Source organism: Streptomyces sp. NPDC046335 (assembly GCF_055587985.1).
In genome coordinates this window covers 1-54,142 of sequence record NZ_JBVJFF010000014.1, presented here as the reverse complement: position 1 = coordinate 54,142, position 54,142 = coordinate 1, and the positions used below count along the sequence as shown (strand labels likewise).

Here is a 54,142-nt window from a genome sequence, read left to right as displayed (position 1 = left end):
GGGGTTCTGTCCTTTTGGCGTGTGTGGGCGCTGGTGTTTGTGGGGGGGGTCTGGAGGGTTTGCGCCCCCGCCACTGGGGGGGGGGGGGGGGGCCCGCCAGACTCGGAGGGGGAGCCGAGCTGTTAGATGTGCTGTTGCCCTGGATCCCAGGCGGTATGCCTGGATGCGGCGTGTTCCCGATGTCCGTCGCCACCGCTGTCCGGGCCCGCCGTCGCCCCGGTGGGACCGTCCGCCGCGGTGGCGCCTGAGGCCGGGCACGGCTGGAGCGGTAGCGGTAGCGGTACGGAAGCGCCGACGCGGATTGCCACAGGCGAACGATCCGTACGTGAGTGCGATGTGATCACTCGATGGTGATTTCCTCCGCTCCTATGCCCGGCCTGCCGTGATGCTGGGAAGAACGGCGTGCGACCGGCGCCGTCCGGAGGTGCCGGCGAGGGGGTGGCGTGATGCAAGGGGCAGCGGGAGGACGCGGGGGCCTGGACGAGCAGGCGGTCCTGGTGGTGGCTGGGCTGGCCGATCTGGCGGTGAGCATGGCGGGTTCGGCTGTGGGAACGGTGCGGGGCTTGCTGCGCCGCGCGGATGCCGCGGAGCTGGCGGCGGAGGCCCAGGATGATCTGATGGCGCGCGGACGGTTGGTGATGGAGCGGTACGCGGGTCCGCCTCCGGCCCATCTGGAGATCCTCGCCCGGCATGCCCTGGCGCGGCGGGCCGCCGACGATGTCTGACCGGAGGGAGCCGCCCTGGCGCGGCGGGCCGCCGATGATGTCTGACCGGTGGGAGCCGGCCGCGTTCAAGACGCGCATCGACGAGGTGTTACGCCTGTTCATCGCCCGGGAAGCCGAGCAGTTCTCGGCGATCGATCCGGCCTTGGGGCCGGTGGCCGAGCAGTTGGAGGCTGCGGTCGCGGACGGCAAACGGCTGCGGGCCGCGTTCTGTTACTGGGGCTGGCGGGCGGTGGGACAGCCGGACAGTGACGCGTTGGTGCGGGCGGCGGCCTCCATGGAGCTGGTGCATGCCGCCGCGGTCGTGCACGACGATCTCATCGACGACAGCGCGTTGCGACACGGCAGGCCCACCGCACATGTCGCGTTGCGCGGCGCGGTACACCATCGTCCGTGCACTGCCGCGGCCGCCAGGTCGCTGGCGATGCTGGTGGGGGATCTGCTGATGGGGCTGGCCGGGCAGCTGTTCGCCACCAGTGGTCTGCCCGCCGCGTATCTGGCCCGGGCCCGCCCCTTGTGGTCGGTGCTGGCCCGCGAGCTGATCGCCGGCGAGTGCCTGGAGATCCTGAGTACCGGAGCCGAGCCGGACACCGCGGCGTCACTGAAGGTGATCCGGTACAAGACCGCCAAGTACACCGTCGAGCAGCCCCTGCTGATCGGCGGCGCCCTGGCCGGGGCCAACGGGCGGCTGCGCGAGGGCTACTCCGCCTACGGGCTGCCCCTGGGCGAGGCGTTCCAGCTGCGGGACGACCTGCTCGGCCTGTTTGGAGACCCGGAACGCACCGGCAAGGACAACGCGGATGATGTCCGAGGCCACCGGCCCACGGCCCTGCTGGCAGAGACATGGCGCCTGGCAGGTGAAGACGACCGGGAGCAGCTGCGTGCCTTGCTGGGCCGAGGCGACCTGGACGACAACGGTCTGCACGCGGTACGTGAGGTGATGCGCCGGCTGAAGACGCCCCACCGCGTCGAGAACATGATCACCGCGCGGGTCGAGGAAGCCCTCGACACCCTCCATGAGCTGGACCTGCCCGCACATGCCGCCGCTGCCCTGGCCGCTCTGGCGCACTCGGCCGCGGTCCGCCTGTCCTGACCCTCGCGCAGGACCGGCGCCAGCCCGCGCGGGACCGGCGCAAGCCCGCGCCGCCCGGCCAGACCTCCGCCAGACCCTTGACGCTGCCGTACGCCACCTCGCGTGAATGACAAGGAGCTTGCCCATGACCTGCACCGAAGCCTCGATGGACGCCCTGCGGCAGACCGGTGACGAACTCGCCGACGCCACCGTCGCCACACTCTTCGAACGCGGAGAGGTGGGCAAGTTCAACACCCTGATGCGCTACGTCTCCACCGCGGGTGCTCCGCTGCCGGACGGGCTGCCCGATGTCGCGAGGGAGTACCTTCAGGCCACGAGTGCCCCGCCGGCCTGGGTCGACTGGGGGGAGATGGAGAAGGCCCGGCTGTTCTTCATCGACAACAACGTGCACATCTCCACCGCACTGTCCTTCGCGTCCATGCCCGCCTGCTACGTCGTCCCGCACGTGGCCAAGCTCCTGTCGGCCACCCATGGGCTGAAGTACCCCTCCAAACGGATGGCGGAGACCGGCCAGTTCACCGTCTACCTGATGCAGCCCGACGCCTTCGAGGCCGGCAGCCGCTTCATCCCCGCCGCGCAGAAGGTCCGCCTCCTGCACGCCTCCATCCGCCACCACCTCGTACGCGAGAACCGCTGGGACACCGGTGCGCTGGGCACGCCGATCTGTCAGGAGGACATGATCGGCGGGCAGATGTTCTTCTCCCTGCTCGTACTGGACAGTCTGCACCGCCTCGGCATCCACATGTCGACACAAGGCGCGGAAGCCTACTACTACGCCTGGCGCGTGGTCGGTGCCATGCTCGGCGTCGACCAGGACGCCGTTCCCCAGACACTCGACGAGGCCCGCGAGTTCCTCGACCTGTACATGATCCGGCACATGGGGCCTTCCGAGGAAGGAGCGCACCTGACCCGGCAGCTCATCGACCTCTACGAGGAGGTCGTGCCCGGAACCTTCTTCGACCCGATCATCTCCGCCCTCATCCGCCACCTCGTCGGCGACACCTGCGCCGACTGGCTCCAGGTGCCCCGCACCCCATGGGAGACCGTCGTCAAGGCCGCCCCCCACCTCCTCGGCGTCCTGGAGACCATCGAGGACCGCTCGCCTCTCGGCGCCTGGGTCCTGGACCGCCTTGGCCACCTCACCACCATCCTCGAACTCTCCTCCCTCACCCGTGGACGCGTCATGCACTACGCCATCCCCGAACAGCTCAAGAAGGACTACGGCGTCTCCAGCACGGTGCCCCCCACCCAACGATGGACTCCGCCTGCCGCCACCGTCTCCCACTGACCCACGTGTTCACGCCACCGGTCTGGGCAGCGCACACGCGGCTTCGCCCTCCCGCCGCGCCGTGGTCAACGGCAGCCTCCTCCTTGCGTGTACGTGCCCCGCCGGAGGGATTCGACTGCATGGCCAGGAGGCTGGGGAGCTGGGAGAAGGGGCCGGCGCCGGTCATGTTCGGTCGGGGCGGTTGTGACTGGTCTTCACCCGGACGGCGCGTGACGCGGGTGGTCGGCCGGGAGTTGGCACAGTCGCGGGCGCGGGCAGCGCCCGTTCGACGGCCGGCGGAGGCGGACGGATATGGATCTTGTGGCGGTCCGGGCCGTGCTCGACCCGCGCGAGGGTGTGCGGTGGGAGGCGGGGGACGCGTGGCTGGCCGGCGGCACCTGGCTGTTCTCCGCCCCTCAGCCCGAGGTGGCGCGCCTGTGGGACCTGGACCGGATGGGCTTACGGCCCTTGACAGTCCACGAGAGCGGTCTGGAGATCGCGGCGACGTGCACGGTGGCCGAACTGCTTGCCTTCGCCGTACGGCCGGGCGGGCCCTGGCCGGATGCGCGTGCGCTGATGGCAGGCTGCTGCCGGGCGTTCTCCTCGTCCTTCAAGGTGTGGAACACCGCCACGGTGGGCGGCAACGTGTGTCTGGCCCTGCCGGCCGCGCCGATGGTGTCGATGGCAACAGCACTGCACGGCGTGTGTGTGCTGCGCGCGGCCGACGGCCGCGAACGCCTGCTGCCCGTACGGGAATTCGTCTCCGGAGAGGGCCGGACGGAGCTGCGGCCGGGGGAGATGCTGCGCTGCCTGCGGCTGCCGACTGAAGCCCTGGAGCAGCGCACGGTGATGCGCCGGGTGAGCCTACGGCCCGGCGGACATTCGGCCGCCCTGGTGATCGCCGCGATCACTCCCGGCTCCGGGCGCTTCGCGCTCACGCTCACCGCGGCCACGACACGCCCCGTGTACCTGTCCTTTGAACGGCTGCCCACGCCGACCGGGTTGCGTACGGTGATGGAGCGGGCCGTCGGTGCGGAACTGATCGTGGACGATGTTCACGGGGCCCCCGAGTGGCGCACTCACCTCATCCATCAACTGGCCGAGCAAGCACGGCAGACACTGGCGGAGGAGGAACTGACATGACCTTCTCCGTCCTGCTCAACGGCCGGCCGGTGTACGAGCAGCCGGGGCCCGGGCAGTGCTTGCGCACCTATCTGCGTGAGCAGGGCTGCTTCGGGGTGAAGAAGGGCTGCGACAGCGGTGACTGCGGCGCCTGCACCGTGCACGTGGACGGCAGGCCCGTACACAGCTGCCTCTACCCGGCCCTGCGTGCCGCAGGGCGGATGGTGACGACGGTGGAGGGCCTGTCCCAGGACGGCGCGCTGCACCCGGTGCAGCAGGCCTTCGCCACCAACCACGCCTTCCAGTGCGGCTTCTGCACCCCGGGATTCGTCATGACCGCCGCCGCCCTGGACCACAGCCAGGGCGCCGATCTCACCGAGAACTTCAAGGGCAACTTGTGCCGCTGCACCGGCTACCGGTCCATCGAGCGAGCCATTCAGGCATCTCACAAGTACCGCACCACTGACGAGCAGGTCACGGAAGCCGACACCACCGCTGCTGCGGGAGCTGAGGACGTCGTCACGGGACGGGCCCGCTTCACCCTCGACGATCCGGATCCCGCCGGGCTGCTGCACATCAGGCTGGTGCGCTCCGAGCACCGGCATGCCCGCATCACCGGCATCGACACCGCCGGTGCCCTGGCCGTGCCAGGCGTCCACGCCGTTCTCACCCACCACGACGCGCCCGCTCTGCGCTTCTCGACCGCGCTGCACGAACAAGCAGAGGAAGATCCGGCCGACACCCGCGTCCTGGACGACGTCGTGCGCCACGCGGGCCAGCGTGTCGCGGCGGTCGTCGCCGACAGCGAAGCCGCGGCCGAGGCGGGCTGCCGCCGTCTGCGCGTCACCTACCAGGCCCTGCCCGCTGTCACCGGCCCGGAACACGCCCTCTCCGCAGAGGCCCCTCATGTCCATCCCGGCGGGAACATCGCCGATGAGGTGCACACCACCATCGGGGACATCGATACAGGGCTGGCCCAAGCCGACCACGTCGTCGAGGAAACGTTCCGCACACACCGGGTGCAGCATGCCGCGCTGGAAACCCACGCCACCCTCGCTCGGCAGGACGATGAAGGGCGGTTGCATGTCCACACCGCCACCCAGGCCCCGCACCTGACCCGCCGGCTCCTGGCCAAGGTGTTCGGCCTGCCGCCTGAGCGGCTGCACGTCACGGCCGCGCGGCTGGGCGGTGCGTTCGGCGGGAAGCAGGAGATGCTCACCGAGGACATCGCCGTGCTCGCCGCGCTGCGCACCGGGCGGCCCGTCAGAATCGAGTACACCCGGGCCGAGGAGTTCACCGCCACCACCCGCCATCCCTTCCAGGTCCGAGTGAAGATCGCCGCCCGCCGTGACGGCACGCTCACCGCCCTGCACCTGCATGTCTTGTGCGACACCGGCGCCTACGGCAATCACGGCCCCGCCGTCCTGCGACATGCCTGCATCGAGGCCCTGAGCCTGTACCGCTGCCCCCACATCAGGGTCGACGGCTGGGCGCTCTACACGCACAACGTCCCGGCGGGCGCCTTCCGCGGCTACGGCGCCGGCGAGATCGCCTTTGCCGTCGAATCCGCCCTCGACGAACTCGGCCACACCGCCGGCCTGGACCCCCTGGTCCTGCGCCGACAGGCCTACCTGCGCCCGGGGGAGTCTGCCCCAGCGGTGACGGCCGACGGCATGGCGCCGATCGCCGACCATGGCATCACCAACTGCCTGAATCTCATCGAAGGCGCCCGCGCCCGGTACAGGGCCGCGCCACCCGCGCTCCCCGGCTCGTCCTGGCTGGTGGGGGAGGGCATGGCCGTCACTGTCACCCCCACCCTGCCCTCCGACGGCCACTTGGCTCAGGCGAGCGCCACCCTGCGCGCCGACGGCGCCTACGACTTGTGCACCGGCGCCCCGGAGTTCGGCAGCCAGGCCACCACCGTGCACCGGCGTATCGCCGCCACCGCCTTGGCCACCACCATCGACCGCATCCACCTCCGCCAGGGCGACACCGACTTGCTCACCCACGACACCGGGGGCTTCGTCTCCACCGGCTCCACCCTCGCCGCCCGCGCAGTCCACGAGGCCTGCCGGCGTCTGCACTCGGCCGTCCTCGACGCCGCGGCCGCCCGCACCGGTACCGCCCCGGACGACTGCCGCCTGAGCCAGAATGCCGTCGACTGCGCGGGCCGACCGCTGCCCCTGACCTCCCTGTACCGAACCGCGCACGAGACCGGTCGGCCACTCACCGCCACGGCGACCTGCGACGCCACCACCGGAACCCCGGGCCTGGCGGCGAACGCCCAGTGGATCCGCCTGGCCGTCGACCCGGCCACCGGTCTGGTCACCATCCTCGACTCCGTCCACGCCGCCGACGCGGGCACCATCCTGGACGCACGCCAACTGCGCGGCCAGATCGAAGGTGCCATCGCCCAGGGCATCGGGACCACACTGATGGAAGACTTGCGCACCGACCACCAGGGCCGCGTCACCACACAGGACCTGCGCACCTACCCCATTCCGCACCTTGCCGACGTCCCCCGCACCGACGTCCGCTTCGTCCCCGGCTCCGGTGACCTGCACTGCGCAAAACCCGGTGGTGAAGCCGCCTTCAACCCCGTCGGCCCCGCCCTGGCCAACGCCCTGCGCGACGCCACCGGCATCCGCTTCACCGCCCTCCCACTGCGCCCGGACACCCTCTGGGCGCAGCTGCGGCTCAACACATCCGCGTACGCCCAGTCCGGCGCTCGGCGTCGGCCAAATCTTCCCGGCTGCGAAGGACGAGAAGCCTGAGCAGGCATGGCATCAAGGGCGATGCCAATGCGGGCGAGTCAGCTGCCGATGGCGACCGGAAGCTGCGCGAAACCCCGCATGGACATCCCTGGGATACGCCGCACCGGGGTGCCGGCCAGTTGGAGCGTGGGGAGGCGCTGAGTCTTCGGCACCTGTCCCGGATCTTCAGTCGTGAAGGAGTAGTTCTTCGGCTCCGGAAGCCAGTTGGAGGGACACTTGACGAACGGTTCCCGAATCGGCGATGAGCACGTCGGGTATGTGGTCTTCGTAGAAGCGCACATACCCGATGGTTCCCACCGTGGTCGTCCGCGCAGCCAGCCACTGCAGGAGATCCCGCAGATGCTCGAACTCGTCGGGGTGTACCTCCTGACGTGCCAGAAGGGACCAGCCCCGGGGACTGCGCTGAAGAGTAGCGATCTGCGCCCCACCTATGCGGTACGCAGAACCTGCGCGGGCCAGCAGCGGATACTCCTCACTTCCTTCCTGTGCGGGTGGTCAGCCCTTCCCGGGTGTGCCGTGTGCCGTGCGCTGAGAGCGGCCGTTCGCTTTGAGACGTGCTCCGGCATTACGGGTAGCACCGGCTCCCGCTGCGGGGTGGAGTGGGGTGGCTGACGGACGCTTCCGATGTGCCGCCAGTACAGCGCCCCGGCCGCCGTGCTCAGCACTGCTGTGACCGCCAGCTGCTCCCGAGTGCTGAGCCTCACCGCCCTTTTGATCAGGTGGCCGGTCGCGTTCGCCACGACATCAGCCTGCCGCTCCGAGGCAGCCATCCGGCCTTCCAGCAACCCCACGTCGCCCAAGGTCGCGCGCAGGGGCGAGCCAGTCGCTGACCCCGAGTCCGCTGTCGACCAGGTCCGAGTCGGTCCCGATGCTGACCGCCGGGGCGATCACGTCGGCCAACAGCAACATCGGCACATCGGAGGTGTCCCGCCCGGCCGGAATCTGAGCCTGGTGGCGTCTTTGTCGATGGCCAGTGCCGGCGCACGCCGATGAGTTCTGGCATCGTTTCGTGCTCCACCTGAGTGCGAGGATGGCGGCGGTGGGTTTTGATGCCGCCTCGGATGCCGAGGGAGCTTTTGCCGGTGCTGTGGCTGTGATGTTCTCCGGCCCCGCCCGCCAGGGTCGTTCATCCTTGCGTCCCGGTCCGCCGGCGTGGATCAAAAGTGCGTGGCAATCCCGAAGACGCGGCGGAGTTGTGCCATGTCGTGCCGGTCGCGTTCCGATGGCTCGTATCCCTGGTGGAAGTAGACCTGCTGCTCGGCGGACAAGCATGGGACAGGAGTCCCCTGGATGGTGCCCGTCACGAAGCACGAGGAGGGGTAGGTGAAGGGACGTTGCGGTTCGGGTGACGCCTGCACTGCTGAGCCGCCATCAGTGAAGACCAGCGGATGGAGATCAATCTCCCTTCCGTCCGGAGCCGTCACGACAAATCGGATGGGCCTCCAGTTCAGACTCTCCACGAACCCCGCCGCGGAAAGGACCGCCAGCACAGCGGCCTCCTGGTCCTGCCGGTGCATCAAGTCAAGGTCGCGATGGTCTCGGGTCTGCTCGCCGATCAAAGCGTCAATTCCCCATCCGCCACCGACCCAGACGTCCGCCTTCGCTCTCTGAAGCAGGGCTAGGACGAACAACACGTCATCAGCTGTCATCACCCGAGGCAGGCTAGAAGCGTCAGCGTCGTTCAGCGACCGATTTCCCTCGGAAGAGACTGGGCAGGCGCCCGTCCGGATACGCCCGCAGTGATCGTCAGCCAGCGGGTGGCCTGCTCGGTTCTTGCACCCGGGGCTGCGCGAGGCGGAATGAGTCCGTGCCGGATGATGTATCGCCATGATGGCCCCGGGCGGCCGAGCTGGGCACCGTATTGGGCAACGGCAACGTCGATCAAGCCCTCGGTCCGGTGACCGCGGCCGGGTGCTTCACTGACGACGATCTGCTCTCGATCCTGGGACACATCGCCGACAGCAAACCCGTCGACGAGGTCGCCCGCGCGCACGAGGCCCACTCCGTCCAGAACGGAACCATCGGCCGACAAGCCCTGGGCCAGTAGGCGCTTCGCCGACAAACCCGAGATATCGGTGTGATCCCTGCTCGACGGCCTGGCGCAACTTGCGGACCTGCCCGACCCAGTCACCGCCGCAAGCGGCCGGGAGCCGGTCGAGTTCCGCTGGCAGCAGCGAAACCTGGCGAGCGCCCCCCGTTGGTTGAAGACCGCGTCCCCGTAGGGAATCAGGCCCCCAGGGCATCGGGAACAGCCCCGGATTCAGCTCGCCGAAAAAAAGCGGAAGACCACGGCAACCCACCCTCGGCCCGGGGCTGTGACGTCGCCGCTGTCACCGCGTACCTGCTACCTGCTCCCGCGGGCGCGAGCACCGGCCGCCTCATGAACCACGCTCACCTCATGAACCATTCTCACCTCGTGACCACCACTGGCGACTCACACCGACTCGCCGAGGCCCTCGCCGGGAAGGGAGTGGCCCCCTTGAACTGCCCCCTACCCCCAAGGAACACCCGACGCGTGCGGGGGCACCCCCATTTTCGGCCTCCCGGCCGGCTCACTCCGCCAGGTTGAAGAAGTGGATGGGTGTGTTCGGCTCGAAACCGATACGCGGGTACACCGGCGCCCCGGCAACGGTCGCGTGCAGCGTGGCGCGGGTCAGGCCGGTGGCTGTGGCGCCCTCGTAGAGGGCCTTTCGCGTCACCGCTTCACCGTAGCCCTTGCGCTGCCACTGCGGGTCGGTGGCGACGAAGGCGACGAAGAGACGGCCTTCCGTCTCGACCGTCGCGGCACACGCCACCGGAACGTCGCCCCGCATCGCCAGGTACGCGTACATCTCGCTCGTCCAGTGCGTGGATCCGATCAGGCCGTCGCGGCCTTCCTCCAGGGGGAATCCGTACGCGCGTGACTGGAGGTCGGCGTAAGCCCGCAGGTGCTCGTCGGTGCGCACACGCACGAACGTCAGGTCGGGGTGGACCGGGTCGGGGATGGGCAGCAGGTCTCCGGCCATGCCCGTGCCGGGGAAGGCGTACTGCAGGCCCGCCTGCTCGGCCGCCGCGGTCAGCGTGGTGCGGGCCTCGTCGTCGAGGAGGTCCTCGAAGAGCCACAGGAAGCCCGGGTGCTTCCTCGCGCGCATGATGCCCGCCGCCTGAATGAGGCGTTGTGCGACGAGGCCGGCTCCCGCTCCTGACTCGGTCAGGGTGATGCAGTTGTAGAACGAGAATCGGCAGTCGGCCCAGCGGACGGCGATGCCGGGGAGGTCGCGTACATCCGCGTCCGCATCGCGGTCGAGCACCAGGGCGCGCCAGGCCACGGTGAGCTGTCGTGCCGATTCGATGGACGCCGCGGGGTCAGTCACCGTACTCCCATGAGCTGTTGTCATTGTGGTTGTCGCTGTGGTTGTTGTCGTTGTCGAGGGCGGTGAAGTCTTCGAGGACTCTGTCGCTGCCATCAGATGATGCCCTCGAACTGCTTGTCCTCGGTGGGGGAGCTGGAGCGGGGCACGTGGTAGGAGTCGCGGCCGAAGCGCCGCCACAGGGCGGCTATGAGGAAGGCGACCACTACGGCGACGGGCGTGTAGTTGAACGTGCTGGCGGTGACCGGGCTGCTCTGCGGCAGCAGGAACAACACCGTGACCGCGGCCGCCCACACCACCGCGATCCAGCCGATCGGCCGGCTCCAGCGGCCCAGGTTCCAGGGACCCGGGGAGAACCGGTCGTGGTGGATCAGCCGCAGCAGCACGGGGATGGCGTAGGCCGAGGTGAAGCCCACGACCGAGATGGCGGTCACGGCCGAGAACGCCGTGCTGGAGTACAGGGAAGGCAGTGCGAGCACGAAAGCCACGGCGACCGCGAGCCAGACCGCGTTGGCGGGGATGGCGGTGCGGCGGCTGATCTTCTTCCAGTGCCCCGACCCGGGCAGGGCGCCGTCACGGGCGAAGGCGTAGATCATCCGGCTGGCGCTGGCGGTCACGGTGTAGCCGCAGAGGAACTGGGCCACGATGATGACAAGGAGCAGCGCCTTGGCGGCCGCCATGCCCAGTGCGTCCAGGAGGATCTGTGCCACGGGTACGCCGGTCGGGCTTTGCAGGGTCGCGGTGTAGTCCTGGACGGCGAACAGCAGCGTGATCAGCAGGATGCCGCCGGCGACCCAGGACACCGCCACGGAGCGGAAGACCCCGCGGGCCGCCGCGACGGAGGCATGGTTGGTCTCCTCGCTCAGGTGGGCCGAGGTGTCGTAGCCGGCCAGCGCGAAGACCGGCAGCAGCATGCCCAGCAGAATCACGTACGCCGGGGCGCTCCAGCCGGTGTTGTTGGTGAACTCGGAGAATACGAAGCCGGCCGACTGGTGGTGCGAGGGCACGAGCGCCAGGGAGCCGATGATGACGACGGCCCCTGCGAGATGCCACCAGGCGCTCAAGGACGTCAGGATGTTCATCAGGCGCGTGCCGAAGAGGTTCATGACCGCGTGCAGGGCGAGGATGACCGCGTACAGGGCCAGCAGGGAGCCCGCGCTCGGCGTGTAGTCGAATTGCAGGTTCATCCACGCGGCGGTGAATGTCGCGATGCCGAAGTCCTGGGCGGCGATTCCGCCGAGCAGTCCCAGGAGGTTGAGCCAGCCGGTGTACCAGCTCCACCGCTCGCCTCCGAGCTGGCGGGCCATGTAGTACAGGCCGCCGCTGGTGGGGTAGCGGGAGGTGATCTCCGCCAGGGCCGCGGCGAGGCACAGCACCAGTGGTCCGACGGCGAGCCAGCCCCACGTGATCACCGCGGGGCCGCCCGAGTTCAGGCCGTAGCCGAACAGCAGCAAGGTTCCCGACATGATCGAGATGACCGAGAGGGAAGCCGAGAAGTTGCCGAAAGCCCCCATGCGGCGATGCAGTTGCTGGGTGTAGCCCAGCGACTGGAGGAGGCGCGCGTCCTCGCCGTCGCGGTCGACGCCGTGGTCGCCGTTGCGGTCGCGGTCGACGCCGTTGTCGGCTGGGTTCCGCTGCTTACGCGGTGTTCTCATCGCAGTCATTGGTTCTCCGCACGGAAAGCTGAGTCGGGGGGCAGGCGAGATGGGGACGGGTGAGATGGGTGCAGGCGGGGTGGGTCGGGGGTGGCTCGTGGGGTGGCTCGTGGGGTGGGGCGGGCTGGCCGCCGGCCGGCCGCTAGGGGGCGTGTTCGTGCTGGTCGGCGGCCAGGCCGGCTCCGCCGGCGGTCAGTCGGTCGGCGGTCATGGGTGGTGGCCTCCCGTCTGCCTCGGGTGGGATCTCAGGCAGGCGATACGGTCCTCCTCGAATGCCTTCCGCCACTCGGCCGCCGGGCCCCGGGGGTCGTAGAGCCAGGGGGCGGGAGTGGCGAAGTCGCCGATGGCCGTGAACACTTCGGCGGCCCACGCGGCGAAGCCGCCCCTCGCCAGGGCGTAGGCGAGGTAGTTCAGATCCAACTGGGAACTGGTGGCCGGCTCCTGCTTCCGGAACCAGCCCTCGAAGGCCTGTGTGATGGCCCGTGTGGTGTCCTCCCTGGTCCACAGGAGGTTCAGCATGACCGCGCCACCGTTGTCCCGTCGCTCACGGTGCTCCTGCACACGGGCGTAAAGGGGCAGCAGAAGCAGCGGCGAGTCGGGCGGCGCGAAGGAGACCGTCCAGCGAGCGAAATCCGTCGCGACGGCCTGGCGGCCCGCGGGGCCCGGGCGGGCCTGGAGCGCCTGGGACATCCGGTGCCATGCCTCGCGGTTGAACGGATCTCGTCGGTGCACTTCCGACAGGAGGCCCCATGGCCCGGCGGGCAGCAGATACTCGTGCGGCGGCGGAGTGACGTGATGCTCCGGGTAGCGTCCAGCACTGTCCGCTTCGGCCAGGGCAAGGCGGCAGATCCAGGGCACTGCGTCATCGGGGTTGCCGTCGCTCGCCTGACGGCACGCATCCCTTGCCCGGGCCACCAGTGTGTCCAGGTCCTGCGCCTTGCGGTAGTCACGCGCCCAGTCGCGTCGGTGGGCCTGCAGCACTCGTTCGGTGGCGACTCGGGCGTACATCACGCGGGCCGCGAGGCTTTCCGGCTCCTCTTTCAGCCACAACTCCACGACGTTGGCCGGTGCCGCGACGACGCCCAGCACTTGGGTACGGGATGTCCACTGCGGCCAGTTGCCCGTACGGGCCAGCACGTGCCGCATCTGCATCCAGTAGCCGGCCTGGATGTCCTGCACGGCGGTGCGGAGGTCCGTGTCGCGGCCGGCCGGGTTCACGCCGCCGGCGGGGCTCGAACTCTCCATCAGCGCGCCTCTGATCCGGGTGGCCGGGCCATGAGCAAAGGGTTCCTTGGGGCAGTTGGGGGCGAGTGGCACGGTCATACGATGAACAGGGGCGTGGCGGCGGTGTGGCCGACGAGCAGGGCGGAGACGACCGCTGGCGCAAAACCGGGCCGGTGGCTTTCGCCCGTGGCCGGTAGCGAGTGCCCAGACAGGTACTTAAGTGCCTGGAGAGACGCATGGCCAGAGAATCCAAGATTCTTTGGCTGTGCAGGTACGGCTTTCAGACACACGGCGGTTGGCCGTCGCTATCCGTGACCAAGGGGCCACTCGCAGCGCTCGGGGCGGTGTGCCACCGGGGTGCGGACGCCGGCCGCCGCGTGCGCACAGGTATCGGGGGCGGGGTCGCCGTCCGGGGTGGCGGAAGGGGTGAACTCCCCTGTGCGGCTGGCCGGAAGAGTGTGAGGCCGAGCGGCCGTGCGGTCCGATGAGGCGATGCACGACAGGCCGTAGCGGGCCAGGGTATGCGCTGGGACCACCGACGCTCCGATGGTATAGCGTTCAACCTGCGTGCCCCGTACGCGAGTTGCCTGTGACGCAGGGCACGCGGGTGCCCCAATGGCGGCCTTTCGAACACACGATCATTCGGCCAGTTTGGTACGTTGATCACTGGCTGTGAGCAGACGTCGACGGGTGCGGGAGTACGGCGGGATCCGCGCTCCGGCCGGTGGCCCGCGATGACTCCCCTCCACGCCCAAGACGTGCCCCTGCGGAACGGCAGCATGCACGCCGTACGCCACCGCTACACCGTCGAGCAGGCCCGCACTGTCGCCGCCGCTCTCGACACCGCCGCTCTCGACACCGCCGGGGTCGCCGCGATCGAGATCGCCAACCTCGGATCCGCGCTGGCTCGCCGCACGCGACCTTCCCGGGGCAACCAGCCAGACGGGGCGCCAACACCTAGAACACGGCCCGAGCGCTCTGGCCATCGGGATGGTGTTCGGCGCCTGTCCGGGCCGCGTGGTTGGTAGCGCCGCCCGAAATCGGTGGACACGGCGTCCCGAGAGCTCTAGGTTTCCCGAGTCCAAGATCGAAACGTCCAAGCGGGGTGCATTTGATGACGGTTCAAGCAGTGGTAGCCGACTGCGGACGGCTGCCCTCCAGGAACGGGAACGGCAGGACCTCATCGAACTAAGGAATCCCTCCTGTGGATCTTCCACGCATTTGGACCATTCGCGAGAGCAGTCACCGCGTCCACAACCCGATCACCGCTGACAAGCTCGCCGCACTGGGCCAGTCGCTTCATCCGGCACTTGGCGCGCGGGCGCTCGACCTCGCCAGCGGGACGGGCGAGATGCTGTGCACCTGGGCGCGTGACCACGGCGTCACGGGGACGGGGGTGGACATCAGCACGGTGTTCACCGAGAAGGCCCGCGCCCGTGCCGCTGAACTCGGAGTCGCCGACCAGGTCGACTTCGTTCACGGCGATGCCTGCGGCTACGTCGCGGACGAGCCGGTCGATCTCGCCTCGTGTGTCGGCGCCACGTGGATCGGGGGCGGCGTGGCCGGCACCGTCGAACTGCTGGGCCGCAGCCTCCGCCCAGGCGGCCTCATGCTGATCGGCGAGCCATACTGGCGTAAGGCACCGCCGACCCAGGACGTCATCGAGGGCTGCCACGCCGGCAGCCGAGCGGACTTTCGGATGCTGCCGGAGTTGATCGGGCACTTCGGCGATCTCGGGTACGACGTCGTGGAGATGGTGCTGGCCGATCAGGACAGCTGGGACCGGTATCAGGCGGCGCAGTGGTTCAACCTTCGCTGCTGGCTCGACCAGAACCCCGCTGACGAGTTGGCCGCCGACGTGCGGGCCGAACTCGCCACCGGGCCCGCCCGCTACGTGCAGTACACCCGTGAGTACCTTGGCTGGGGCGTGTTTGCGCTGATGAGCCGCTGACTTCTCGTCGGGCTCCCCGATGCCGAGCTGGAGGGCGGTGCCCTGAGTCTGTGCGGGTCGGGGATCAACGGGTGCCCGACGGCCACGGTTCCATCAATCTCCGAGGCGTCTCCGGCAGGCGGAATGGCGAGCACCGGCAAGGGATCCTCGCGATTGACGGTGGTCCAGGTGCTGCGGGAACTCGCCCATTACGGCGAGCTGTTCACCACTGACAGCTATCCGAGTGGCTTTCGCCCCTGGGGCAGACAGTTCGCCCACGTGGCCGCCGGGGTATCGAAACACGGCGGGGAGAACAAGACACCCCCGGCCCGCGCCGAGGCGATGGCACCGCTGCTGACCGCGACCTTGCTCCTCGTCCACATTCCGCCCGCGCCGAACAACAGGCCGCAGCACAGCAGACTGCCAGCTGACTCCCGACCGCAGACCAACGTCCGCACCCTTCACGGTCCCGCGACCCCAACGGTCGCGGGACCGCCGCGTTGGCCGGTGGCTGTGTGCTCCCCAACAAATGTCGCCCGTCTACGAGTTCGTGCTCCGGCCCACTTCCTGTGGTGCACCGAAGGCTGAGGCCGATCTGTACGCGGCGGTCCGTCGTTAACCAGACGGGTGACGGCAAGTGTCATGCCTGGACGGTGGGGCGAACGTTGATCTCGCCGATCTCGACGTCGCTGGGCTGCTCGATGGCGAAGGCCACCGCGTGAGCGACCGCCGCCGGAGGGATGGCCACCGCGTCCATGTTCTTACGTGTCTGTTCGCGGATGCTCGGGTCTGCCATGGAGTCGGCGAGATCGGTGCGGATGTATCCCGGTGAGATGGCTGTCGTGCGCACCACTCCGTCGGTGGACTCCGTTCGCAGCCCCTCGTGGACGGTGCGCACCGCGTTCTTGGTCGCGGCGTAGACGGCCATCGAGGGGGATGTGCCGTGCAAGCCGGCCACGGAGACGATGCTCACGAAGTGGCCCGACCCTTGTTCGCGGAAGGCGGGCAGCGCGGCGGCGATGCCGTTGAGCGTGCCGCGAAGGTTGACATCGATCATGGCCGACCAGCTCTCGGTGTCGAGGTCGGCCAGCGGGCTGATCGGGGCGATGCCGGCGTTGTTCACCAGTACGTCGATGCGGCCGTACCGATCGATGGTGGTGGCGACCAGGCGCCGCAGGTCCTCGGCCCGGGTGACGTCGACGACGCATGTGGCGGCACGAGCTCCCTCCTCCCGGATGTCCTGCGCTATGGCCTCGATGTGCTCACTGCGGCGCGCCGCGAGGACGACTGCGGCGCCGCGCTGGGCGAGGAGACGGGCCGTGGCTTCACCGATGCCGCCGCTTGCTCCGGTGACCGCGATGATCTTGTCATGAAGAGAGAGCACTGCTGCCTCCAGGTAAAGTGGACACGTGTCCGGTGCGTGACCCACTCTACCGGACACGTGTCCACTTGTGATGGACGGAACGTCAGGAGACGCCTATGAGCACACCGGCACGCCGTCCGGACGCGGCACAGAACCGGACCCGCATCGTGGAGGCCGCCCGCGCGGCCCTCGCCGAGTCCGACCACGTCCACCTCAAGGAGATCGCCAAGCGCGCCGGTGTGGGGCAGGGAACGCTCTACCGGAACTTCCCCAACCGCGAAGCGCTCCTCGCCGAGGTCTACCGGCGCGACGTCGAAGAACTCGTGACCGCCGCCTCCGCCCTACTGGCGGAACACGAGCCCGTGGAAGCCCTGAGCCACTGGTTTGACCGAGTGATCGACTACGCCGAGATCAAGTACGGCGTCCTGGCGGCGCTTGAGCCGGCGGCGTGGCAAGACCTTGTCGCCCACAGCAAGAACCCCATCGAAGGCGCCCTCGGCCGCCTGCTGGACGCCGGGCAAGCGGCCGGTTCCCTCCGCACGGACGTGGACGCCCGCGGGGTCCTCCTGCTCATCGCCTACCTCGGTCGGCTGGACCGGGACGAATGGGGTTCAACAGCACGGCCTCTGATGAACGTCATCCTCGAGGGCCTTCGCCGACAGGGCGCGGACCGGCGGGGGCAGCAGACCGGTTCCACAACGAGTGGGCCAGAGCCCAACGATTACGGAGGACCGCGCGGGACAGATCAGTAGTGCCGAACGCCACCGTGACGAAGGGGCCATCCGGGCCGCGATGGACCGGCTCCTGAAGGGTCACTTCCCGCCCGGCGGCAGCTGCGACTTGAAGACACCGGCAACCGACGCCGGCGTGCCCCGCACCGCCTTCTACCCGAACAAGAACCGTGACGGCATCACCCGCCCTGGCCCGTACCAGCACCTCGCCGCAGAGTTCGAGCGGCGCCTTCGTGCTCTACAGGAGGCCTCACCGTCTCGCGCCTGGCCGCACAGCACGACGAGATCGTACGTCTACGGGAACAGGCCGCACCCCTCGGCTGAGTCTGACGCTGTCGGCGGTCACGGTGCACTGATAGATGGCGGCGCGGTGTTGTCGGCGCGTATGGCGTTTTTCGATACGCGGACGATATGTGCCCGCTCGTAACATCGAGAGTATGCGTGTATTGATCGTCGAGGACGAACCCTTCATGGCGGAGGCCATCCGCGATGGCCTGCGCCTGGAAGCGATCGCGGCCGACCTCGCGGGCGACGGTGACATCGCCCTGGAAATGCTGAGCATCAACAGCTACGACATCGCCGTCCTCGACCGCGACATCCCCGGTCCTTCCGGTGACGAGATCGCCAAGCACATCGTGGTCTCGGGCAGTGGGATGCCGATCCTCATGCTGACCGCGGCCGACCGCCTCGACGACAAGGCATCGGGCTTCGAACTCGGCGCCGACGACTACCTCACGAAACCGTTCGAACTGCGGGAACTCGTCCTCAGGCTCCGGGCGCTCGACCGCAGGCGCGCCCACAGCCGGCCTCCCGTCCATGAGATCGCCGGGCTGCGACTGGATCCGTTCCGACGCGAGGTCTACCGGGAGGGCCACTACGTCGCGCTGACGCGCAAGCAGTTCGCCGTACTGGAGGTCCTCATCACCGCCGAGGGTGGCGTCGTCGGCGCCGAGGAACTTCTGGAGCGCGCGTGGGACGAGAACGCCGACCCGTTCACCAACGCCGTCCGCATCACCGTCTCGGCGCTGCGCAAGCGGCTCGGCGAACCCTGGATCATCGCCACCGTTCCCGGCGTCGGCTATCGCATCGGAGGCGACAGTGGATAGATCCCCCGGCCTCAGCGTCCGCCTCAAGCTCACCCTCAGCTACGCCGGATTCCTCATGCTCGCCGGTGCGTTGCTGCTCGCCGCCGTGAGCTGGTGGCTCCTGCGAGAGGGGTGGTTGCAAACCAACGAAATGGGGTCATGGAAAGCAAGTCCGGGCACCACCTTCGTGCGCGGTTTCACTCCCATTGCGGTCGCGGTCGTGCTGTTCCTCCTGGTGTTCGGCCTCCTCGGAGGATGGGTCCTGGCCGGCCGCATGCTCGCCCCCCTGACCCGTCTTGCGGACGCCACCCGTACCGCCGCGACAGGGTCGCTTTCGCACCGCATCCGGCTGCCCGGCCGCCAGGACGAATTCCGCGAACTCGCCGACGCCTTCGACGCGATGCTCGAACGGCTTGAAGCACACGTAGCCGAGCAGCAGAGATTCGCGGCCAACGCCTCGCACGAACTACGCACCCCACTGGCGATCTCGAAGTCACTTCTCGACGTGGCCCGCACCGATCCATCACACGACACCGGCGAAGTCCTTGACCGCCTCCAAGCTGTCAATACCCGAGCGATCGACCTCACTGAAGCATTGCTCTTGCTCAGCCGAGCCGGCCAGCGGTCCTTCACCCCAGAACAGGTCGACCTGTCCCTCATGGCGGAAGAAGCCACCGAAACGTTGCTCTCCCTCGCAGAGAAGAACGGTGTCACCATCGAGACCCGCGGTGACATCACGCCCACGAGCGGGTCGCCGGCGCTCCTGCAGCAACTGACCATGAACCTCGTGCACAACGCGATCGTCCACAATCTGGCCGAACAGGGCATGGTGTGGGTTACTACCAGCGCCCACCCCGGCACCGTGATGCTCACGGTCGAAAACACCGGTGAGAAACTGACTCCACACCTGGTCTCGACGCTCACCGAACCATTCCAGAGGGGCACCGAGCGCATCCACGCCGATCAGGCGGGCGTCGGCCTCGGCTTGGCAATCGTCACAACCATCACTCGCGCACACGACGGTACTCTCACCCTCACCCCGCGCGACACCGGCGGCCTGCGCATCACGGTGCAACTGCCCGCGCGTACGCACCCGCAGTCCTGATACGGCCGTAGCGGCTACGCGGATGGTGCGGCCGTCTCGACGTACGCCAGGATCCGCCGGATGTCCCACGCGCGCTGCACGGCATCGTGGGCGGGCGACGAGCGCGATCCCGAGAGGCGTCCAGCCGGGTTGCGGGTCCGGATGCCGCTCGTCGCCCCGGGGGCCCTCGACCAGTGCTGCCTACCGCGCGGGCAGGGGATGGTTCCCCGGGTTGAGTACGTAGGTGTGTGCCTGCGGCTGAAGGACCGCCGGCCTCGTGATCCTGCCGCGCGTCGCTGAGTGTGTCTGCAGGGTGCGGCGCTCGAAGCGTCACCCCGCCGGCTATGGCGGGGTTACCAGCACCGGCACCGGCACCTTCACCGAAGCGCCGGGCTTCTTGGGTGTCCTGCTGACGGCCCGCAGGAGCGCCGCCATGTGTCTGACCCTGCTCGGCGGCCGCGTCTGGACGGTCACCGGCCTGGCCCGACTCGCCGGGGTGGTGCCGTCCACCGCGGACAGCCACCGCGACCGGCTGGTGGCCTGCTCGGCGAACACCGCGCGGGCCGGCAAAGCGGGCCGGCAACGTATCGGCAGCGTATCGAAAACTGCATACGTGTCGGCAACACCCCGTTTCCTTGAATGGAGGCATGACCTACAGCGAACCAGTGGGAATCACCGCTTTCGGATGCGGGCGGGACGAAGCCGCACGGTTCCGGGAGCTGGCGCCCCGATTCGGAGTGACGCCGACGATCACAGAATCCGCGGTGTCGGAGGAGACCGCGCGTCTGGCATCCGGAAACCGGTGTATCAGCGTCGGACACAAGACCCGGATCACCCCGGGGACACTTCGTGCGCTGAGCCGGGTCCGCGTTTCCTACATCTCCACGAGAAGCATCGGGTACGACCACATCGACGTGGATTATGCGGGCCGCGTCGGCATTTCCGTCGGGAACGTCTGTTATTCCCCCGACAGTGTCGCCGACTACACGGTGATGATGCTGCTGATGGCGGTGCGCCACGCCAAGTCCACCGTCCGCCGCGCGGATATGCACGACTACCGACTGCACGACGTACGGGGGAAGGAGCTGCGCGACCTGACGGTCGGCGTGGTCGGAACGGGGCGCATCGGCACGGCCGTCATGGAAAGGCTCCGCGCCTTCGGGTGCCGGATATTGGCGTACGGAAATCGTGCCGGTGAATCCGGCGACCCCGGTGAATCCGGCGGCCCCGGCGGTTCCGGCGGCCCAGGCGGCGAGGTGTCGCTCGATGAATTGCTGAGGTCGAGCGACGTCGTCACGCTCCATGTGCCGCTCAACGCCGAGACGCATCACCTTCTCGACCGTGAGCGCATCCAGCGGATGAGGCCCGGCGCGTTCGTGGTGAACACCGGGCGCGGTGCCCTCATCGACTCGTCCGCGCTGGTCGCGGCACTGGAGGACGGACGCCTGGGTGGTGTCGCCCTCGATGTCGTCGAGGGCGAGGAAGGCGTGTTCTACGCCGACCGACGGAATGCGCCCATCGACAGCAAGCCCCTGCTACGGCTGCAGGAAATGCCGAACGCGTTCATCAGTCCGCACACCGCGTATTACACGGACCGTGCCCTGAGTGACACGGTCGAGAACTCGATCACCAACTGTCTGGAATTCGAAAGCAGGAATCAGCATGCCTAAGGCCAGGCTTCAGGTCGGAATCCTCTTCGGTGGCCGCTCGGAGGAACACCTCATCTCCATCAAGTCCGCGCAGGAGATCGCGCGGAATCTCGACACGAAAAAGTATGAGCCGCACTTCATCGGGATCACGCGCAGCGGTGCCTGGAAACTCTGCGAGGGCCCCGCCGCGGACTGGGAGAGCGGCGCATACCGGCCCGCCGTGCTGTCCCCGGACCGCGGCGTGCACGGACTGCTCGTCCTCGACCAGGGGAAGTACGAGACGATCGGCCTGGATGTCGTGGTGCCCGTCCTGCACGGCAAGCTCGGGGAGGACGGCGCGATCCAGGGCCTGCTCGAGCTGTCCGGCATCCCGTACGTGGGCTGCGACGTCCAGAGTTCCGCGCTGGGCATGGACAAGTCCCTCGCCTATGTCGTCGCCGCCGGCGCCGGAATCGCCACGCCGGATTTCTGGACGGTCGCGGCGGGCGAGGACATCGACGCCGGCCGGCTCACCTATCCCGTCTTCGTGAAACCGGCCCGCTCGGGATCGTCCTTCGGGGTCAGCAAGGTGGCGAATGCGGGAGAGCTGCCGGCCGCGCTGGACGTCGCCCGACGTTACGACACGAAAGTCCTGGTCGAGGAGGCGGTCGTCGGCAGCGAGGTCGGCTGCGCCATCCTGGGCGGCGGTATGGACATGACCGCGGGAGAAGTCGACCGCATCGCCCTGTCCCACGGATTCTTCCGGATCCACCAGGAGGACGAACCCGAGACCGGCTCCGACAATTCAACGCCGATTGTCCCTGCCGACATTCCGGCGGAATCCCGGGCACGCGTCCAGGAAACGGCGAAGGCCGTCTACCGCGCCCTGGGCTGCAGCGGACTCGCCCGCGTGGACCTGTTCCTCAAGGACGACGGACAGGTCGTCCTCAACGAGGTCAACACCTTCCCCGGCATGACCTCGTACAGCCGCTATCCGAGGATGATGGCCGCCGCCGGGATTCCGCTGTCCGAAGTGGTCGACCGTCTGGTGACCGGGACGCTCGCCCGCTCCCTGACCCCGACGGAGCAGGCCCATGCGTAACGATTTCGTCTTCATAGACGAGTACACGCCCGGGGTCCGCTGGGACGCCAAATACGCCACCTGGGACAACTTCACCGGAAAACCGGTCGACGGATACCTGGCCAATCGCATCGTCGGCACCAGGGCCCTGTGTGCGGCGTTGCAGGGCGCGCGAGAAGAGGCGGCCTCGCACGGATATGGCCTGCTTCTCTGGGACGGCTACCGCCCGGTACGCGCCGTGGATTCCTTCCTGCGCTGGTCGGAGCAGCCAGAAGACGGCCGCACCAAGGACCGCCACTATCCCAATATCGACCGGCCCGAGATGTTCGAGAACGGATATGTGGCCGCCAAGTCGGGCCACAGCCGCGGCAGTACCGTCGACCTGACGCTGTACCACCTGGAAAGCGGCGACCTCGCTGCCATGGGGGGCGACCACGATCTGATGGACTCGGTCTCGCACCACGGAGCGGAAGGAATCTCGCGGGCCGCGGCGGACAACCGCAGGCGTCTTCGCTCCATCATGGAGAGCAGCGGATTCAGCTCCTACGCCTGCGAATGGTGGCATTACACGCTCAAGGACGAGCCCTACCCGGACACCTATTTCGACTTTCCCATCACACCGGTGAGTCCGGGATGAACACGGCGAGGCTCCGGCGGCCCGGCCGGAGCCTCGGCCCGTCCCGGGACGCCGAGCGGCGAGGGCGAGCACCCCGCCAGAGCCCACCATGTATCGCCCGCGTATCGAGAACCGCATACGCGCCGGCAACACGTTGCCGCCTTGACTGGGGCCATGACTCAGAGCCGGCCACCCCTCGCCCCACTCCCTCTCTTCCTCCCTCTCTCCCTCGCCGAGATCGCCACGCTCGTCGGCGGCCGGGTCACAGGTGACACGACCGTCACAGTGAGCGCGCCCGCCGTACTGGACAGCCGGCAAGGCGAACCGGGCGGTCTGTTCGTCGCCATGGCCGGTGAGCGCGTCGACGGCCACGACTACGCCGGCCGCACCCGTGCGACCGCCGTGCTCGGTTCGCGGCCGACACCGCTCCCCACCGTCGTCGTCGACGACGTACCGGCCGCACTGCAAAAACTCGCCGCCCACGCCGTGGACCGGCTGCGCGAGCGGCTGACCGTCGTAGCGGTGACGGGCTCGCAGGGCAAGACCAGCACCAAGGACCTGCTGTCCGTGGTCCTTGCGGGCGCCGGGCCGACCGTCGCCACACACGGTTCGTACAACAATGAACTCGGTGTGCCGCTGACCATGCTGCGCGCCGACGCGCACACCCGTTTCCTCGCCCTCGAAATGGGCGCCCGCCACCTCGGCGACATAGCCCACCTCACCGGCCTGGTCGCACCCGACATCGCGGTCGTGCTCAACGTCGGCCAGGCCCACATCGGCGAGTTCGGCTCGCGCGGGGCCATCGCACGGACCAAGGGCGAACTCGTGCGCGGTCTCGCACCCAGCGGCACCGCCGTTCTCAATGCCGACGACCCCCGCGTCGTCGCGATGCGCGCGCTGACCGACGGGCCGGTTGTGACCTTCGGCCGCGCCGAACACGCCGACGTGCGTGTCCAGGACCTGGTCCTCGACCGCCTGGGCCGGGCGACCTTCACGCTGCGCACCTCCGGCGCCCGGGCCCGTGTCGCGCTGCCGTTGGTGGGCGCCCACCAGGCACTCAACGCGGCGGCCGCCGCCGCGGCGGGACTCGCGGCCGGCATCCCCCTGGCCGCTTCGGCGGGGGCCCTCAGCACCGCCTCACTGTCCAGGTGGCGCATGGAGCTGAGCACCCTGGCGTGCGGTGCGACCCTGCTCAACGACTCCTACAACGCCAACCCCGACTCCACCCGAGCCGCCCTGGACACGCTCGCAGCCATCGCAGGGCGGCGCCGTATCGCCGTACTCGGCGCGATGCTGGAACTCGGCGCCCACAGCGAGGCCGAACACCGGGCTGTGGGCGAGTACGCGGCCGCGCGCGCCGACCTGGTGGCCGTCGTCGGCGGTACCGCCCGCCCCGTCGCCGACGCCGCGGGGGAGCGGGCGATCGCGTTCACCGACAACCAAGCGGCCGTCGCCTGGCTGCGCGAGATCCTGACCGGCGGTGACGTCGTCCTCGTCAAAGCGTCGCGCGGCGCCCGCCTCGACGAGGTGGCCGCCGCACTCGGGTAACCGCCCAGCGGGGGTCAGCGCGGCGCGGGGGTCAGCGCCCGCGCCGCCGCATGTACAGGTCGAAGGCGCGGTAGACCAGCGGTCGCAGCGGCAGATCCCACTCCCCGACGTACCGCACCGCCCGCCCCCCGGTGCCGACCTTGAACCGGATCAGGCCCACATGCGGATCGGCGGCGTCGAGCGTCGGCGTGATGCCCCGCAGGTCGTACACGTCGCAGCCCGCCGCCAGGGCATCATGGATCATCGCCCACTGGCACGCGTTGGAACCCCGCACCTCACGCTTGGCCGTCGATGAGGCGCCGTACACGTACCAGGCGTGCGCGCCGACCCGCACCAGGATCGTGGCGGCCACCAACTCGCCCTCGTGGCGAGCAAGGTAGAGCGTGATCCGGCCGGGGTCCTCGGCACTCAACTGCGCGAACATTGTCTCGAAGTACGCCGGCGGCCGCGGCCTGAACCCGTCGCGCGCGGCGGTGTGCACGTAGAGCTCGTGGAACGCCGCGAGGTCCGAGGCGGCACCGGCCGTGACCTCGACCCCCGCCTTCGCGGCCTTCTTGATGTTGCGGCGCCACTGCTGGTTCATGGCCTTCAGGACGTCGTCCTCGGACCGTCCCGCCAGCGGCACCTCGTACGTGAACTGCGGCTGCCCGGCACCGAATCCGTCCTCCGGGCTCTGCGGCAGCCAGCCGGCCGCCCGGAGCCGTCGGCTTACCTCGGCACCGACAGGGTCGGCGTGCCCGTCGGGCAGTCTGGTGAGCCGCCGCACCCCCGGATCGGCCACGCCGTCCTTGACCTGCGCCGCATCCCAGGTGTGCGTCCGCACCGGCGGGCACAGCCGGATCGCGAACGCGCCGCGGGCCTTGAGGTATGCCGCCAGCGGGTCGAGCCACGCACCGATGTCACCGGACCAGTCGATGTCGGGACCCCACGGCAGATAGGCAAGGGTGAACCGCGACAGCCCCGGCACCGGCCGGTGAAGGACAAGCCCCGCCCCCGCGAGCCGCCCGCCGTGGAACCATCCGAGCGACTCACTGCGCCACTCCGTCTTCACCCGCCCCCACGCCGGGGTCTGCACGAAGTTCACCGACCGCCGTGTCCGTACGAAGGACAGGTGCTCGGCGTCGCTGATCGGTGCGACGGTCAGCGTCGCAGGGCGGGGGATGGGTGCTGGGCCGCGGTAGGACATGACGTCAGTCAAGAGGGCCCGGTGTTGCCGGCGCGTATCCGCTTTTCGATACGCCGACGATATGCGCCGCTCAGGTGCTCCGCGCCCGCCACGGATCTGCCAACCGGCCCGGAGAAGGCGATGAACCGCCGGGCGCATGGTGGAAGCGCCAGGTGCCGGGACCGAGACGTTCAAGGCGCCAGGTCAGGCCGTCCTCGACGTGGCCACCCGCGCACAACTGCAACGGCTCGGGGAAGCCGTCGCCGATACCGCGGTGGCGGGCATCCTGTTCACCGGGGTGGCGAGGAAGTGGGCACCGCCGACGTTGGCGGGCAGCGCGCGGATCATGCAGGTGCGCGCGCTGCCCGCATGCACCGCCGGGCCGACCACAGGGCTGTGAAGGCCGGGGTCAAGGACTCGTCGAGGGTCCGGCGGCAGCCCGGATTACCGGGAGCCCGCCACAGGGTGCGGCTTGTAGAAGGACTCCTCCAGGTAGGCGGCGTGGTGCGGCTGGTAGGGCTCCTCCAGGTAGGCGGCCTCGTCTGCGCCGAGTTCGACGTCCACCGCGGCGATCGCGTCGGTCAGTTGGGCCGGCTTGGTGACCCCGACGATGGGCGAGGTCACCGCCGGGTTGCGCATGACCCAGGCCAGGGCAACCTGGGCCGGGGACAGACCCCGCTTGCCCGCGATCTCGTGGACGCGCTCGGTCACTGCCTGGTCCTCGTCGCGGTAGAGGATCTTGCCGCCCTCGTCGGTCTCGGCACGCGCCGTGGCGGTGTCCCGGGCCCGCGTCAGCCTGCCTCGCGCCAGCGGGCTCCACGGGATCACGCCGATGCCCTGGTCGGCGCAGAGCGGGAACATCTCGCGCTCTGCTTCACGGTGGATGAGGTTGTAGTGGTCCTGCATCGACACGAACCGGGTCCAGCCGTTCAGGTCTGCCAGGTACAGGGCCTTGGCGAACTGCCAGGCGTACATGGAGGAGGCTCCGATGTAGCGGACCTTCCCGGACTTGACCGCGTCGTGCAGCGCCTCGAGGGTTTCCTCGATCGGGGTGTCGTAGTCCCAGCGGTGGATCTGGTACAGGTCGATGTAGTCGGTCCCCAGCCGCTTCAGGGAGGCGTCGAGCTCGGCGAAGATCGCCTTGCGGGACAGCCCGGCGCCGTTCGGGCCGGGGCGCATCCGCATCCAGACCTTGGTGGAGAGAACGACCTCCTCGCGCCGGGCGAAGTCCTTGACCGCCTGGCCGACGATCTCCTCGCTGCTTCCGGCGCTGTACCCATTGGCCGTGTCGAGGAAGTTGACGCCGCCCTCGAGGGCCTGCTTGATGATGTCCCGGCCGGCGTCCGCGCCCAGCGACCAGGGCTCGCCGCCCCGGTCCGGCTCACCGAAGCTCATGCAGCCGAGGGTGATGGCGGAGACTTCCAGTCCGGTCATTCCGAGTTTGATGTATCGCACGCGTTCGAACCTAGGCGTTGGAGTGCGCTTTAACGCAACACGTCTCGGCCGGGAATCCGGAGGCGTGGGGCAGGTGCGCCTTGCTGTCAGGATTCAACCGCTTCGGCCAGACGTGCCAGAGAACCCACTGGCGGCGAGTAACAAACTGTCAATTCCCGGCCGAGCGCAGTGCTCGCGTCGGCGCCCCTACCCGCGGCATTTCTAAGAGCTCTGGTCAGCCCCGATGCCGCCGATCGACTGCCCGGAGCCCGCCCTGGTCCTCGCCGGGGCACCGGACTCCGTGTCAGTCAGCGTGGAGGCCGGTCCAGGTTGAGGATGTCGCCAGTGGGCGGCTTGGCCTTCACGGGCTTGTCGAACTCGCTGAAGGTGAGTGTTTCTGGCTTCCCCCCGCCGGACCTCTGGACCAACTTCAAAAGGTAGGGCTTGCCCTCCGTGGCGACGTACAGGGTGAACTTGTCTTTGCCGTCGACGCCGGACAGCTTGATCGCGGGAGTGCCGTCAACCATGGCTTGGCCGTCCCTGCGCGCCGTGGAGGTGTCGGCGTCCTCGTATGCGGACATCTGAAGGTCGAGGTCACAGAACTTGACGTAGTACCTGCCCTCTTCGCTCATCCTGCCCGTCTTCGCCCAGCGGCCCGCGAGCAGGTCGACCGCAGCCTCGACGTCGCTTGCCCGCTCCTCGGTGCCTGTGGCACGCAGGAGCCCTTCCTCATACTTCCTGTAGACCGTGTCGTCAGTGATGATCAGCTGCATCGAATCCGCATGGGACTGCCCCGAATCCGCATGGGACTTCCCCATCGTGCCCGCGCACGTACCTGCGGTGGTGAAAACCATGTCGAGGGTGTTGAGCCCGCTGTCCGTGTCCGGAGTCGTCCCCTTCATTCGCAGTGAATAGGCACCCACGTTCGTCGCAATGGCTTTGGCGGCGATTTCGGCGCCGGACAGTCCGGCAAAGGTGTCCCTCTGCTTGTCCTTGGTTTCTGCCACGGCCTCGTCGCCGGCTCCGGTCTCCCTGTTCTCAGCGCCGCAGGCCGTCAAGGCGGCAGCGGAACAGACCGCAGTGATCGTGACGGCACGCAGGTACAGGTACTGACGCACAAGAATTTCCCCGGGTGTAGTCCACCGGGAGACCCCTGCATCAGCGTCTCCCGTCGCGAGGCTCCCTCCGCGCGACGGCTGAGCATATAGGCACCACCCGGTGCCTATGGTCTGGACTTCAACTGGCTGGCCTCAGCTGACCGGGGGGCGTGCCCTAGATGGTCAGTTCCAAGGGATGCCTGCCGAGGGTGTGGGATGGGCGGCGGCCGAAGCCACCGCGAGACGGCCGGGCGGCGGGCTGCCGGCCCTGGTTGTCGAGGTGGCAGCGGGAGGTCAGGCGTCAGGGTCGACTTCGGGGTGCGTAAACCGCACGGGCTTGCCCAGCGACCGGGCGTAGACGATTTCGGCTCGAGTGCTGTCTCCGATGTAGTCGCCGACTACGAGCACCTCATCAGCGAGCCGGATCTTCGCCCGGTGCAGATCGTCGAGTCGAACCTTCAGCGCCTCGGCTTCGACAGGATCGGACCAAAGTTCGTGCGGCGACTTCATGTCACAGCCCGGTTTGACGACAATCTTTCCGGCTTTGGTCTCCCGCAGATCGGCCTCGTTCATCTCGGCCATGAAGCGGGTGGAGCCGCAGATCACGACGATACGCGGGAGGCTCAACAGCTTCTTCGCGCCGGCGAGCTTCTCCTCGGGGGTGAGTACTTGCGGGTACGACACTGGTTCCTCCTGGTGGTGTGGCCCAAGGGGTGCCTGCGGAGACGAGAACGAGGGTGCCCAGGATCGTTTTGTGACGGACGACGTGGACACCCTCGCGGCAGCACTTTATGCGACGACCGATGACATGCTGAAGGAGCATCTCGACCTGGCGCCATGGCGCCCGCCGGTTGGCATCACGCCCCGCCTGAGAGATGCCGAACTGGTCACCCTCGCCACGATGCAGCCATACTCGGCTACCCCTCCGAGGCCAAATGGCTCCGCCACGCCCGTGCCCACCTGCGCCACCTCATCCCCTGCCTGCCCCAGCAGCCCGGCTACAGCAAGTGGCTGCGCACGGCCGCCGGTCTGATGCCCAGCGTCAACCGGATCCTGGCCACCAGCGCCTCGGCCCTCAGTGTGGGCGGGGACGTATGGGTCGTGGACTCCACCTGGAATGCGGCCGCTCCTGCGAGACCGTCAAACGCTCCGGCCTGGCAGGTTGGGCCGAATACGGTTACTGCGCCAGCCGCAGCAGCTTCTTCTGGGGCCTGCGCCTGCACCTGGTCTGGCACCCTTCAGGGCCTGCCCATCGCCTTCGCCCTGACCGGGGCCAGGGCCGACGAACGTAAGACCCTCCTTGACCTCCTGGCAGCCGAATGCGAGTTTCTGCGAGAGCGCCCCGACAGACTCTCATCGCGACAAGAACTACTGCGGCCGTGGTTTTGAACGCGGACTGTACGAGCGTTGAGTCCAGTTGCTGAGGCCTGCCCGTAAAGGTGAACGGGAACGACATGGTGCGGCCCTGTTCAAGCCGCTGTGACAGGTCATCGAATCGATCAACGAGGCCTTCGAGGGACAGCTTGACCTCGAACGGCACCAAGGACACACACCCGGAGGTGTCGTAGCCCGCGTTGTGCAACGCATCCTGGCGCTGACCGCCGCGATCTGGCACAACAACGCCACGGGACAAGCCGCCCCACGCTCACTGACCGCCTACGCTCACTGACCCCTTGGAGCAGATCGTCTATGCAGGCCCGCTGGGTCTGCTCCGGGGCGAGCTGGGGCACCTCGGGCGACGCCATCTCCATGGCGGCTGCTTTCCATGGCGGCTCCTTGCTGTTCACGGGCCGCACGCCTGCTGCGCCCGGCTGATTGCCTTACGGTGCGTGCCTGACCCTATGGACAGAGATCGCGCTTCGGGACACGGTGCGGCCATGACGTCGGTCACGGACAAACCCGCCGGCGCGGGACCTCTGCGGCGAGATCCTCCTTACCCTCGCGCAACTGCGCCTAGCCACACCCCGCCAGCTCAAGGCGCTGCTGCTCCCGCACCAGCAGGGCACCGACCACGTGCGCCGCGCGCTGCGCAATCTGCGCGTGGAATCCCCGGCCCTGGTCGGCCGGACTCACTGCGCCCAGCAGAGCTACTGGTACTGCACCCCGGGCGGGTCTCGCCGAAGTCGCGGCCTCCGGTGAGCTCGCGCCGACGGCCGGCCGGACGACGGGGAAGCGCATCACGGCCGGCAAGACGGGCCTGCGCGAGTACGGCCTCGCCCCGGTCGACACCCTCATCGCCTTCCACCGGGCAGAGGTGGCCGACCATGCCGACTGGCAGGGTGGAAGTCGCCACCCCACCCCGGCCGAGAACCTGGTGCCCGACGCTGTGGCGCTCCTGGCCGAAGGCTCCGGCGCATTCGTGGAGATCGACAGCACCATGTCCTACGCCCGCCTTCTCGCCAAGCTGGAGCGCTACGACGCCTACCGCGGCGCCCCGCGCCCGGGCGGGGAAACACTGGCCGCACCCCCGCGTAGCCACTGGCAGGAGCCTACGCCGGGCCGTACCTGGACGGGCCCTTCCCACCGCTGCTGTTCGTCTTCCTCCCGGCCCCGCGCCGTGCGGCCCCGGACATGAGGGAGGCCGCTTCCACGACCGCGCCCGCTGCCTGTTGAACGGGAACTACCGGATGACCGTGGCGACGGCGACCCTGCACTAACTGATCGTTTCAGAATGAGTTGAGCCGTGGGTCTTGCACTCGACGATCTCGGTCGGCGGCGTGTCCGGCGTGCGTGCTGATCTCGTTCCTGACGACCTGTAGGAGCGGGTGGCCCCGCTGCTGCCGCCCGCCCCCGAACGGCGCCATCGCCACCCGGGGCGGCTGCGTGTTCCCGATCGAGTGGCGCTCACCAGCGTCATGTACGTGCTGCGGACCGGTGTCGCGTGGCGTGACGTCCCCGCGGAGAGGGTGGGCTGTTCCGGCGTGACGGCCTGGCGGCGACTGCGGGACTGGACCGAGGCCGGCGTGTGGCCGCGCCTGCACACCGCCCTGTTGACCGAGCTTCGTCGTGCCAGCCTGCTGGACCTGGACGAATGCTCCGTGGACGGGGCGCACGTCCGGGCTCTCAAAGGGGGGATCACGTCGGCCCCTCGCCCGTCGATCGGGCCCGCTCTGGCTCGAAGCACCACCTGATCGTCGACCGTCACGGAACCCCGCTCGCCGTCACGCTCAACGGTGACAACTGGCACGACGTCACCCAGCTCCTTCCCCCGCTCGACGCCGTTCCGTCGATCCGGGGTCTGCGTGGACGTCCCCGCCGCAAGCCCCGGCGCCTGTATGCCGACCGGGGCTACGACTTGGACAAATACCGCCGCCTGCTGCGGAAGCGCGGCATCAAGCCGATAATCGCCCGACGCGGCGTCGCCCACGGCTCGGCCTGGGCAAGACCCGCTGGGTCATCGAGCGCACGTTCGCCTGGCTGCACCAGTTCAAACGGCTCCGCACTCGCTACGAGCGCCGCGCCGATCTCCACCAGGGCCTGCTCGAACTGGCCTGCAGTCTCATATGCCTGCGTCGCCTCCGAACTTCGTTCTGAAAGATCAGTAAGGGACTCATCGAAGTTGATGGCAGGGTAGCGAAGTCGGGTTCCTGCCCTTGCGAGCTGACCTCAGGTGAGGTCGAAGGTGACGCTCACGGAGCCGTCCCAGTCCGGTGCCTCCACGAGCGTGAGACTTCCATCCTCGGCCTCGACGACTCGCACCGTGGTCCCGCCGCAGTCCTCATCTGGAAATGCAATGGAGAAGTGGGGATCCATCTCCATGAGGAAGTCCCAGCCCTCGCGTTGGGTCGCGTCAAGGGCGTTGGCATGCCGACCGGTCGCCCGCCACTTGCCGACCGCGTCGATAGTGGCAGCGATGTTGATGTCGTACATCTCAAGGCAAATCGACTGATTAGCCCACCATTCGAGGCGGCCCTGGCCCACGAATCGATCCATGAGCACACTATGCAACTGTGCAGGCCGACCGGGCGAGCCTGCACGGCTGCCGGCCGTCGTGGGGCAGGCCGCGACACAGAACTGCATGGGGCAGACCGGACGGGTCCTCGCCTTATCCGGCGGTACCCCATACGCCTTCGCCGCCTCGCGACCTCATTCTGAAACCATCAGTAACACCCGCGACGGCGCCGACCGGCCAGTGCGGCGAGGCGGCGGCCACGATCAGGGCCGGCGGGCACTGACCGCGCTGCCCAAGCCGCGGTATGCACAGCGGACCTGGCCCCCCAGGCCGGGCCAGCAGCCCTGCCCCGGCTGCCGGTGGCGCTGGAAAAGCTGACCGGATGAACGGAGACGAGCAGACGCTGAACGGCCGCGTCCACGGCGCGGAGCACGACGCTCCCAACCCCGGCCCACTCCCGCACCGTACCTACGCCGATCCGGACCGCAGCCCGCTGGATGGCCTGCTGCTGGGCATTCACGGGTGGCGGACAGGGGAGACGGCGTCTGAGGAGTGCCCCCTACATTCCGGTCGACGGCGCGCCCGCACGCTCGATGCGACCGGGCCCCGACTGTCAGTGGCGCAGACGACAATCCCTGCATGACCTCACCCCAGCACCTTCAGAACCTCCTCGCCGAGTTAGGGCTTGAGCAGGCAGCCACGTTCACGGCTGTGCACGGCGGTGACGAGGACGCTGTCATCCGGCTTTTCGGCGGCAACCCCGAGCAGTGCCGCCCCCTGCGACTGGAGAACCTGCGCGAGCACTATGAGAGGGAGCTCATCCTGGTCTCCCGGTCAGGACCTGCCGTCATCGTCGTGGAGAACAACAACCATCAAGGGTCTCGCGAGGAGGTGCTGCGCCCGCTCTCCCGGTACGGCCGCACCGCCAGCGCCTACTGGAACGTCAACGCGGTTTCGCAGCTGAGCCTGGCCGAGGACGGGATGATCTCCTCCGCCTTCGAAATGATCGCGCCCGAGGACAAATTCGGCGCACGCCCCGACGCCTGGCAGCCCCTGCTGGAAGGTCTGAATCTGGACGACGGTCATCTGTGGGGCATCGGTCTGGCGGCTGTCGAGCGCGCGACCGGTGCGCGATTCGACAGCGCCTGGGTAGGCGGCCCGCACCGCGCTGTGGAGATCACGCGGGTTCCGGAGTACCTGCTGGGGCAGGGACTCATCGACTCGCCCCTGCTCAACCGGGAGCCCTTCCTCAGCTACCTGGCCGGTCTGGGGCCCTCGCTGCTGAGCCCGATGCGGCGCCACGCCCTTGACCTGGCCCTCGCGCATGCCGACCTACGCGAACACCCCCTGGCCGTAGCAGCACTGACAGCCGCCACCCTCTTGGCCGATGCGAGAGTGCGGCTGCGTGAGGACCTCACTGCCGCACATGACCGAGCGCTCTCCCGGGCTCGCGCACTGCTGATCGGCGAGCCGGAAGACTTCGAACCCGAGTGGGAACGCCCCTCCCACCTCGTCTTCCGCCAGGCCATCGTCTTCGGTGTCCTCGCCCAGTGCGTCACCGCCCATCTGCCCACCCCAACGGACGGCCTTCCGGACATCCTCAGCTCCTTGGTCACGGCGATGACCGGGGACGGTGCATGCGTCGAGGAGTTCTGGATGGTCATGCACCTGCACAACGCGGCATGTAGAGCAGCCTGACCCGCACCGTCAGACCCCGGCGAACTCGCCGGGAGATTCGGCCGTCAACCACAGGAGAACCTCCATCCCGAGGTCGCAGGATGAGGTGTCACGGCCGGGGCCGATCAGTGCGGCCTCGCCAGGGGAGCGGGCAAGTGAAGTCCCCGGCGACTGCTGGTGCACAGCGGTCACCGGGGACTTCGTGGAAGTCGTCCGGAGCCGACGGGGGAGGCGGCGCCCGGGAGACGTTCAGGGGGAGTCCGTGGTGGTCGCCTCCGCGGCAGGGGGCGGCGCCTTGGAGCCGGTCCAGCCGCTCGTACAGTGCCCGCAGCGTACGGGCCCGGTTCCTGACCGGAACGGGCAACCAGCACACCTGCTCCTGCTTGTCCGCTTGTCTGCCTGCGCATCCAACTCATGCCTGAGTGCAGGGCAGTACCGCGTCCGCAATCACACGGGCCGTCTCTCGCCCGACCTCGGTCACGGAAATCTCGGTCGCCGGTAGGCACCGTTGCGTCGTGGGCTCGTACACGCAGCCCAGCACCCCGGCGTGGTCGGTGGCCGGCTCGGACAGCTCGGAGTCCCAGCCATAGGCAAGGAGAGCTGCGTGCAGTTCGCGCGAGGAATCGCCGGGCACGACCGTGTCCGTGGTGCCGTGCACGAGCCGAATGGGCACGGATGCCACTGCCGGGCCGAGTGCCTGGAGCGGCACGGTGCCCGTCGTGCGTGCCGGGCGCCGGTAACCGCCCGCGATGCCGACCACAGCGGCGGGCCGCCAGCCTTCGAAGAGCTCAGGCTGGAGGGCGACGCCCACCGCGGCGGCTGCGCCCGCCGACCACCCCGCGAGAACCAGTTGCCCGGGCCCGTTGACGGAGTCGCGCACGTAGTCGCGGGCGACCCGCAAGGCATCGGTGAGATGTTCCCGGCCGTCGTCAGGCCGGTCCGAACGCCAGTCGGGGACAAGGACGGTGGGGCCGAGACCGGCGACCTCCTGGGCCAGCGGGGCCATTACGTCACGCTCATCGGGCCCCATTCCGTGCCACAGCAGCACACACCGATGGTCGTGCCGGCCGGAGGTGTAGACGTCGAGCAGTTTGCCGTCGCCGCCAGTGGAGTAACGCACAGTCCGGGTCGTGATCCTCAAGTCCGGACCCTCCGATCGAGGTTGAAGCCGCGGTCTGCGCTGCGCGAGAGCCGCGGCGCACAGCGGGGGAGCCGCCTATGGCGTGAGGCACCGTCACCGTGCTGGTGACCGGTGGGCTGCCGGGCTCCAGCTCGACGTTACCCCGGCGGACGCACATGAACGCCTGGGGACCGGGACTGTCACTCCCGGGGCGGGCGCCGCGCTGTCGCGTGCGCCGGTTCGGAGACGACATCGATCAGCAGCGGAAGGCAGGCCACGCCCAACTCCTCGGGAGCCAGGTGGCTCGGCTCGACGAGGCTCTGTGCCAGGGACCACTCTTGGAGCGCGGTCGTGAGGTGGGTCAGGGAGTCAGGGTCGGTGGGCCGTCGTCCGAGGCGTTCGAAGAGGTGTCCGAGCAGCTGGACGATCTCCCCGCGCAGCCACCGGTCGTGGTCGGCCAGGGTACGCGCCGTGGCGGGGTGCCGGATGGCGTGCAGAGTGAACTCTGTGGACAACAGATACCAGCGGCGCTCGCGCCTCGTCGAGCGCACTCATCTGCGTGAGCACCTCTCGTACGGGATCGTCCGCGTCCTCCAGTTCGTCGACCGCGCGCCAGCGAGGCACGCGAGGCGGGCGCCCACTCGGCCAGCCAGCCGGTGAGCCGGCTCCACACGGCAGTGATCTGCTCTATCTCACTCTGATCCGACGTTTCGCCAATCTACAAGCAGCGAACCGGGCTCCGTCTGCATGCGGTTGCTCGATTGCCCGGGCAGAAATTCGAGCCCGCCACTCGCACCTGGTCGCGCCGCGGCCACACCCCCCATCATCCAGGTTCGGGGCCGCTCCCGGCGCCGTTTGCCGCCCGGCGAAACGCTCCCGGCTGATCTACCGGCCCTGCCCCGACGCCCGTCCTGACGGGCGCAAGAGCTTCTTCTGGCAGGACTACCGTGACCTGATCAAGACCGCCCATCAGCAGCTCGACGGGCCGATCGTGCTGACCCGGGACCAATCGCAATACCCGCCCGGCAGCCGGGATCCGCCGGTACATCGCCGGCCGCGACTGGCTCACCGTGGTGCAGTGGCCCTCGTATGCACCCGACCTCAATCTGAGAGTGTCTGGTCCGTGCTGCGGCGCACCTCGCTGGCCGACCGGGCCTTCGGACCCTGCCGCCTCGGCCTGCTCGGAGTCGCGACCGTGGACGCGCCAACCACCCCCGTGGGGAATCCGTCCGACTTCCTTCACGTCCAGATGCACCATGTGGCCGGGCCGGTGAGCGGTGATCTTGCCCGGCGCCCGGTTGCTGTCACCGCACGGATCGAGGAACCGGCGGTGTCCGAGTCCCAGTCGGTTCGGATGCCGCGTGACGATACGGCGGTTGAGCGTGTGGCCGAGCTAGTCCAGCTCGTGAGTGATCCGCTGCGCGGACCACTTGTTCTGCCGCCGCCAGGACTCGATCTTTTCGATCACCCACGCCGGGGTCGCACGCGGGATGTGGTGTGGGGTCGACGGACGGTCGAGCAGGCCGAGGTCGCGATGACGGCGCCACCGGTTGACCCACTTCGAGGCGCACGCCCGCGAGATGCCCATCTCGGCGGCGACGTGCGCGATCGGGCGGGTGCGGCAGCGTTCGATGAGGCGACGTCGGCCCTCGACGGTCAGTGGGGCATTTGCCGGTGCGGTGGCGTCATCGGCTGATTGGCGTGGTGCCGGTCGCGGCAATGGACAGTTCCCACAGCCGTGCGGCCGCACGGGGATCGATGGCATAGGCGCGGACACCGCCGTCGTCCATGGGCGTCTCCGGGGCGGAGACGCCGGCGATGTCACAGTCCTCCAGGTAGAGGCCGCCGCGGTCGGCAAGGTGAGGCGAGGTGGCGGCCCACAGGCCGGTGGCGGCGCCCTGGGAGGGGGTCTTGAAGCCAGCGCCGATCACGTTGCCGTGCTCGTCCACCCACCCGCGCTCGATCTGCTCCTGGAGGGCCATCTCCCGCTGCAGCCCGGTGATGATCTTGCCTGGGTGGAGCGCGAAAGCCCGGACGCCGTCTGCCTGCCCGAGGGCGTCGAGGTGCACCGCGAAGAGCGCGTTGGCGGTCTTGGCCTGGCCGTAGGCCAGCCACTTGTCGTAGCCGGTACGAAAGTGCGGGTCGTGCCAGCGGAAGTCGGTCAGGGCATGGCCGGCGGAGCTGTTGACCACGACGCGTGCACCGTTGGCGCCGGCCAGGAGCGAGTACAGCTCACAGGCGAGGGTGAAGTGCCCGAAGTGGTTGGCGGCGAGCTGGCTCTCCCAGCCGGGCCCGACGTGTCGCTCGGGAGCGGCCATGACACCGGCAACGGCCATGAGCAGGTCGAGCCTGGACAGGGAGTCACGGATGTGCGCGGCTGCGGCCCGCACGCTGTCAGGGTTGGTCAGGTCCATGGGGATGACGTCACAGCCCTTCACGTCCGCGAGCTCGGCGCGGGCGACGTCAGGTCGGCGTGCCGGGACGATGACGCGGGCTCCGGCAGCCGCGAGGGCACGGGTGGTTTCCAGGCCAAGCCCGGAATAGCCACCGGTCACCACGGCGCTCGTGCCGGACAAGTCGAGGCCCGCGGTGACGGCCTGGGCAGTACTGGTGGCGGAAAAGGGCGAGTCGATCGGCTGCTGATCAGTGCTGGTCATGCCGCCGAAGCTACGATCTAGAGCGAGGTCTAGATCAAGCCCTAGGCTGTGACGCATGGCAACCACCGAGACTGTCGCAACGCCACTGAGCATCGGCGGAGTGGCCGAGCAGACCGGGCTCAGCGTCCACGCGCTGCGCTTCTACGAGCGTGAGGGCCTGCTCATCGGCCCGGTCCAGCGCACCTCCGGCGGCCGGCGACGGTATAGCGCACTCGACGTCGACTGGCTGCTGATCTGCGTCAAGCTACGAGAATCCGGGATGCCGCTGGCTGACCTGAAGCAGTTCGCCGAGCTTGTGCGGCACGGCCCTGGCAACGAGGCGGAACGCCTGCAGCTCCTCGAAGCCCACCGGCAGCGCGTGGACGCACAGATCCAAGCGCTGGAGGAGTGCCGGTCCGTCATCACCTGGAAGGTCGGCGTCTACGCCGACCACCTCGCCCGCGGCAAGGCCGACGGACTCTGGGACCCGACAGCCTGAGACACCCGGGTGTGAACCGCCCAGGAAACCGCCCGGTCTTTCGTGGCCCGACGGGCATGTCTGGAGGGCAGGTCGTACACCCGGCAGGTCCGGCCAGCACTCGTTCGTGGTCTTCGCCGGGCTCTCTGTGGAGGTGGGGTGTCGGCGGTTGGCCAGATGACAGGTGTCGGACGCGGAAATCAGAGATGTGCATTGGTGTGTACCAATGCCGTGGCGTCCTGGACGCCATGCGGTTGTACGGCCGCCGTATGCCTCTTTTTGAGTTGCAGAGTGAAAGATCCACGTGACCCAACGAATACGTGCCATAGTGCGCACTGCCGCGCTCGGCGCCACGGCAACTGCCGTCCTGCTCACCTCGCCTCACCTCGCGTCAGCGGCCACGTCGAGCCGTCGAGCCCGGTAGCCCCACCCCCGATGTGTCGGCCCCGCCGGAGGCCACCAGGGTTCCGGAATCCACCCCGACTCCGGACACCTCCGCCACGCAGGACCCGGTCAAGGCCCCTGCGCCCACCCGCACGCCGGACGCCACCCCCGAGTTCCCGGACAAGGGGGCTGAGGAAGGCAGGGAGCTCAAGGCCACCCCGGAGGAGCTCGCCGAAGCCAAAGCCGCTGAGGGCTACTGGACTCCGGACCGTATCGCGAAGGCCGTGCCCGCCAACCCCGAAAAGGGAGTCGAGGACGGACCGCCGACGACGGCAGGCGATTTGCTGCGCGCCCCCTCCAGCCTCAACAACAACGGTGTCGCCACCGCAGGCGTCTTCCCTATCAACCAGGACGACGACCCGCAGTCGGACCTGGGCAAGCGTGACCAGTTCTGCTCCGCCTCCTCCGTGGTCTCGCCCAACAAGTCCCTGGTGATCACGGCCGCACACTGCCTCAACGACAACGACAACGACCGGTTCCGCAACCTTGCCTGCGCGCCCGGCTGGAAGGCCGGCCCACAGCACAGGGGCCGCGGCATCGCCCCCTACGGCGTCTTCCCGGTCAAGAAAGGGAAGATCTGGATCGACGGCCGCTACCTGCCCCTGGGAACGCAAAAGGCCGATGACCTCGACTTCGCCCTGCGGACCGGCCCGAATCCCAAGGGCCAGTTCCTGGAGAACGCAACGGGGATGGGCAACGAGCTGACCACCCTCCCCGCCTCCGGCAGCCTACGCAGGACGCTTCCTGGAGATCGCCTGCGACGGATTCGCACCGGGTGTATCCGGCGGCCCGTTCCTTCGCAACTTCAAGGCAAGCGCGGAGACGTCATCGGCGTCATCGGCGGCTACAAGACCGGCGGTAAATACGACAACGTCTCCTACTCCTCGCAGTTTGACGCCGATGTCGTGCGGCTTTACAACCAGGCCGTGAACGACTCCACGCCGGACAAAACCTCCCAGAGCCAGGGCATGGGCGACGCGGGGCTATGGAGACACGCCACTGCCGCGGCCACCGGCCAGTTCCACACCTCGTCACAGAAGACGAAGGACGGCGACCTGGTCCGTGAAGTGGTCCGACGGGGAGGTAACGCTCTACCCTGGCGACCAGTCGCAGGGTGATCACCGCGGGTGACTACACCGGCTCCAACGCGTACGACCTCATGGTGAAGTGGGTCGACGGCGAGGTCACGATCTACAAGGACGTCGACGAGAACACCCAGCTGCCCACCTCCACCTCCGAGCAGCCAGCGAACGAAATAACGATCGCCTGGGCCGGTTCGACGTGGAAGTTCGCCAAGGGCATCGCGACGGGCAAGTACGACGGCAACAAGTGGGCCGACGACCTGGTGGTCCGCTGGGTGGACGGCGAAGTCACCAAGTACACCAACGTCGACGGCGGCGGCCTCCACGAAGAGCGGCAGCTCCTGGCCCCCAACGCCCTGTGGAAGAAGCCACGCCTCCGTCATCGAGGTTGGCGACTTCGACGGGTCGACCAACTCCGACTTCGACGTCTTCGTACGCTGGTCGGACGGTGAGCTGACCATCTACGAGGACATCGGTGCTCACGGCCTGGGCAAGGAAAACCGGCTCAAGGGCCCGAACGGCACGTGGAAGCATGCCCGCGTCATCACTCCGGGCGAATTCGGCGGGAACCTCTGGGAGGACGACGCCTTCGTGCGCTGGTCCGACGGCGAGGTCTCCGTGTACGGCAACACCCAGGCCGACGCACTGGGGCGCGAATACCAGCTCGTCCCTCCCGGATAGGATCGTTTCATGCGGATACGTCACGCAATTCCTCTGTCCGTAACCACTATGGCCGTACTGATGTCCGGCTGCGCGGATGAGCGGAGCGGGGATGAAGGCAGCAGGAATGACCCGCCGGGGAGCACCGGTGCTTCGTCGCAGCCGCCGAAGCCGTCCGCATCCTCCAGGGGCACCCGCCCCTGGGAGCCCGACGACGCGTTGCAGCGTGCGGAGCGCGCGCTGGAGGCCGCTGCCGACGACGGAACAGAACCGGACCTCCTCGACTCCGGCACTGCCTACATCGGTTCGGGCCTGGACAAGTCCTTCTCGGTGAGCGGTGACAAGCCCTACCGGCTGGACATCACCTGCGACACGGACAGTGTCGAGGAGCTCACCCTGATTCTGTCCCGGGGGGAAGAGGAGCAGTCCTACGGGCTGGGTTGCGGGGACCGCGAGGCGGACCAGTTCAACCTCCCGGCGGACAAGCCCTTCAAAGCCCGCGTCGACCCCTACAAGCGCGGCACAGGACTCATCGCATGGCGTCTCAACGCGGTCGACCCCGGCGATGTGGACGGGTGCGACGACGACATCGACGCGTGCGACGACTGAGGCGTCCCGCAATCCGCGTACGGGGTGACCTCGGATCTCACAAGCTTCGAGGTCACCCCCGGCACGGGTTCAGCTACCGCCCGCTCGACGGGATAAGCAGGGCCTGAATCAACAGCAGCGATCACGCGATCGTGGGCCGGTCCGGGTGGACTATCCGCAAAAGGAACTCATCGCGAGACTCCTGGCGGACACCTGCGAGATCTGCGGAAGCAAGGGCAACGCGCAAGTGCACCACGTCCGTGCTCTCGCCGACCTCGCACATGCCGGATGGGAGCTTTCCGACTGGGCGCGCGTCATGTTCCGACGAGGCCGCAAAACGGTCGTGGCCTGTTCGGCGGGAGGCCGTGCGGAACAGGGCCTGTCACGGCATGCACCTCACCGCGCGGCCGACCCAACGTCCTGGCTGACCGGCCGCTGCCGCCTTCGCCGCCGCTACGAACTATGCGGCCCCGGTGGGGTTGGTGTGAGAGGGCTCAGCCACCGGGCGGACGGCCGCCTGTCATGCGCCTGGCGGGGTGGGACGCAGGGCGAGGAGGGCGATGTCGTCGGTGCTGCCGGCGCCGAGGCCGAGAATCAGCTCGTCACAGAAGACGTCGAGGGGTGCCTGGGCGAGGGCAGCGGTGTGCCGGCGCAGGCGGGTCATGGCGTCGCTGAGAGATTCTCCTGGGCGTTCGATCAGGCCGTCGGTGAACATGAGCAGGGTGGAGTGGGCCGGCAGCGGGTCGCGGGCGGTGGGTCTGGGAAGGGTGCTGTCCATGCCGATGAGGAGACCGGAGGCGGTGTCCAGGTAGTGGGTGTCGCCGTTGGGGCAGGTCAGCAGCAGGGGGAGGTGTCCGGCGGAGGAGTGGTGTACTTCCCATGGGCCGTTGCGGGTGCCTTTGACGACGGCGTAGGCGCAGGTGGCGGTGGATTGCGGATAAAGGGTGAGCGTCGCGAGGTCGAGGCGGCGCAGTACTTCCGAGGGTTGGTCCTGGCAGTCGACGGCGATGCCTCGGAGCATGTTGCGTAGTTGACTCATCGTCACGGCGGCGTTCAGATCATGCCCGGACACATCTCCGATGACCAGTGCCGTGTCGCCGTCGGGCAGGGTGAAGGCGTCGAACCAGTCGCCGCCGACCTGGGCGGTGGTACTGGACGGGGCATAGCGGGCGGTGATCTGCATGGACGGGATGTGCGGGAGGCGGGGCAGCAGGGAGCGCTGAAGGCGCTCGGCCGCGGTACGGGTGTGCTGGTGCAGACGGGCGTTGTCGACACTCAGTGAGATGCCTTTTACGAGGTCGGCGACGAGGAGCGCGTCCTCTTCCGTGAAGGGGTGGTCGTGGCCGGTGCGTACGACGATCAGGGCGCCCAGTACCTCGCGGCGGGCCCGCAGTGGGGCCATGATGGTGCTGCTGGCGTTCAGCCGCTCGAAGAGCTCCAGCTGGCGGGCGTCCAGGGCGCTTTCCGCCTGTTCCGGCGAGGGGATATCGGTGATCAGCAGGGGGCCCGCGCCGTGCAGTACCCGGGCCAGCGGTCCCCGCGCGTTCTCGGACAGCGGGGGCAGCCTGCCGAGATCCACCCCGATGCCCAGTGCCTGGGGCTCGCGGTGGACGACGCAGACCCGTTCGACATCCCCGTGCTCGTCGAGCAGGTCGACCACGCACCAGTCGGCCAACTGCTGGGTGAGGACGTGGCACACCCGGCGCAGTCCCTCGCGCAAGTCGAGTGTGCTCGACAGCGCGCTGGCGGTGTCGGCCGGCAGACTCGACCGCTCTCCATCCCGTGACGCCTTCTCACCGCCGGCCTGCGGCGCCGTTGCCGAGCCGGCATGCAGCCGCACCGAGGGCCCGGGGTCGGGACGTGATACCGGCTGGTCCTCCCCGGGAGCCATCGCTCTGGGCATGAACTGACCGACCCGCACCGTGCGGCCGTCCACCGCCTCCTGACTCTGGATGTGCAGACGCACGGGGACCAGGGTGCCGTCATGGTGCAACGCCGGCAGTGGGATGGACCGGCCCATGATGCGGGACCGGCCGGTCAGCCGGAGCGCGGTGAATCCAGCCCGGTGACGCTCGCGCAGATGTTTGGGAATCAGCACAGTCAACGGCCGGCCGATCAGGTCGTCGGTCTGCCATCCCAGCAGGTCCGCCAGAGCGGCGTTAGCCGCGATGATCCGGCCGTCGTCGTCGGCCGCGACAGTCGGGACGCTGCTGTCCTCCACGTCGCCGGCATCCCACGGCGTCAGTTCGGCGGCCATCGCGTCCGGCACGCCGGGCAGCAGCGTCCACGCGGTGGGCGGACCTCCGGAGAGTTGAGTGACCAGTTGGTCGAGCACCCACTGGTAGTGGCTCCGCACGTGCGGCGGAGCCGGGAGGGTGAGCAGGGACCCCAGCTGCGCCGCCGCGTCGCCGTGTTCGAGCACGTGCCGCAATGTGTCCACGGCCGGCGCGGCGGCCACGGGAAAGGCGATGTCCAGGGTCACCGTGGCGCCGCCGGTGACCGTCTCCTCAAGGGCGGATGTCATGCACGCGTTAATCACGTTGGTCACATCATTGGCGACCAACAGCTCGGCGCTCGACACTCTGGCGCACTCCTCGACGCGGGTCGTCAGAATCAGCTCGCGCAGCATCTCGTCACCGTGCTGCTGCGCCGCGCGGAACACGATGTCGTGCATGTCGATCAGTGTCACGGTCGCGGTTGGCTCGCGCATCGGCGCGGATTCCCACCCGGACGTCGGCGGCACCGGGGCCTTGGGCCACAGCTCGAACCAGACCGTCTTACGGCCCTCCCCGACGTGGGCTCCATGGCTGGAAGCCAGCCTCTCGACCACAGCAAGGCCCCGTCCGGCACCGGCATACGGCCTGGCCTCCCGCGGCACGAGCGGGCGGTCCGGCCGACCGTCGCCGACTCGTACACGCACTTGTCCCTCGTGCGACCAGACCCGCACCTCTACCTCGGTACGCGCGTGCAGCACAGCGTTGGTCACCAGCTCGCTGGCCAGCAGCTCGGCGGTGTCCACCACCTCCGGCGCGACACCACGCAACACCGACCGCACGAACCGCCGAGCCAGCGGCACACTGTGCGTCTCCGGAGGAAAACACCGAAAGAGGACTCCAGGTGGACTATAGCTATCCATAGCACTATTAATCCCTCTGAACGGAAAAATCTAACTCGCCGGTGCGGCATGACCCACCGATGCGGGGATGTCTCCCGCCTTAGTACTCCAGCAGCGGTTCGTGCCCTGAGCTGGCGGTTGTCGTTGTTCTGGCATGGAGGGCATGAATGAAGCGGTTGCTGGCCTGCCGAGTTGGAGTCGGTGTTTGCACGGGTGGCGGGCCGGTTCGGCCGGGCGGATCTGCGGTGGCGGATGCGGGGCTCGTGCGTGGTTTGCTGGGGCGGGTGGCACGCAAGAACGGCTGGCAGCTCGCTGAAGGGGCAGACCACCACACCCCGACGGCTTTCAGCGGCTGCTGAACAGCAGCGTCTGGGACGCGGACGCCCTGCGTGACGACGTCCGTGCCTACGTCGCCGAGCGGCTCGGACCGGACGGAGTGCTGATCATTGACGACACCGGGTTCGTCAAGAAGGGCACCACCTCAGCCGGGGTCGGCCGGCAGTACACCGGCGCCTCGGGAAAAGGATCGACAACTGCCAGATCGAGGTGTTCGCCGCCTATGCCACCGGCTCGGGTCGGGCCTGGTGGACCGGGAACTCTACTTGCCCAAAGCCGGGACGTCCGGCCGCGGCCGCTGCCGGGCGGCGAAGATCCCCGACGAACGCTGCTTCGCGACCAAGGGAGAGCTGGCCCGGAACATCATCCGCCGCTGCCTGGCCACCGGCCTGTCCGCCAAGTGGGTCACCGCAGACGAGGCCTACGGGCAGGACTGGCACTTTCGCCGCCTGCTCGAACAACTCGACATCGGTTATGTGGTGGCGGTGCCCAAGTCCCAGCGGATCAAGTCCCTGGCCGGCATCTGGCGCATCGACCAGCTCAATCGACGAAGCACTCGGTGATACCTGGCAACGGCTGTCCTGCGGTGACGGCGCCAAGGGGCCGCGGATCTACGACCGGGCCGGGGCCAAGCTGCCCGCCAACATCATCTTCGACCCCGACCCGCCAACCCATCACCGGTGGCTCATGGCGCGCCGCAGCCTGTCCGACCCCGACCAACCCGTCTACTACCTGGCCTACGCCCCCGTGGGTGTCGAGATCGCCGAGCTGGCCCGCGTCGCCGGCTTCCGCTGGGCGATCGAGGAGTGTTCCCAGGCCGCGAAGAACGAGTGCGGCCTGGACGAGTACGAGGTCCGCCGCTATGTCGGCTGGTATCGGCACATCACCCTGGCGACGCTCGCCCACGCCATCCTGACCGCACTCGCCGCCCGGACCGGCGAGACCGCAAAGGGGGCTGCAGAAACGGATCAGCCCTCATCCCGCTCACCGTGGCAGAGATACGGCGACTCCTGGACGCTCTCGTGCCCCACCCACGAGCCGACCACGATCCCATCACCCACGCTCCGTCTCGGCCGCAGGAGAGTCACCGTCCTCCAACCTGACCGAGTGGCACCAGCGCTACCGCGGCCCCGGTGTGATGATCTACTGGCACGTCGAGCGGAAGTCGGTGTGCATTCACTCCCAGCTCAAGTCCTGTTCGGCCTCCGAGGTCGCCTCGATGATCGAGGGCGTGTTGCGGCACTGCACCGACATGGAGGTCGACCGGCAGTACACCGACACCCACGGCGCCTCCATCGTCGGCTTCGCCTTCGCCCACATGCTCGACTTCAAGCCGATGCCGAGGCTGAAGAACATCGGCTCCGCGAGGCTGTACCGGCCAGCGGCCGGTCAGGACGACCAGTGGCCGAAGCTGAGCCCGGTGCTCTCCACCAAGGCGATCGACTGGGACCTGATCGCCCAGCAGTACGACCAGATCGTGAAGTACACCACCGCCCTGCGCCTGGGCACCGCCGAAGCCGAGCAGGTCCTGCGGCGCTTCACCAGGGGAGGGCCCAAGCACCCGACGTACCGGGTTGCAGGTGGTGGAGAACTGGAACAGCGCGAACAAGGACCTCTTGTACGGCAAGGATGGCGACCTGGCCGGTGCGGACAAGGAATCCCAGGAGGTCAGCATGCTCGCACTGCACCTGCTCCAGTCCGCGCTGGTGCACGTCAACACGCTGCTGATGCAGGAGGTCCTGGCCGATCCGGAGTGGGCGAACACGCTCACCGACGCGGACCCGCCGGGCGCTGTCGCCGCTGTTCTGGACCCACGTCAATCCGTACGGCAGATTCGAGCTGGACATGAACAGCCGCCTCGATCTGGACCTGTCCATCCGGGCGATGGTGCCCGGCCCGCGCGCCCCGCAGGGTGAGGCAGCCGCAGTTCCGGCGTGAGACCTGGGCTCCGGTCCTGGCCGGAGCCTGGGGCCGAGCCTGCGGCAGACACTTCCGGGGATCTCGTGGGCCGTGTCCACGTACGAACGTTGGGCTTGAAGGAAACGGCCACGACGGGGACCGCGTGTTGGGCTTGCACCAGCCTTGCAGACGAGTCCCCACCGACTGTTAAGGGTCGTAGGCTTCGTGGGATGGGAGATGTGCGGGTACAGCCCCGTACGTGAAGGAAGTATGGTCTGGGGGAGACACGGTGCTTGACGAAACGCTGATAGCCCTTGCCGGAGCGGCTGGTACTGCAGTGGCTGCGGCCGCAGGCACGGATGTCTGGGCAAGCGTCCGAGGGCGACTTGCGGGCATTCTCGGTCGAGGCGAGGGAGAAGATGCTGAGCATGCCCTCGCGAGATCTGACCGCACGGTGGCGGCGTTAGGCGGCACCGAAGGCGCGGATGGCGAGCGGCGCAGGCGTCTCGAAGGTGTGTGGCAAGAGCGGTTCGAGAGCCTGCTGGAGCCCTTGACTGCGGATGACCGTATCGAAGTAGCTTCCCAGCTGAGGGAATTGATTGCACTCGCCCAATCTGCCGGCGGGGTGGCGGCAGGGGATGAGGGGATCTCCATCGGCGGGAACGTGGACATGCGTGCAGAGGGTGGGTCGGCTGCGGCTCTCCGGATGGGGACGGTGAACATCGGAAACCCTCCCCAGCCGGGTGTGGAATAGCTTCTACCTCACCCGGTGGCACGGTGCCGATTCTCAACGCGCACATGACGATCATTGCCCAGCATGGCGGGGTGGCTGTGGGCAGTGCCGACAGCGTCGTCATCCACGAATCACCGCCGGCGCGGGAAAAGTGGCCGCGCCAATTCGGACTTGTCCCCGGTCAGGCCGACTGCTTCCAGCATCGGGAGGCCGCCTCCCGCTTGGACTGGGCTGTTGCTGAGGGCGGTACCCCGGTGGTGTGTCAGCTGCTCTCCGGAACGGGCGGGGTGGGCAAGACGCAACTCGCCGCGCACTACGCCAGTACAACATGGGACGCAGGCGAGGTGGACCTGCTCATGTGGGTTACCGCCAGCAGCCGCGAAGCGATCACTGCGGCGTACGCGCAAGCAGGTGCCGAAGTCGCGGGGGCTGATCCTGAAGATGCCGAAGATGCAGCGGCCCGCATGCTCAGCTGGCTGCAGACGACCGACAGGAAATGGCTCATCGTCCTCGACGATCTCGCCGATCCTGCCGATCTGCGCGGCCTGTGGCCACCCACGCAACGCCGGGGTAGGGCCCTGGTCACCACCCGTCGTCGCGATGCGGCACTGAGCGGACCCGGACGTAGACGGATCGACATCGGTCTCTTCTCCCCCGCGGAGTCCATCGCTTATCTGACCGCCAAGCTCGCCGCAGCACATCGCAACGACGACGACTCGCAGATCGCCGACCTCGCAGATGACCTGGGCCATCTGCCTTTGGCGCTGGCGCAGGCCGTGACCTACCTGGTCGATCTGGGCTTGAGCTGCGCCACCTACCGGACCAGACTGGCCGACCGAACGCGTGAGCTGGCCGACGTGATGCCCGAGGAGGGGCACCTGCCCGATGACCATCGCAGGATTATTGCTGCAACGTGGTCACTGTCCGTTGATTATGCTGATGCCCTTCGCCCTCAGGGCCTGGCCCGGTGCATGCTGGAGTTGGCCTCCGTACTGGATCCCAACGGAATCCCGGTGGTGATCCTCACCGCACCCCCCGTCCTGAAGAGCCTGGGAAGACACCGCAAAGCGATGGCCCTCGGGCGAAGAGAGCGAAAGAAAGCGCCCGAGTCCGTCTCTGTTCAGGAGGCGGCAGACTCGCTGCGCTGTCTGCACCGGCTGAGTCTGGTCGACTTCGTTCCCGACGCCCGCCATGAAACGGTGCGTGTCCATAACCTCGTACAGCGCGCCACCAGGGAAGCCTACGACCTGGAGTACGTCCAAGACGGCCGCATGGATGCGTCGGACTGGCGCACCCGGATGATCGATAATGACGCCTCCCTAGCGGCGGAGTGCGTGGAGTATGTATGGCGCGAGCGGGATCGGGACTTCACCCTCCTGCCTGTCCTGCGCGCCAACGCCGAGGCCCTGGCGACCCACATGGGCACCCTCGACATTTCTCGCCGTTTCAGTCTCGCGCTCCGTGTGGGTGCGGCGGGACAGTCCGCAGTAGCCCGGGACCAGTTCAAGGACCTTCTCACCGGTCTGTCCGCGCAGGAAGTGCCCAAACCGGAGCTCTTCCAGAGCCCCAGCAACAGACGCGCGTACGAGCGCGGCAAGGACATTCAGCAGTTCAGCGCCCGGCACAACGTTGCCTGGTGGCAGCTGGAGGCAGGCGACTTTGCCGGGGCAGTGGTCGTTTTCGAAAAGTTGCTCCTCGATAGGGAAGCGGTGTTCGGAAGGAATGACCTGAGCACTTTTGGTACCCGCTACGGCCTGGCCTGGGCACGGGGGGAGAGCGGCGATCCGACCACGGCCGTCAATGCCTTCGAAGCCCTGCTGGCCGACCGCATACAGGCGCTTACATACAAGACTCGCACTTTCTCTCCACGTCGCAGTGTCCGCGCGGCACAGAGAATCAGGGACGAGGAGGTGGCCGTTGCCCTGGAGGCCAGAAGCGGGGCTACGGACCGCAGCCCCGGTGCGCTGCCTCAGCTCGAAGCCCCTGTCCCGTCCGCACGCTACGGTCTGGCATGGTGGAGGGGAAGGGCGGGGAACTCTTCCGGTGCAGTAACCGGCTTCGAAGAACTGCTGGCCGACCAGGTGCGGCTACTCGACACCTTCGATCCCCAAAGGCTTGCGACGCGCCACGCCCTCGCCCACTGGCGGGGCGAGGCTGGCGAACCGGGACGGGCCGTGGCCCTGCTCACCGAACTGCTCGCCGACCAGACGGGCAACCTGGGACCCGAGCACCCGGACACCCTCAAGACGCGCCATTCCCTCGCCCACTGGCGGGGCGAGGCCGGCGAACCGGGACGGGCCGTGGCCCTGCTCACCGAACTGCTCGCCGACCAGACGAGCATCCTGGGCCCCGAACACCCTCATACGCGTGCCACGCGCGACGCGATCGCCGACTGGCTGTCGCGGTCGGGGCCCTCCTGAAGCACCTTCCACCCGGCCGTTCCCGCACACGCGATCGCTGGATCGTTGTTAGCGGATGGCGCGATCGTCAATCGGCGGGAGCGGTTGGGATCGCGGATTCACTGTCACAACTCGTTCTCACCCAAAAGTGGAACGAGGCATGTTCTGAGAAATGTTTGTGACAGCACCGGGGTTATGGCGGACCCTCAAACCGCACCCGCGTCCGAAGCGGACGACGTCGAGCGCTACCCCTGCCCACGCTGTCACACATCGCCGGGCTCACCCTGCCGCTCGCGCTCCGGCGCGGTTGCCGGGACCTATCACACCGGCCGCTTCACCAAGGTGCCCCAGCTCGCGAAACTCCTGCGCGCGCCCACCCCCGCCGACCGTGGGCCCGGCCAGCCGTGGCGGCCGGGCACCCCGGTGTCCGCGCCCGTCGACCCCGACACCCCGAGCGCCGACATCCGCATCGGATACGCCCGATGCTCGCCCCTCACCCAGGAACTCCAGACACAACTCGACGCGCTCGCGGCCAAGCGCATCCCCCGCGACAAGATCTTCGCTGAGAAGATCAGCACCCGCGTGAGGGTCCGCCCGCAGTTCGAGGCAGCCCTCACCGCCGCTCGCGAGATCAAGGCCCATGCTCCGCACTGCCGGGTGATCTTCACCGTCTACGAGATGAAGCGCCTCGGACGCGATGCCGCAGAGCTGACAGCCCTGGCCGATCACCTCACCGCTCACAGCCTGGTGCTGGAGATGCTCGCAGGACCCCTCCAGGGGATGTACGACCCCAGCGGTCCAGGACGCCTGCTGTTCGGGTTCTTCGCCGCGATGGCCGAGACCGAACGCGAGAACATCCGCGAGGCCACCCTCGAAGGACTCGACACTGCGGCCCGCAGGGGCAACCACGGCGGCCGGCCCCCGGTCATGACCGACGACATGCTGCACACCGTGCTCCGCCGCCGCGCGTACGGCGAGACCGTCGAGGACATCCAGCCGGACCTGCTCATCCCCACCGGCCGCCGCAAAGGACAGAACCCCAGCCTCTCCAGCATCTACCGGGCGCTGGCCAAGCACGAGAAGACCCAGGCGTACCCGGAGGCCATCAAGACGGCGCACACCGACTTCGCCGCCTTCCAGCAGCGCGACCGCAGCCCCGCGTAGTTACTCAGCGCTACATGACGGGTGGCGGCAGCTATACGAGAACACCGCCATGTCGGCATGCCCCTGCGCCGGCACATCGTGCAGATGAACACCAACCGGGTACGCCGTGTTTTGCTGTCGAGGTGCCGGCAGCGGTGGCAATCTGCGAGGTGCATGCGGGGTTCACCCGCGTGCAGCAGGACGGAGCCGTACCAGGCCGTTGACGGCGAGTGCGGGGAGCCTGGGGCGAGCGCGGGCTGAGACTCGGCTTCGGCCTCTGCAACGCTGATTATGGCTCGGCCTCTGCCGCTTCGAGCGCCTGTGTGTGCAATGAGGTTGCGTCGCTCGACGATTCGCTCCAGCTCCTGTGTCGAGACCTTCTTCGCGTCCTTGCGGCTCTTGTCGATCTGGGAAAGAGTGCGCTCTTGCCCACGAGGTTGAAGGGCTGGCCGATCCGCCCAGGCGCGGGACTAGCCTGTTGACGGACTTCGAGTTCGATGACCTGGCGAAGGCCCCATGCCTTCTTCGTGTACTTCTTCGATCGCCAGGTAGTCGTCGACCGTGAGCGAGAGTTCCAGCAGGCGGCTGGGCGGCGGGTCCTGCTTTAGAGGGACGCTGTCGGGGATCTTGGCGATGACGGTCGGCCATGCCCTCGACATCTCAGTCTCCAAGGTCCCCGACTCGTCACCCTCGATCAGCTCTGCGTCTCCTCGCGGCGTCCCATAGCGGCCGCAGCTGGTACGACGAGCAGCTTGCCGGTGGTACGCCGAGCCTCCAGATCACTGTGGGCCCGGGCGGCCTCGGACAATGCGTAGCGTCCCGTTACGGTGACCTCAAGCGCCTTGGAGCGCACCCACTCGAACACATCGGCGGCCCGTCGGAGCAGTTCGGACCGATCGGCGATGAAGTCCCCGAGGCTGGGCCGGATCAGGGTCAGCGAACCGCCGTGGGCGAGCCGAATCGGATCAAACGGCGGCACGGCACCACTTGCCGCGCCGAAGAGTACGAGATGGCCGCGGGTTCGCAGGCTGGCGAGGCTCGCATCGAAGGTGTGCGCGCCGACCCCGTCGAAGACAACCGGCAGTCCCTGACCGCCGTTGAGCCGCCTCACCTCGGCTGCGAGATCGTCGACTGCGGAGGAAAGGATCACCTCAGCGGCCCCGGCACGCTTCGCCAGCTCGGCCTTCGCCGTGGTCGACGTCGTGCCGATCACCCTGCCGCCGAGATGGGTGATGAGCTGGGTCAAAAGCAGCCCCATGCCACCAGCAGCCGTATGCACGAGCACCGTGTCGCCCCCCTGAACCGGGTAGGCGTCCTTGACGAGATAGTGCGCGGTCATGCCTTGGAGGAGCACGGCGGCGGCTGTCTCGAAGCCGATGTCGTCGGGCAGCGGTACCAGCCGGGAGGAGTCCACGACGGCCCGCTCGGCATACGTGCCGGGAATCTCCACCCAACCGACCCGGTCTCCGACTGCGACGTCAGCGACGCCGGGTCCAACTTCGACGACCGTGCCGGCGCCCTCAGCGCCTGGGGTGAAGGGCAGCGGGAGGCTGTACCGGCCTTCGCGGTGGTAGACGTCGAGGAAGTTGACCCCGGATGCGGCGACCTCCACGACCGCCTCGCCCGGACCCGGCCGCGGCTGGTCCACCTCGGCCTCCTGCAACACCTCGGGACCGCCCACTTCGTACACCTGAATCGCTCGCATGACCCCTCCAATATCGGTTCATCCTCCACCAACCCCGTTGGTGGCGATCCGATTCCCGGCAAGCAGACCAGCCCGCCGCCCCCCGCCGAGGGCTGAGACGCCTGCTCTCCACCGGGTCTGGGACAGGAGACCGAGGCCGTCAAAGATCCCCGACAGTGTCAGGCACTTATGGCGGCGGGGTAGAGCTCCATGACCCGGTTGGGCTCATCCAGACGCTCGCGCCATTCGGCGTGCCCGGGCTTGAAGGTGACGAACACGCGCTCGTTCTCCAGGCACTCAAGGTCGTTCCAATGTTTCTGCGGAAGGGACAACGCGCTGCCGAGGCGTTCCCTTAGCTCGACGCGCATTCTTCGAACCCGCTGGTTGCTCAGCAGCTTGGCGAGTTCAACCAGCATTTCGGCGTCCTGCATGTTCAGGTTGAACGCGTCGCGTGCTGACATCTTCGGCGGTGCGCCCATCGGGGGCCTGCTTCTCACTGCGTCCGGTCTTCGGTGCGTTCTCTCGTCGCTCCGCCTCATGTCCGAGGGCCGAGCGGCCTGGGTCACCAACTCGTGGCAGCAGAATGCGGTGCGACGGCGGCGTCAGCACTGATCACCACGACACCGGTGATCTTGTCGGCGAACGTCTGGGACTTCGGGTCCCAGCTCGCCCACAGCCAGCCCAAACAGAACGCCGGGTAGTTGAGGAACTGGCAGAGTCGACGGACGAAGGCCAGGCCGCCGCCGGGCGCGAGTCTGTCAGACATACGGACAACGCGGATGCCGAGAACCGTCTTGCCCAAACTCTGCCCGGTACGGCCCTCACGGACCGCCTGCACGATGCAGGCGACGATCACGTAGGCCATGGCCACATAGCCCAGATACAGGTCCAGGCCCTCGCCGGAATTGCGATCGTCGATCACGTCCGCGATCCCCATGAGAAGCCAGAACGGACCGAAGTTGATCAGACAGTCCAGGAGGAAGGCTCCCGCGCGCTGACCCCAGCTCGCGTACGGCGTGTACTCCGGATCTTGCGGATGCGGGTACTGCGGATACTGCGGGTGGGGGTACTGCGCGTGGTGATACTGCTGCGGGTACTGCGCATGGGGGTACTGCTGCGGGGCGCCGGGTATCGGCTGTGCTGCCGGATAGCCGTACGGCCCTTGAGGCGCGCCTTCCGGGGGCTGCTGGGGGTAGGGGTGGCTCACGTCGTAACTCCTGGCCATCGGGCGCGTGTGACACATCGTCACCTGTCGGTCACTCAGGCTACAAAGGCGTTCCCCGTGGCACTCCAGTGGCCCCCTCCGACAGCGGCCCGGTGGCGGCAGCCGTTCAGATTCGAGCGTGGCCCGCAGCCGCTCCGCTACTACACGAGGCGGGCCAACTCCGAAGCAAGGCCCTGTGTGGCCCCGTGCGGACGAACGGGTACTTCCCCAGGGGTAAGTTCACGTAATTCCCCACGCCCCGGCCGTTTGGACGACCAGGGACCCGCGTCGGATGAGCAGGTTGGGATCACGAAGCTGTCTGGTTCTGGAGTGGGAGACGTGGTGGGCGAGTCGGCCAACGACGGCATATGGATCTTGTGGATCGGGGCTGGGATCTTCATCGTTGCCGGCCTCGTGCTCGCTCTGAACGTGCGGGGGGCGGCTGAAAGGTTCTTCGACCTTGTTGCGCGACAGATGCCATTCACGGGTTCCGCGACGCCGAAGACGTTCAGGATCGTCGGCGGAGGTTGGATCGTGGTCGGATCTCTCATGCTGCTGCCGGACCTCATCAGCTTTGGCCGGGCTGGCTGAAGGGTGTTGCAGAAGGCTGTGATCACGCAGCCGGAAGTGGGCGGCTGACCTGCTGGTTCATGCGGCGAGGGCGAGGTTGTGCATGGTGGCGACGGCCTGGACGGTGTGATGGAGGCCGTCGCCCCTCTGGCGGCAGTCGCGGAGGATCTTCCAGTTCTTCATGTGGGCGAAGGTGTGCTCGACGCGTGCTCTGACCCTGCGGTGTTCGGCGTTGTCCTCCTCCTGCCCGGGCAGGAGAGGCCGTCCGGCCCTTCTGCGGTGCGGGACGATCAGGCCGGTGCCCAGGTAGGCGCCATCCGCGATGACCGTCCTCCCCGGCTGCCGCGGCCGGCAGATCCGACTCGCGCCAGACGTGAGCGTCGGCCTTGTTCCCCGGCGCCGGGCGGGCGCTCGCGACGACCAGGCGGCTGTCCGCGTCGATGATGACCTGCACGTTCGCCGAGAACCGGTAATTCCTCGACGAGGCGCCAACCGTGCGGTCGCGCACAGGGG

General features: G+C 68.3%; 43 protein-coding genes and 7 pseudogenes. 30 read left to right on the top strand and 20 right to left on the bottom strand.

The features are described from left to right. Positions 1–446 precede the first annotated feature (446 nt). From ACZ6JY_RS31260 to ACZ6JY_RS31240, 5 genes are all read left to right on the top strand, one after another. The gene (locus tag ACZ6JY_RS31260; protein WP_469201220.1) at positions 447–725 is read left to right on the top strand and encodes a polyprenyl synthetase; all 279 of its coding nucleotides are present in this window, start codon (positions 447–449) and stop codon (positions 723–725) included. Positions 726–759: 34 nt separating this feature from the next. Beyond that, complete coding sequence (locus ACZ6JY_RS31255; RefSeq protein WP_469201218.1) at positions 760–1,815, top strand: polyprenyl synthetase family protein; 1,056 nt, start codon at positions 760–762, stop codon at positions 1,813–1,815. A gap of 124 nt (positions 1,816–1,939) precedes the next feature. Continuing rightward, positions 1,940–3,103: an oxygenase MpaB family protein gene (locus tag ACZ6JY_RS31250; RefSeq protein WP_469201216.1), complete on the top strand. Its 1,164-nt coding sequence runs from the start codon at positions 1,940–1,942 to the stop codon at positions 3,101–3,103. Positions 3,104–3,394: 291 nt separating this feature from the next. Beyond that, positions 3,395–4,225 carry an FAD binding domain-containing protein gene (locus ACZ6JY_RS31245; protein WP_469201214.1) on the top strand — a complete coding sequence of 277 codons (831 nt, stop codon included), beginning with the start codon at positions 3,395–3,397 and terminating at the stop codon, positions 4,223–4,225. Next, entirely contained in the window at positions 4,222–6,978 is a 2,757-nt protein-coding gene (locus tag ACZ6JY_RS31240) for a molybdopterin-dependent oxidoreductase (protein WP_469201212.1), read from the top strand. Before ACZ6JY_RS31245 ends, ACZ6JY_RS31240 begins: the two co-directional genes overlap by 4 nt. A 1,157-nt stretch (positions 6,979–8,135) precedes the next feature. Here the strand turns inward: ACZ6JY_RS31240 and ACZ6JY_RS31235 are convergent. Further along, positions 8,136–8,627, bottom strand: a complete 492-nt coding sequence (locus tag ACZ6JY_RS31235) for a nucleotidyltransferase domain-containing protein (protein WP_469201211.1) — start codon at positions 8,625–8,627, stop codon at positions 8,136–8,138. 248 nt (positions 8,628–8,875) lie between these two features. On the opposite strand from ACZ6JY_RS31235, the gene ACZ6JY_RS31230 reads away from it, so the two are divergent. Then, positions 8,876–9,025: a hypothetical protein gene (locus ACZ6JY_RS31230; protein WP_469201209.1), complete on the top strand. Its 150-nt coding sequence runs from the start codon at positions 8,876–8,878 to the stop codon at positions 9,023–9,025. 505 nt (positions 9,026–9,530) lie between these two features. Here ACZ6JY_RS31230 and ACZ6JY_RS31225 read toward each other — a convergent pair. The 3 genes from ACZ6JY_RS31225 to ACZ6JY_RS31215 form a co-directional block, all read right to left on the bottom strand. Further along, the gene (locus ACZ6JY_RS31225) at positions 9,531–10,331 is read right to left on the bottom strand and encodes a GNAT family N-acetyltransferase (protein ID WP_469201207.1); all 801 of its coding nucleotides are present in this window, start codon (positions 10,329–10,331) and stop codon (positions 9,531–9,533) included. 92 nt (positions 10,332–10,423) lie between these two features. Continuing rightward, the gene (locus ACZ6JY_RS31220) at positions 10,424–11,983 is read right to left on the bottom strand and encodes an amino acid permease (RefSeq protein WP_469201205.1); all 1,560 of its coding nucleotides are present in this window, start codon (positions 11,981–11,983) and stop codon (positions 10,424–10,426) included. Between the two features lie 207 nt (positions 11,984–12,190). Next, positions 12,191–13,228 (bottom strand): hypothetical protein, encoded by a 1,038-nt coding sequence (locus ACZ6JY_RS31215; protein WP_469201203.1) that lies wholly within the window; start codon positions 13,226–13,228, stop codon positions 12,191–12,193. Positions 13,229–14,411: 1,183 nt separating this feature from the next. Here ACZ6JY_RS31215 and ACZ6JY_RS31210 point away from each other — a divergent pair. After that, on the top strand, positions 14,412–15,158 hold the full coding sequence (locus ACZ6JY_RS31210) for an SAM-dependent methyltransferase (RefSeq protein ID WP_469201201.1): 747 nt from the start codon (positions 14,412–14,414) through the stop codon (positions 15,156–15,158). Between the two features lie 619 nt (positions 15,159–15,777). Here the strand turns inward: ACZ6JY_RS31210 and ACZ6JY_RS31205 are convergent. Next, entirely contained in the window at positions 15,778–16,521 is a 744-nt protein-coding gene (locus tag ACZ6JY_RS31205) for an SDR family oxidoreductase (RefSeq protein ID WP_469201199.1), read from the bottom strand. A gap of 95 nt (positions 16,522–16,616) precedes the next feature. Here ACZ6JY_RS31205 and ACZ6JY_RS31200 point away from each other — a divergent pair, with 95 nt between their 5' ends. The 3 genes from ACZ6JY_RS31200 to ACZ6JY_RS31190 all read left to right on the top strand — a co-directional run bounded on the left by ACZ6JY_RS31200 (position 16,617) and on the right by ACZ6JY_RS31190 (position 19,421). Beyond that, positions 16,617–17,252 carry a TetR/AcrR family transcriptional regulator gene (locus ACZ6JY_RS31200; protein ID WP_469201197.1) on the top strand — a complete coding sequence of 212 codons (636 nt, stop codon included), beginning with the start codon at positions 16,617–16,619 and terminating at the stop codon, positions 17,250–17,252. Between the two features lie 416 nt (positions 17,253–17,668). After that, positions 17,669–18,337, top strand: a complete 669-nt coding sequence (locus ACZ6JY_RS31195) for a response regulator transcription factor (RefSeq protein ID WP_469201195.1) — start codon at positions 17,669–17,671, stop codon at positions 18,335–18,337. Then, on the top strand, positions 18,330–19,421 hold the full coding sequence (locus ACZ6JY_RS31190; protein WP_469201193.1) for a sensor histidine kinase: 1,092 nt from the start codon (positions 18,330–18,332) through the stop codon (positions 19,419–19,421). Before ACZ6JY_RS31195 ends, ACZ6JY_RS31190 begins: the two co-directional genes overlap by 8 nt. Before the next feature lie 321 nt (positions 19,422–19,742). Here ACZ6JY_RS31190 and ACZ6JY_RS31185 read toward each other — a convergent pair whose 3' ends face one another. Continuing rightward, the gene (locus ACZ6JY_RS31185) at positions 19,743–19,970 is read right to left on the bottom strand and encodes a hypothetical protein (RefSeq protein ID WP_469201191.1); all 228 of its coding nucleotides are present in this window, start codon (positions 19,968–19,970) and stop codon (positions 19,743–19,745) included. Between the two features lie 77 nt (positions 19,971–20,047). On the opposite strand from ACZ6JY_RS31185, the gene ACZ6JY_RS31180 reads away from it, so the two are divergent. The 4 genes from ACZ6JY_RS31180 to ACZ6JY_RS31165 all read left to right on the top strand — a co-directional run bounded on the left by ACZ6JY_RS31180 (position 20,048) and on the right by ACZ6JY_RS31165 (position 24,273). Then, on the top strand, positions 20,048–21,070 hold the full coding sequence (locus ACZ6JY_RS31180; RefSeq protein WP_469201190.1) for a D-isomer specific 2-hydroxyacid dehydrogenase family protein: 1,023 nt from the start codon (positions 20,048–20,050) through the stop codon (positions 21,068–21,070). Next, on the top strand, positions 21,063–22,130 hold the full coding sequence (gene vanA, locus ACZ6JY_RS31175) for a D-alanine--(R)-lactate ligase (protein WP_469201188.1): 1,068 nt from the start codon (positions 21,063–21,065) through the stop codon (positions 22,128–22,130). Before ACZ6JY_RS31180 ends, vanA begins: the two co-directional genes overlap by 8 nt. Then, positions 22,123–22,746 carry a D-Ala-D-Ala dipeptidase VanX gene (vanX, locus tag ACZ6JY_RS31170; RefSeq protein WP_469201186.1) on the top strand — a complete coding sequence of 208 codons (624 nt, stop codon included), beginning with the start codon at positions 22,123–22,125 and terminating at the stop codon, positions 22,744–22,746. Before vanA ends, vanX begins: the two co-directional genes overlap by 8 nt. Before the next feature lie 153 nt (positions 22,747–22,899). Beyond that, the gene (locus ACZ6JY_RS31165; RefSeq protein WP_469201184.1) at positions 22,900–24,273 is read left to right on the top strand and encodes a UDP-N-acetylmuramoyl-tripeptide--D-alanyl-D-alanine ligase; all 1,374 of its coding nucleotides are present in this window, start codon (positions 22,900–22,902) and stop codon (positions 24,271–24,273) included. 31 nt (positions 24,274–24,304) lie between these two features. Here ACZ6JY_RS31165 and ACZ6JY_RS31160 read toward each other — a convergent pair whose 3' ends face one another. Then, positions 24,305–25,459, bottom strand: coding sequence for a lipid II:glycine glycyltransferase FemX (locus ACZ6JY_RS31160; RefSeq protein WP_469201182.1), 1,155 nt, complete (start codon positions 25,457–25,459; stop codon positions 24,305–24,307). A 136-nt stretch (positions 25,460–25,595) separates the two neighbouring features. Between ACZ6JY_RS31160 and ACZ6JY_RS31155 the strand changes: the two genes are divergently transcribed. After that, entirely contained in the window at positions 25,596–25,838 is a 243-nt protein-coding gene (locus ACZ6JY_RS31155) for a hypothetical protein (protein ID WP_469201180.1), read from the top strand. 44 nt (positions 25,839–25,882) lie between these two features. Here ACZ6JY_RS31155 and ACZ6JY_RS31150 read toward each other — a convergent pair whose 3' ends face one another. The 3 genes from ACZ6JY_RS31150 to ACZ6JY_RS31140 all read right to left on the bottom strand — a co-directional run bounded on the left by ACZ6JY_RS31150 (position 25,883) and on the right by ACZ6JY_RS31140 (position 28,653). Beyond that, entirely contained in the window at positions 25,883–26,893 is a 1,011-nt protein-coding gene (locus ACZ6JY_RS31150) for an aldo/keto reductase (protein WP_469201178.1), read from the bottom strand. Positions 26,894–27,180: 287 nt separating this feature from the next. Continuing rightward, positions 27,181–27,990: a hypothetical protein gene (locus ACZ6JY_RS31145; RefSeq protein ID WP_469201176.1), complete on the bottom strand. Its 810-nt coding sequence runs from the start codon at positions 27,988–27,990 to the stop codon at positions 27,181–27,183. A 273-nt stretch (positions 27,991–28,263) separates the two neighbouring features. Then, the gene (locus tag ACZ6JY_RS31140) at positions 28,264–28,653 is read right to left on the bottom strand and encodes a hypothetical protein (RefSeq protein WP_469201174.1); all 390 of its coding nucleotides are present in this window, start codon (positions 28,651–28,653) and stop codon (positions 28,264–28,266) included. Between the two features lie 70 nt (positions 28,654–28,723). Here ACZ6JY_RS31140 and ACZ6JY_RS31135 point away from each other — a divergent pair. The 3 genes and pseudogenes from ACZ6JY_RS31135 to ACZ6JY_RS31125 all read left to right on the top strand — a co-directional run bounded on the left by ACZ6JY_RS31135 (position 28,724) and on the right by ACZ6JY_RS31125 (position 31,503). Continuing rightward, positions 28,724–29,638, top strand: a pseudogene (locus tag ACZ6JY_RS31135) (transposase). A gap of 585 nt (positions 29,639–30,223) precedes the next feature. Beyond that, a complete protein-coding gene (locus tag ACZ6JY_RS31130; RefSeq protein ID WP_469201172.1) occupies positions 30,224–30,544 on the top strand; it encodes a replication-relaxation family protein in 321 nt (106 codons plus the stop codon). Between the two features lie 190 nt (positions 30,545–30,734). Further along, a pseudogene (locus ACZ6JY_RS31125) lies at positions 30,735–31,503 on the top strand (IS5 family transposase). A gap of 72 nt (positions 31,504–31,575) precedes the next feature. Here ACZ6JY_RS31125 and ACZ6JY_RS31120 read toward each other — a convergent pair. After that, entirely contained in the window at positions 31,576–31,902 is a 327-nt protein-coding gene (locus tag ACZ6JY_RS31120) for a hypothetical protein (RefSeq protein ID WP_469201170.1), read from the bottom strand. A gap of 598 nt (positions 31,903–32,500) precedes the next feature. On the opposite strand from ACZ6JY_RS31120, the gene ACZ6JY_RS31115 reads away from it, so the two are divergent. Continuing rightward, a complete protein-coding gene (locus ACZ6JY_RS31115) occupies positions 32,501–33,559 on the top strand; it encodes a DUF6461 domain-containing protein (protein WP_469201168.1) in 1,059 nt (352 codons plus the stop codon). A gap of 391 nt (positions 33,560–33,950) precedes the next feature. Here the strand turns inward: ACZ6JY_RS31115 and ACZ6JY_RS31110 are convergent, their stop codons facing one another. Further along, positions 33,951–34,658: an alpha/beta hydrolase gene (locus ACZ6JY_RS31110; RefSeq protein ID WP_469201166.1), complete on the bottom strand. Its 708-nt coding sequence runs from the start codon at positions 34,656–34,658 to the stop codon at positions 33,951–33,953. 200 nt (positions 34,659–34,858) lie between these two features. Continuing rightward, positions 34,859–35,209 carry a TetR family transcriptional regulator C-terminal domain-containing protein gene (locus ACZ6JY_RS31105; RefSeq protein ID WP_469201164.1) on the bottom strand — a complete coding sequence of 117 codons (351 nt, stop codon included), beginning with the start codon at positions 35,207–35,209 and terminating at the stop codon, positions 34,859–34,861. A gap of 231 nt (positions 35,210–35,440) precedes the next feature. On the opposite strand from ACZ6JY_RS31105, the pseudogene ACZ6JY_RS31100 reads away from it, so the two are divergent. Further along, a pseudogene (locus ACZ6JY_RS31100) lies at positions 35,441–35,817 on the top strand (transposase); the annotation flags it as partial. Positions 35,818–36,051: 234 nt separating this feature from the next. Here the strand turns inward: ACZ6JY_RS31100 and ACZ6JY_RS31095 are convergent. Further along, positions 36,052–36,378 (bottom strand): helix-turn-helix domain-containing protein, encoded by a 327-nt coding sequence (locus tag ACZ6JY_RS31095; RefSeq protein ID WP_469201609.1) that lies wholly within the window; start codon positions 36,376–36,378, stop codon positions 36,052–36,054. Then, positions 36,344–37,315, bottom strand: a complete 972-nt coding sequence (locus tag ACZ6JY_RS31090; RefSeq protein ID WP_469201162.1) for an SDR family NAD(P)-dependent oxidoreductase — start codon at positions 37,313–37,315, stop codon at positions 36,344–36,346. Before ACZ6JY_RS31090 ends, ACZ6JY_RS31095 begins: the two co-directional genes overlap by 35 nt. A 55-nt stretch (positions 37,316–37,370) precedes the next feature. On the opposite strand from ACZ6JY_RS31090, the gene ACZ6JY_RS31085 reads away from it, so the two are divergent. The 5 genes and pseudogenes from ACZ6JY_RS31085 to ACZ6JY_RS31065 form a co-directional block, all read left to right on the top strand. Further along, positions 37,371–37,793: a MerR family transcriptional regulator gene (locus tag ACZ6JY_RS31085; protein WP_469201158.1), complete on the top strand. Its 423-nt coding sequence runs from the start codon at positions 37,371–37,373 to the stop codon at positions 37,791–37,793. A gap of 416 nt (positions 37,794–38,209) precedes the next feature. Beyond that, the gene (locus tag ACZ6JY_RS31080; RefSeq protein ID WP_469201156.1) at positions 38,210–39,334 is read left to right on the top strand and encodes an RAD23 family protein; all 1,125 of its coding nucleotides are present in this window, start codon (positions 38,210–38,212) and stop codon (positions 39,332–39,334) included. Next, complete coding sequence (locus ACZ6JY_RS31075; RefSeq protein ID WP_469201154.1) at positions 39,331–39,750, top strand: hypothetical protein; 420 nt, start codon at positions 39,331–39,333, stop codon at positions 39,748–39,750. The genes ACZ6JY_RS31080 and ACZ6JY_RS31075 overlap by 4 nt, the downstream gene beginning before the upstream one ends. A 427-nt stretch (positions 39,751–40,177) precedes the next feature. Next, positions 40,178–40,567, top strand: coding sequence for a hypothetical protein (locus tag ACZ6JY_RS31070; protein WP_469201152.1), 390 nt, complete (start codon positions 40,178–40,180; stop codon positions 40,565–40,567). Between the two features lie 145 nt (positions 40,568–40,712). Beyond that, positions 40,713–40,889: pseudogene (locus ACZ6JY_RS31065) on the top strand (HNH endonuclease); the annotation flags it as partial. A 177-nt stretch (positions 40,890–41,066) separates the two neighbouring features. On the opposite strand, the gene ACZ6JY_RS31060 reads toward ACZ6JY_RS31065, so the two are convergent. Next, positions 41,067–43,682 carry a SpoIIE family protein phosphatase gene (locus ACZ6JY_RS31060; protein ID WP_469201150.1) on the bottom strand — a complete coding sequence of 872 codons (2,616 nt, stop codon included), beginning with the start codon at positions 43,680–43,682 and terminating at the stop codon, positions 41,067–41,069. A gap of 171 nt (positions 43,683–43,853) precedes the next feature. Here ACZ6JY_RS31060 and ACZ6JY_RS31055 point away from each other — a divergent pair. The 4 genes and pseudogenes from ACZ6JY_RS31055 to ACZ6JY_RS31040 all read left to right on the top strand — a co-directional run. Then, a pseudogene (locus ACZ6JY_RS31055) lies at positions 43,854–44,951 on the top strand (IS701 family transposase); the annotation flags it as partial. Between the two features lie 145 nt (positions 44,952–45,096). Continuing rightward, positions 45,097–45,935: pseudogene (locus tag ACZ6JY_RS31050) on the top strand (Tn3 family transposase); the annotation flags it as partial. A 759-nt stretch (positions 45,936–46,694) separates the two neighbouring features. Further along, positions 46,695–49,049: a tetratricopeptide repeat protein gene (locus ACZ6JY_RS31045; RefSeq protein WP_469201149.1), complete on the top strand. Its 2,355-nt coding sequence runs from the start codon at positions 46,695–46,697 to the stop codon at positions 49,047–49,049. Positions 49,050–49,223: 174 nt separating this feature from the next. After that, on the top strand, positions 49,224–50,192 hold the full coding sequence (locus tag ACZ6JY_RS31040; protein ID WP_469201147.1) for a recombinase family protein: 969 nt from the start codon (positions 49,224–49,226) through the stop codon (positions 50,190–50,192). Between the two features lie 673 nt (positions 50,193–50,865). On the opposite strand, the gene ACZ6JY_RS31035 is transcribed toward ACZ6JY_RS31040, so the two are convergent. From ACZ6JY_RS31035 to ACZ6JY_RS31025, 3 genes are all read right to left on the bottom strand, one after another. Beyond that, a complete protein-coding gene (locus ACZ6JY_RS31035; RefSeq protein ID WP_469201145.1) occupies positions 50,866–51,876 on the bottom strand; it encodes a quinone oxidoreductase family protein in 1,011 nt (336 codons plus the stop codon). A 158-nt stretch (positions 51,877–52,034) separates the two neighbouring features. Then, complete coding sequence (locus ACZ6JY_RS31030) at positions 52,035–52,334, bottom strand: hypothetical protein (protein ID WP_469201143.1); 300 nt, start codon at positions 52,332–52,334, stop codon at positions 52,035–52,037. A gap of 83 nt (positions 52,335–52,417) precedes the next feature. Then, complete coding sequence (locus ACZ6JY_RS31025) at positions 52,418–53,062, bottom strand: RDD family protein (protein ID WP_469201141.1); 645 nt, start codon at positions 53,060–53,062, stop codon at positions 52,418–52,420. Positions 53,063–53,389: 327 nt separating this feature from the next. On the opposite strand from ACZ6JY_RS31025, the gene ACZ6JY_RS31020 reads away from it, so the two are divergent. Next, positions 53,390–53,650, top strand: coding sequence for a hypothetical protein (locus ACZ6JY_RS31020; protein ID WP_469201139.1), 261 nt, complete (start codon positions 53,390–53,392; stop codon positions 53,648–53,650). A gap of 57 nt (positions 53,651–53,707) precedes the next feature. Here ACZ6JY_RS31020 and ACZ6JY_RS31015 read toward each other — a convergent pair. Beyond that, positions 53,708–54,142, bottom strand: a pseudogene (locus ACZ6JY_RS31015) (transposase family protein); the annotation flags it as partial.

Coding starts and splice junctions, on each gene's coding strand:
- ACZ6JY_RS31260 (WP_469201220.1), top strand. CDS start 447: ATGCAAGGGGCAGCGGGAGGACGCGGGGGCCTGGACGAGCAGGCGGTC.
- ACZ6JY_RS31255 (WP_469201218.1), top strand. CDS start 760: ATGATGTCTGACCGGTGGGAGCCGGCCGCGTTCAAGACGCGCATCGAC.
- ACZ6JY_RS31250 (WP_469201216.1), top strand. CDS start 1,940: ATGACCTGCACCGAAGCCTCGATGGACGCCCTGCGGCAGACCGGTGAC.
- ACZ6JY_RS31245 (WP_469201214.1), top strand. CDS start 3,395: ATGGATCTTGTGGCGGTCCGGGCCGTGCTCGACCCGCGCGAGGGTGTG.
- ACZ6JY_RS31240 (WP_469201212.1), top strand. CDS start 4,222: ATGACCTTCTCCGTCCTGCTCAACGGCCGGCCGGTGTACGAGCAGCCG.
- ACZ6JY_RS31235 (WP_469201211.1), bottom strand. CDS start 8,627: ATGACAGCTGATGACGTGTTGTTCGTCCTAGCCCTGCTTCAGAGAGCG.
- ACZ6JY_RS31220 (WP_469201205.1), bottom strand. CDS start 11,983: ATGAGAACACCGCGTAAGCAGCGGAACCCAGCCGACAACGGCGTCGAC.
- ACZ6JY_RS31215 (WP_469201203.1), bottom strand. CDS start 13,228: ATGGAGAGTTCGAGCCCCGCCGGCGGCGTGAACCCGGCCGGCCGCGAC.
- ACZ6JY_RS31200 (WP_469201197.1), top strand. CDS start 16,617: ATGAGCACACCGGCACGCCGTCCGGACGCGGCACAGAACCGGACCCGC.
- ACZ6JY_RS31195 (WP_469201195.1), top strand. CDS start 17,669: ATGCGTGTATTGATCGTCGAGGACGAACCCTTCATGGCGGAGGCCATC.
- ACZ6JY_RS31180 (WP_469201190.1), top strand. CDS start 20,048: ATGACCTACAGCGAACCAGTGGGAATCACCGCTTTCGGATGCGGGCGG.
- vanA (WP_469201188.1), top strand. CDS start 21,063: ATGCCTAAGGCCAGGCTTCAGGTCGGAATCCTCTTCGGTGGCCGCTCG.
- vanX (WP_469201186.1), top strand. CDS start 22,123: ATGCGTAACGATTTCGTCTTCATAGACGAGTACACGCCCGGGGTCCGC.
- ACZ6JY_RS31165 (WP_469201184.1), top strand. CDS start 22,900: ATGACTCAGAGCCGGCCACCCCTCGCCCCACTCCCTCTCTTCCTCCCT.
- ACZ6JY_RS31160 (WP_469201182.1), bottom strand. CDS start 25,459: ATGTCCTACCGCGGCCCAGCACCCATCCCCCGCCCTGCGACGCTGACC.
- ACZ6JY_RS31155 (WP_469201180.1), top strand. CDS start 25,596: ATGGTGGAAGCGCCAGGTGCCGGGACCGAGACGTTCAAGGCGCCAGGT.
- ACZ6JY_RS31120 (WP_469201170.1), bottom strand. CDS start 31,902: ATGGATCGATTCGTGGGCCAGGGCCGCCTCGAATGGTGGGCTAATCAG.
- ACZ6JY_RS31115 (WP_469201168.1), top strand. CDS start 32,501: ATGACCTCACCCCAGCACCTTCAGAACCTCCTCGCCGAGTTAGGGCTT.
- ACZ6JY_RS31090 (WP_469201162.1), bottom strand. CDS start 37,315: ATGACCAGCACTGATCAGCAGCCGATCGACTCGCCCTTTTCCGCCACC.
- ACZ6JY_RS31085 (WP_469201158.1), top strand. CDS start 37,371: ATGGCAACCACCGAGACTGTCGCAACGCCACTGAGCATCGGCGGAGTG.
- ACZ6JY_RS31060 (WP_469201150.1), bottom strand. CDS start 43,682: ATGGATAGCTATAGTCCACCTGGAGTCCTCTTTCGGTGTTTTCCTCCG.
- ACZ6JY_RS31045 (WP_469201149.1), top strand. CDS start 46,695: ATGACGATCATTGCCCAGCATGGCGGGGTGGCTGTGGGCAGTGCCGAC.
- ACZ6JY_RS31040 (WP_469201147.1), top strand. CDS start 49,224: ATGGCGGACCCTCAAACCGCACCCGCGTCCGAAGCGGACGACGTCGAG.
- ACZ6JY_RS31035 (WP_469201145.1), bottom strand. CDS start 51,876: ATGCGAGCGATTCAGGTGTACGAAGTGGGCGGTCCCGAGGTGTTGCAG.
- ACZ6JY_RS31030 (WP_469201143.1), bottom strand. CDS start 52,334: ATGGGCGCACCGCCGAAGATGTCAGCACGCGACGCGTTCAACCTGAAC.